The following is a 57,671-nucleotide window of genomic DNA, read 5'->3' as shown; positions in this document are numbered from 1 at the left end:
TTCAGTTAAGCATTCTATGATTTCAATTTCTCTTTCAGAGAGGCCATTCAAGCTCTCAGTACTTTTGTTTTTGTTTCTGAAGTAGTCAAATACTTGTTCACTGATTTGTGGGTGAAAGTAACTTTGTTTTTGACTTGTCTTCTCAATTGCCTCGACCAATTCGGGTTTAGAAGCATCTTTCATGATGTAGCCATTAGCCCCTTTCTCGAGTGCTTTTCTGATATGATTTATCGATTGATGCATTGTGAGCATCAGAACAGGAGTATCTATTCCTTTCTCATTTAAAAGTTTTAGCACCTCAACTCCATTGATTATCGGCATATCGATATCTAAAAGAATGATATCAATTGGATGTTCTACTAATAAAGAAGGCACCTGATATCCATTTACGGTATGCTGTGTTATTTCTATTCCATCTTGAACTTTAAACATGGATTTAAGACCTTCAGCAAATAACTGATGGTCTTCTACTAATAAAACTCGAATCATAATTTAGAGTATTACTTGTGAAATATGAATTGGTAAATCAACTGATATTGTTGTCCCTCTTTTAGGATGACTATCTATCTTCAATTCACCAGAACGCTCTTCTATCATTTTGGTTAAACTATCTAAGCCAATACCTGATGACTTTTTTGCTATCTTTTCTGGTGAAAAACCCTTTCCGTTATCTTCAATTAGAATATTGATGAGTTCATCATCTTCAAAGCAAGTAAGCATGACACTCAATTTTGTAGCCTGAGCATGTTTTAAGGCGTTACTGATAAGCTCTTGGACGACTCTATAAATTAAAATTTCATCTTCTAATTCGAGTTGAGAGTCTCCAACAGAGCAGGATAGTTCTACAGAAATGTCTTTTGCAACTTGTAAATGCTGTATGAGCTCTTTTATAGCAGGTACTAAACCAAAGTTCTCTGAAATTCCCATATTTAGTTCATGAGAAATACTTCTAATGTCATTGCAAGCTTTGTTCACCAACTTTTCTAAAGTAGGCTTATTTGGCGCTTGATTTTCTTCTATTGCATTTACATTTACCTTAATCGTAGCCATTAGACTCCCGAAATGATTATGTAAATCTTGAGCGATACGCTTTCGCTCTTGCTCACTTCCATTTAGCATTGCTTGTAAAGCTTTGGTCTCTTGTTTATTCAAAAGATTTTCAATGTCTCTTTCATGTGCTTTTCGCTGACTCAATGCTAAAAGCTTAGTATTTTTAAGGTTTTGTCTGAAGTATAAAATAAGAACTACAGCAAACAATAACAGAACAAGGCTTATCAGAATATATCCTCTATCTAATTTCTGTTCTTTCTCTAAAATAGAGATTTCTTTTTCTCTAAGGTTGATTTCAAAATTGGTACGTAAATCAGCTAGATTCTGAACAGACTCTAAATTATTGACGCTATCTCTAAAAGCAATATGTGCTTTATAATGAGACAAAGCTTTTTGATCATCTTTTTTCAACTCATACAGCTCATACAGTTTTTGGTTAGCATCACTGATTTGTTGCTTCATTCCATGTCTTTCTGCAATATCTAAGCTTCTTTTGGCTGTCTGAATTGCATTCGCATGATCTTCTTTATCCTTATAAATATCAGAGATTGTCAGCAGATAGAAACAAATAGGGTAGAAGTCTTCTGAGGTTTCTAGCATTTGAATGGCCTCATTTATACAGTCTTGTGCTAGTGTGTATTTTCCTGTATTTGCATAGACCATCCCCATGTTTCCTAAGTTGTAAACAGAACCAATTGGGTAATTTACTTTTCTAAAAAGCTCACCCGACTCCTCGAAAAATAGCAATGCCGAATCATATTTTTGAATTGTAAGATATTCATCTCCAGTATTAAGTATAATGCCAGCTAAAGTTAAAGAATCACTAGATTCTCTCAATATGCCAATAGCTTTTTTATAATACTGAATTGCAACATCATGATTCCCAGATATTTTATATACATCTGCGATACTACTGTAAGAAGTCCCAATTCCAGGTTTAAATTGAGCTTTTTGAGCCGCATGAAGAGCATTTATGAAAGCATCTGTAGCAGAATCTAGCTCACCAAAATCTCTTAATTTATAACCTTTGATATGATGACCTCTAAATAAGTAAAGATTGTTTTCTTTCTTTTTTGCCAGTTCTATCAGTTCATCGGCATACTTTATGGAAAGCGATAAGTCATTAACCTCATTAAAAGCTAGTTTTCTTAAATGTTCGAAACGAATAGAGTCATCATTATAACCTTGTTCATAGATGATCTTAAGGCTATCAGCAATTCTCTGATTTTGTCCGTAAACAGTTCCTATTATCAGACAAAAAAAGCCCATCAATAGATGAAAGGCTTTTATTGAAGTTTTCATAAACTTAGAATTAAGTATCAATTTTTATTGAAGGATCATGTTTATATGTCTTTCCATCGATTTCAACAGTCAGTTCATACTTTTCTACTGTGTTAGCAGGTAAGCCAGTTTGAACTACGCCTTCGAGGCAGTCATGTGACTGAGGTTCATGTGGAGTAGATGTAAAAATATTTTCTCCTCCATCTTTAGTAAAAGATATACTATTAATGGTTTTAGGAGGATTTGTAGGAGGCATTTTCCAATATACAGTATCTCCACCTTGTACACTTGTAGAGAAGTTCTGATCTGTTTCCCAAGGACCATTTTCACTATTTGAAAATACTAATCCTGTATCGTCAGAGTTAATACGGAAAAAGATTGTGACAATGTTACTCATAAATGTTAGCTTTTGGTTTTTGGATAATTAAATATACTATTTAAAATTAAAATATTAGAATAATCATTCTTGAGCTTGAATGATTGATAATTTAGGGTATATTTTTTCATTTTGACTACAATCTGATTTCTTAAAAAAGAGTGTATGTCTAATGATTACTAGCGACAACTATTAAATCTCTTCACTGACTTTGAATACTTTCTTGATTTTTCCAGCTTCATAAACTTTCACCATAAAAAATGATGTGGATGAATGTCTAGAAACATTGAGTAAAGAAGTGCTTGATTTTACTCTTTCAGCTTGTATAAGCCGACTGTTATTGTCATAAACTTGATAAGTGAAAAAGGGGTGTTTACTTGCTACGTTCAGCCTTAAAAAAATAATTTCTTCATCTAAGTTTGAGCTGACCGAGAGATGAACATCAGATACATTACTACCTGTTACCACTTCAATTTTATATGAAGGTAGTTGCAGTCTTATTTCTGATTGCCTTTGAGTTTTTTTTTCGATGGTATTAAGATGATGCTTTTTCTTCTGCTTTGTAAAATAAAGTGTGCCTTTACCGAAAGCGATTGGCAGTATTAAAAGCAGCGTATTTAGGCAAATCATTATTAACCAAAGTCTATGCATCCTATCTGAAAAAATTTAAGATCTATCTTCATTAAATAAGCTCCTTTCTCTTATTTAGAAAGTTTAATACAAATCTAGCAATTGACTTTTGTAGAAACATCGTCAGTATGTGGTAAATACCAATACCTCATTTGTGGTATGAGCTACTGACAGCCCGTTTAAAACACTATTTAAGGTATATTATATATATGGGGTAACTCTGATTCTGAGAAATTTAGATGCACAAATGTGGTATATCTCAGTATACGCTGTATGAGGTATGGATACTGAAGGTGAAAACTCCACATTTGTAAAGTAATCAAACACAAAGACTCATTTGAGTAGCTACCAATGTGATATAGATTATGATTAGTAACCCAAAAAATTGATAAATAAGTTAAACTTAAAACCTATTATAATGTCAGTATTATATTCAGTTGCCGAGGTGGAGGTACAAAATCAGACTACAACTACAGGTACTCCATTTGTTTATGCAGAAAACACTTTAAATAATTGGGAGTGGGGAAAAGTCTGTACAGGAACTATTCAAGTGCCTAATTTTCCAATTCTAAAATTTGACGCACCTTTTCCAAACACAAGCTTATTACAGATTTCGACATTCAAAGGACAGTACCAATTGTATTGGAATGATGGAAATGAAGATGAAGCAGTTATTATGCTACAATGTCTTACGACAGAAACTCCATATCCAAAAAATCAGAAGGCCTTAGATACGATCAGTATTAAAACGCCATCTAAATTTAAACTTGTCATTGACCTAGCTTCTGAAGATTTATTTGGCGGAATCAGTCTAGTTGATATGTCAAGCAATTAATAGTTTTCAAAAGATGGATTGTCCGTAGTCCATGCCTTTAGCGGTCATTAGTCATTTATATAGATGGATAGGCGTAATCCGAAAAGCCTAATGAATAGAGTAGGAGACAATATTTAATTATTAAAATTATGGAAAAAGTTGTTGAAAAATCGTTTTTAAAACCAGAAGCATTAAAAGAAGGTTTTGTGTCTAGCTTGAATGGCACGAAGTGGTTAGTATCAGGTAATTTTGTTCCTTTCAACATCACTTTTGAAGCTAACGGTGTATGCTCTGTTGAATCTGTAAACGGATATTTTTCTGCAACAGGAACATGGTCAGGTAATGAGTCAAGTGTGATTTTTGTATTCACGTATGAAAGCACAGGCGAAAGCTACCACTGTCATGCTACTCCAGATCAAGGTAAGGGAACAATCCATTTATTGTTCAAAGGACAAAGCTATTTGATTCCTTTATCAATGAAAGAGGATTAATTTGAATGTAAATTATCAGGTTTCAGAATCATTCACAACTAAGTATATCTATAGCTTCAACTTTAGTAGACTTTAAAAACCTTTATATTTTCCTATTATAAATTTAATTGTCATTCTTCATCGGTCACCATACTAAAGAATGAGTGAAAAATTAGCTCGCATTGTTGAAGACTATTAATTGATTAGCCTTAGAACTTGATTACTTTTTACAAAAACCCTTTTTTCTTAAAGTCTAATTAGCTTTTAGAAGAAGGGGTTACTTTTTGCTTTTAAAATGGTGATTCTTTAACTAAAAAGTAGAGCAACTAAATCTCAAAAGCTTATAATTATACTATTGTTTTTAATTCTGATAACGTGGAGCATTTCAATTGATAATCATATCTTTATTTATCATAAATTTTATACAATCTACTTTTATTCAGACTGATTAATTGTTAGATTAAAATCAAAGTACTTAGTAAATCCTTTCAAGTATTCATTTTTTAATCATACACTATGAAAAATAAACTTCTTAGCATCTTCTCTCTACTATTTTTTATCAGCTCCATTAGCTTAAGTCTTGCTCAAGAGATTACTGTCGCTGGAACTGTTACAGATGAGAATCAGGATCCTTTACCTGGTGTTAATATTCAAGTAAAAGGCACTTCAATGGGCACAGTATCGAACTTTGATGGAAAGTACAGTATAAAAGCAAAACCTTCAGACATACTAGTCTTCGAATACATAGGCTATAAAAGTCAAGAAATTAAAATTGAAGGCAAAAGACTAATTGATGTACAACTTCAACCTGACACAGAACAATTAGACGAAGTTGTAGTATCAGGATATGGTAGAAAAAAGGTATTTGGTTTCAAGCCAAGAAAGAAAAAAGGGAAGAATAATCAATCTGTAGTATCAGTGCCAGCTATTGTAGAAGTGCCTGACGAAACTCAAATTGAAGAAATAGAGATTTCTGTCCCTGAGTATGATGAAGAGATATCTCCTGAAGAATATAGCCAAGAAGGTATCTATTATGAAGTTTCTGAAGAAGAGGGTGCCTATTCTATCATAGAGCAAAAAGTCTCTGGTCTTGAAGTAAAAAAATCTTTAGGTTTCAAGCCTAATAAGAAGAAGCCTAACCAACTTCCAAAAAAGCAAAAACCTGAAGATTTACCAGAGGAAGAAGATCCTCAGACAAACCCTAATGAAGAATATGCCTTCGTAGAAGAAAACCCTTTCAAAACTGTTACTGCTCACCCGCTTTCAACTTTTTCGGTCGATGTTGATGCTGCCTCTTACAGCAATGTCAGAAGGTATTTGAATAACGGTACTCTTCCTCCAAGAGCTTCTGTCAGATTGGAAGAAATGATCAATTATTTTGATTACAGCTATCCTCAACCTGAAGGTGATGTCCCATTTAGTATAAACTCTGAACTATCAATTTGTCCTTGGGATCAAGATAATTTACTACTTCATATTGGTCTTCAAGGAAAACAAATTGACCATAAAGATTTACCTCCTTCCAACATCGTTTTCTTATTGGATGTATCGGGTTCTATGTCTGACAGTAATAAACTCCCTCTTTTAAAATCGTCTCTTAAGCTGCTACTTGAAACACTCAGACCTGAGGATCGCGTAGCGATTGTTGTTTATGCAGGAAGTTCAGGTATTGTATTACCGTCCACGCCTTGTAATGAAAAAGATAGAATCATTGAAGCATTAGAAGATTTACGTGCAAGTGGTGCTAGTGCTGGAGGAGAAGGTTTACAATTGGCTTATAAAGTTGCCAACGATAATTTTATAGAAGGTGGAAATAACCGAATTGTAATGGCCACAGACGGAGACTTTAATGTAGGGCAAAGCAGTAATGCAGAATTGGAGCAAATCGTTGTAAGAGAAAGAGAAAAAGGGATAGCCATTTCTGTTCTCGGTTTTGGAATGGGGAATTATAAAGATGCCAAGATGGAAATCATTGCCAACAAAGGGAATGGTAACTTCTCGTATATCGATAACTTTTTAGAAGCTCAGAAAGTCTTGGTGAAAGAATTTGGTGGTACATTATTTACCATTGCAAAAGATGTCAAATTCCAATTAGAATTCAACCCGATTATGGTTGCTGAGTATCGACTTATAGGCTATGAAAATAGAGCTTTAGCCAATAAAGATTTTAATGATGATACAAAGGACGCTGGAGAAATTGGCGTTGGGCATAACGTAACAGCACTCTATGAAATTGTACCTGCATCTGGTATGGAATCAAATACGAATTTAAAATATCAAAAATCGGCACCAACAGTTGCAGCACTTGAAAGTAATGACCTTATCACACTCAAGCTAAGATACAAACAACCTGAAGGCACTAAGAGTCAGTTGGTTGAAAAAGTAGTCAAAAACACGCCAATTCCTTTTGAAGTAAGTAGCAATAATTTCCGTTTCTCTGCTGCTGTAGCACAATTTGGGATGCTTCTCAAAAACTCCAAATACAGAGGAAACGCTACTTGGGATTCTACTAAAGAACTAGCCAAAGGTGCCAAAGGAAGAGATGACGAAGGCTATCGAGCAGAAATGGTGCGTTTAATTGAAAATGCTAGAATTTTATCCAAGTCTTTCAGAAAGAAAGCTAGTGAACTATAATCCTTTGATTTTCTTAGAGTAATTTGAGTATCTATTTTTTAAATAAGAATAAATTAAAAGCCCAATAAGTAGCTTCTGATGTCTACTAATTGGGCTTTTATTTTTATTGATTTGAAGAAGTTTCTTTTTTAGAAATCCGTTTTGGGAGTACATAATGCGTTTTAGCCCATTTTTCCCAATTTTGAGCCAAGTCCTCAACGATTTCTGGATATCGTTTTGCACAATTATCAGACTCAATACGATCTTTCTTTAGATTGAAGAGTTGCCATTCTTTATCATTCAACTTTTTGATGGCTTTCCAATCTCCTTTTCTGACCGCACAATTAGATTGATGTTCCCAAAACATATATTCATGTGCATCACCTTTTCCTTTAGAAAGTAGTGGTAAAAGGCTAATTCCTTCCAAATTATGGATGTTGTTGCCTTGATGGTAATTTTTAGGATAACGTGCTTCAGAGGCCTCTAAAATAGTAGGCATGATGTCAATCAAATAATGAGGTTGATGTACAATCTTACCTTTTCTCTTTTTGAATTTGGCTGGCCAATGTGCAATCAGTGGCGTTGAAATTCCTCCTTCATATGTTTTTACCTTGTATTCATGAAATGGTGTGTTAGAAAGGTTTGACCAAGATATTCCGTAAGAAACAGCTCCCGAAAAAGTAGCTTTATTGATAAAGGAGTCAGGCTTCCCACCAAATTCTTGATAAGGTTCGGCACAAGCACCATTGTCTGAAAGGAAAAGAATTAAGGTATTGTCAAGCTCATCATCTGTCTTAAGTTTTTCAACGACCTTACCAATATTATAGTCCATACAAAATACTTGAGCAGCATAGACAGCCATTCGATAGTCTGAACGAACTTGCTGTTTATCGTCTACTTCTTCCCAAGCTCTCACCCTATGATCTCTTTCTGAAAGACCCCATTTTTTATCCATCAAACCCATTTTGACCATACGTTCAAAACGCTCTTTACGAAGTTGATCCCATCCTTTAGTAAACTTTCCAACAAATTTTTTGATGTCTTCATCTTTGGCATGCAAGGGCCAATGTGGAGCCGTATAGGCTAAATATAGAAAGAAAGGATTATCAGATTCGTGTTCATCAATAAACTGAATGGCATAATCTGTAAAAGCATCTGTGGTATAATATGTAGTAGAATCGGGTGGCGGAAGCACTTCATTCATATACATTACAGGACGCTTTCCGTTAGGATAAAAATAACTCGTTGCTCCCGAAATACTACCGTAAAATTTATCAAAACCACGTTGTAACGGCCAACGACTTTTATCGTGATAGCCTAAATGCCATTTTCCAGTCATATAAGTACTGTAACCTGATTCTTTCAGCACTTCGGCAATCGTTACACAATTTTTATTCAAATACCCGATGTATCCTTCTGTACCCCAATCTTTAAAAGTATCTCCTTTAGGACTATTTGTCATTTGCCCGATTCCTGTTTGATGAGGAAAAAGACCTGTCATTAAGCTAGCTCTTGTTGGGCAACAACGGGCTGTATTATAGAAGCTACTCAAAAGAATTCCATTATCGGCTAAAGCATCAAGGTTTGGTGTCGGTATTTCCCCTCCGTAACATCCTATATCAGAATAGCCCATATCGTCAGCTAGAATGAGAATAATATTCGGGCGTTCATCTTTTTGAGCATATACGCTTTTAATAAGAAATAGGCTTATGAAAAACAGCGATAATTGTTTCATATTCTTGTCATTTATTGTGCGACTAAATATTCTTTAACCTCAGATTTATCTGTTTCCTGATACCATCGTATCGTTTTAGCTTTAAACTTTTTGACGAGTCTTGGGTATTGTTCAGATATATCTACTTTTTCATTTGGGTCCTTTGATAAATCATAGAGTTCTACTTTACTGCCATCAGGAACTGTAAAAAACTTCCATTTTCCTTCTCTTAATGCCAATTGTAAACTAGCATCTCCATTTTTCGGGAAATTATGTTTAGGAGTTCTACCATAGTCCCACATGATTTCCTTTTTTCTTTTATAAGTTTGGTTGCCGAACAGACTTTTACTAATATCTTCCCCGTCTAAATGAGTATGTTTTGGTAAGTCTGAATCAGTGAGATTTAAAAGACTTGGTAGAATATCAAATGCCGCAATGATTGAAGTAGAATCTACTTGACCACTTTTAATTTTTGCTGGCCAATGCACGAAGAATGGCATATTAATTCCTCCTTCATAAAGGCTGTTCTTCACACCTCTTTTCTGATTGGTTCGTAATCTATCAAAACTTGGAGCAGGGCCATTATCACTTGTGAAAATGATAAGCGTATTTTCATAAAGACCTCTTTCTTTTAATCCTTGAATTAGTCTTCCAATTTGAGTATCAAATTCATCTAAAACAGGTTGTAGGTTTTGCAGTTTGAAAAATTCTTTCTTGCCAGCTCTTTCCACTTGCTCTGTTGGAACCCAAGGGCTATGAACATCATCGGGCCAAAGATTTACAAAACAGGCTTGGTTACTATTTCGATCTAAGAAATCTAAGGTTTTATCTACAAAATAGGCTGTGCGCTCCCATCGTCTGATGCTGTCAGTTGGCGCCCAAATCCAATTTTTAGAGGTGAGTAGCGGATCAGGATTAGGACTTTCATAAGTGGAGCAAACTTCATCAAAGCCATAGGCTGTAATAGAGGGAGCAGAGTGAACATCTCGACCTCCACCCATATGCCATTTTCCGATATGAGCTGTTTGATAACCTGCACTTTTGAGAATTTTTGCCATTGAAGGTGCAGAAGCATCTAGATAATCTGATTGATCACATAGCCTGTTGTGTTTTTTGCTACTCAAGAATGTGTTGATATTCCAACGCATAGGATACATCCCTGTGGTGATTGCAACCCTAGAGGGTGAACAAACGGGAGCATTTGTGTAGTATTGCGTGAATATTTTCCCATTTTGGGCAAGCTTATCGATGTTTGGAGTCGTAGTTACTGCTCCATTCGTGTAAGAGGCATCGCCAATTCCCATATCATCTACATAAATGAGGATGATATGAGGAGGTTTAGTTTTATCTTTTCCTAAACAAAGAGAAAAAGTAAAAACCAACATGATATAAATGAGTAAAGTTCTCATTTTCTAGATGGTATTTACTTTCAAGGGTGTTCCTGCAAAGAATCTCAAGTCTTTGATTTGAAGTGGTTTTTTATTCCCCTCTTTTGACTTAAACACTAGGTACACAATACGTTTTCCTTTCGCATCTCTCAAAAAGCAACTTGCTACTCCTTTATTTCTTTCTTTTGATTTATCATCTAACTTGATTGTTCCCAGTAATTCACCTTCGGTACTATCTAGTCTAATCTCTATAGCGTATGCAGCAGCTTCTAAAGTTTTTAAATCAAAATAGTAGTACCCAGTACCCAAGTTCACCTTCTCAAAAGACACATTGGCTTGTCCATTTACCTCTAAAATAGCATTATCAACTAATTTGACTCTACCTTCAATTTTTGCCTTTTTGAGTTTTAATGATTGTTCAAAGGATTGTTTAACTTTAACAGAGTTTACACCTTCTATCGTTTGTTGAACGGGAATGATCTTATTGCCTTTGTCGTAGTTGAGTTTATCTATACAAACAGATCGTTGCGTCCAAGTACCAGGACCTTCAAACTTGTCTTGTCTCCAAGAAGAAAGAGCGGAAGTGTGATAGAAAAGGTATTCCTGACCATGAAATTCAACGATACCACCATGATTAGATTGTGTTTGAAACCATGGTACATAAGGGCCATTTGGACTCTTAGGGCCATTATTAACGTTTGTACCAAGTTCGTAATTCAAAGTACCAGCATATGTAAAAGGTCCCATTGGGCTTTTACCTACAGAATATGATAGTTCAGATTTCTTACGGTCAGGGTCGAGGTAGTTGTCTTTTGTAATCTTTATTTTCCAGTCGTATTTGGTATGGTAGGAAATATGGTATTCCTCACCAACTTTATTCATCCAAACGGCCTCCATAAAGCGCTTCGTTCCCACCTCCAATTTTACAGGTTTGCTAGCTAATTCAATCATATTATCAGCTAACTTAGCAGCCATATGTTCTCCCCAATACAAATACATTTCGCCATCGTCATCAATAAAAACGGCAGGGTCAATCCCTTTTGTACCTTCTATTTTTGGATTAACAACTCTAAAACGTTTTGTAGGTGAATCGCTAACGGCAACTGCAATGTAGCTTGTAACGATTCTTTTTCCTGCTTTTTCGGATGCTACATTATCAAGAATTCTTACAGGATAATATAGGTAGTACAATCCATCTTTATAGATCATGTCAGGAGCCCATAGTGCCCAATCTTTTTCATTCTCAGTGGTATTTTCAGGTATGATGTCGTTAATGTGTAGAATCTCACCATGATCTACCCAATTCTTCATGTCTGACGAGGAGAAAGTATGATAAGCGTGCATGGTAGAATAGCCACCACCGTCTTCATGGTCTACAGATGTCACCATCCATACTCTACCGTCGGGCATTACATGTGGTGAGGCATCAGCAGTATACATATGAGTAATTACCGGATTGCCTAGGGGATAAGGTTCTTTATTTACGTTCTCCTTTTTTTGTTTTTGTGCAAATGCACCGACTGTCAGAAGGCTTAAGCCAATACTAAATAGTATGGATTTCATTTGAATGTTTGTTTTATGGAAAAATAGGTGATTGGTTAAATGTAATTAGAACGTTAATTATTTAAGCTAAGCCAACTTTGATTAAATCTAAAACAGAAATATTTAGATACAATTCCACTTAATCATCTAAGTCTTGGAGAGGAATTTGTCTATTTAATTTTGGAGAATTAAAATCTAGGCTAAAAGTTTTTTGATCTAATTGTGCTTTTTAAATTATGTGAGAATAGTCCATTTGTATTTCGTAATGTTTCAAAAGTGTTTAAATGGGCAAAAACCAAAGTGTGTACTTCTTACATTTAAATTATTTTTTCAACCTTTATAGCACTATTTAACTATTATACTTAATTCAAATTAGGCCAACACATGAAACAACTACTCACTTTTGTATTTGCCTTATTGTCTTTTTTGAGCTTTGGAGAAGGTGAACATAAACCTGTTTATAAGGTAGACAATTACAATCTCCGACAAGGGGTATTACATACAGATGTTCAATCTATACTTCAAGATTCTGTAGGATATATATGGTTAGGAACTCGATCTGGCCTTCAAAAATATGACGGCTATCAATTTCATAACTATCACATAGAATATGGGAAGAATAATAAAGGACATGTAAATCGAATTGTACAGTTAGTGCATGGTAAAGGAAGATACATCTGGGTGTTGACCGAAGGAGGTATTTTTCATTTTAATAAAGAGTCAGAACGTTTTACTAAACTCAATTTTCCTCAGGGAACTAACCTTATCACACCTAAAAAGATGTTGGAGGTTAATGATAAAGAGTTACTCGTTTATGGTCAAAGTTACTTAGTCCGAGTAGAACTTGGAAAAGATATAGAAACAGTTAACAGTGTACAACAGCTAGGGAAGGTAAGTGTGATGGGTTTTGCTAGCGATGGAGCAAATAATACTTTCGCTTTATGTACAAATGGTGTTTGGAGATATAGAAACGGAGAGATTAAAAGAATCAATATCGGCCGTCACACCATGAATCCTTTTCATAGTGCTTACATCAATAAAAGTGAAGGCATATATTTAGGTGGTAGAGGGCAAATTTTACATATCCCTAAAGAAAAGATTGAGGATATGAACTGGGAAAGTGCTTTGACACATTATGATATTTCAGATGAACTTCCTAAAGGAGCAGGTGTTTTAGCTATTCATAAAGATTACTTGGGTCAGCTTTGGGTAGGTACGCATCAAGGATTGATGATGTATACATCAAAAATGTCACAACCTGTACGTTATAGTAAACAAAGTACTAAAGCGTATTGGCCATCTACTCAAACTATTTCCTCATTACTAGAAGATAGAACAGGCGGATTGTGGGTAGGAACTTCAGGTGGTGGTGTCAATTTTATTGATCTAACCCAAAAGAAATTTGAAGTACTTCCAAAGGCAGTTACAGATATTATTGGAGGCAAAAACTATAGAGCCTTACTTTTTGATGATCAACAAAATCTGTGGATAGGTTCTTCGGATGGTATCTATGTAGTGAATACAAAGACGAATAAAGTAGTTAGCTATAAAAACGACCCGAACAATCCTTACAGTCTTTGTTTTAATAATATCAGATCATTATTAAAAGATAAAAAAGGACGTATTTGGGTTGGTACAGATAATGGTTTGAGTGTATTTCTTGGGAATGGGAAGTTTTTCAATATTACTTCTTCAGGAATGGATAAACGTTCTCTGACACACACACAGATTTATGAGATCACAGAAGATATCTACGGCTTCATTTGGGCGGGTTCTTGGACATTTGGACTAAACCGTATTCGTTTCAATTCTGAAAAAGATTATGAAATTGCCCATTTCTATGCAGGTCAAGAAATGAGCAATGGATTGACATCCAATATGATTACGGATGTTTACGCAGATAAACATGAACCAATTTTGTATGTAGGTACAAAGAATGGGGCAAATCGTATCATTTTAGATCAGGTAGGTAATTTCAAAAATGTACAACACATAAAGACCGACAATAGCGGTAATAGTATTAACTCTGACTTTATTATGACTCTTAAACCCGACAATAGAGATAACCTTTGGGTAGGAACTATCGGTGGAGGTCTAAATAAAGTACATTTTTCAGAGTTAGGATATACAGTGAAGCATTTTACGGATGAAGAAGGCCTTTCATCAAATGATATTGAAAGTATAGAATTTGATGCACAAGATAGACTTTGGTTAGGAGGTAGAGGTATTTCTTTGTTTGACCCTAAAACGGAGAAGGTCATCAATTACAGTACTATTGATGGTTTGTCAATTAATACTTTCAAGCCTCACGTAGTTTGTAAAGGTCCTAAATCTTCATTGTGGTTTGGTGGAGTAAATGGAATAAACTATTTCTATCCTGCTCAAATCAAAAATAATGACTTTAAGCCTAACGTAGGAATCACGAGTATTCAAGTAAATAACAAGCGAATCGTTCCGGGTGTGCAATTGGGTGGAGAGGAAGTTCTAGATAAAAGTATTCTTTATTCAAACAGAATAGAATTACCATCGCATGGAAATAGTTTAGAGTTTACACTATCGGGTTTCCATTTTGCAAACAGTGAAAAGTTGATTTATGCCTATAAAATCAAAGGGATAGATTCAGCTTGGAATTATACTGATAAGCCTGAAATTCAATATACTGAATTACAAAGTGGGACTTATAATTTAAAAGTGAAATCGAGTAATGGAGAAGAGAAGTGGAGTGATGTAAATAAATTAGAAATTGTCATTTTACCACCTTGGTACAAATCGGTGATTGCAAAACGTGTATACATAATCATTGGAATTTTACTGCTGATATTGAGCTATTATAGTCTACTAAAATGGCAACAGGAGAAGAAACTCAGTGATATGGAGAAAATGGAATATGAGCAAAGTGAGCGTATGCATGAAATGCAACTAGAGTTTTTTACGAATGTATCTCATGAATTCCGTACTCCTTTAGCGCTGATTTTGGCTAATTTGCATAAGTTGAAAGGATATATCAATGTAGAAGATTCTAGTATGGAGTCAAGATTGGTTAACCGTATTGAAGAGAGTTCGATGCAGCTAGATAAGTTGATTAACGAACTACTCGATTTTAGAAAGCTAGAAACAGGACACTTCAAGCTAAAGGTTTCTAAAGTTGACTTACCAACATTCTCAGAGAAATTCATTGCACAGTGCCAAGCTTTGGCTGAGAAGAAAAATATTAAGGTAAGCAGCTTTAATAATTTGAATGATCCTTACGTTTGGTGTGATGCGAAAGTGTTGGAGAAGATTATCCATAACATCATCTCAAATGCAATTAAATACACAACTAAAGGTGGTGAGTTAGAATTTGAATGTAGCCATTTAGAGGTTGCTCCTGAGTCTGTTTACGAACATCGTTTTGTAATCAATGAAAATTCAGAAGGTGAAGACTTATTCTGGATTAGAGTGAAAGACAATGGAATGGGAATTAAGAAAGATCTTTTACCAAATATTTTTGACCGTTATTTCAGAGGCAAAGACGATCAGAATGATAATGTTGGTTATGGTATCGGTCTAGGTTTGGTTAAAAATCTAGTGCATTTACACCGTGGTGAAATCCATATTTTTAGTGAAGAAGGAAAAGGGACAGAAGTATTTATTGGACTGCCTAGTAATGCTGATGAATATATTGATACAGACTCAGTGGTTGAAGATAGCCTAACTTTCCAAGCAAATTATGGTTATGAAGAGGCTTACGAAGAAGTAGAAGAGGTCAAGGAAAAGGAAAATTCTACATCTGAGGAAACGAAAAAAAATTGTATTGCTTTGGTTGAAGATAATCCAAGAATGTTAGAGTTTTTGGCAGAACATTTTAGTGAAAAATATAAGGTTGTTACTGCTCAAAATGGACTTGAAGGTTTGGAGGTCATTAAGGCAAATTGTCCTGATATGATTCTCAGTGATATCATGATGCCTAAAATGGATGGATTGTCCATGATTGAGAAAATGAAGGAAGACAATATAGCTACTGATGTTCCAATTGTATTATTAACTGCGAAAGATAATGTACAAGATAAGTTGAGAGCGGCTAAACTTGGTGTTGATACCTTCTTCAATAAACCATTCGATGTAGGTTTAGTAGATGTAAAAGTAGAGCAAATTCTTGAGCGAAGAAGCCGTTTGAAAGAAAAGTATCAGACAGATATGTTTGCAGATACGAAAGAACTGGCAGATAACAGAAGAGATCAAGAGTTTATCGATATGTTTACAAAAGTGATTGAAGAAAACATCTCTGATGTAGAACTTGATGTAACTTTTATCTGTAGAACATTAGGATACAGTCGTTCAAATCTGTACAAAAAAGTGAAACAAACAACAGGTTGCTCAATCAATCAATTTATCCGTCAGGCAAAATTCAAAAAAGCAGTGATGTTACTCGCTTCTGAAAATCTATCCATTCAAGAAGTTATGGAAAAGGTCGGATTCCAGAGTCCATCATACTTTACCAGAGCATTTAAAAAGGAGTTTGGAGTTACACCATCAAAATATATCAAAATGAATGGTAAGACTTTAAAAGAAGAAGCCATGAAAGCTCAAGAAGTAGAAGAAGAGCTTTCGGTCTGATATTTTCAATGTGTTGTTTATAAAAAGTGATCGAGCGTGTATTCTCTATTTCTCTGATAGAGATACACGTTTTTTTAAATTGAAGAATGAATTTAAAGAACAAGCGTAAATTTGCCCTTTTTGATCTAAGAATAATCTAACTGACCAGAGGTAAATGTAAAATTCTGATCTTCTTTAAATATTAAGTAACTCAGCAAGACATATAAATTGCTAACAGCAATACGGTTATCACAATTTTATCAAAGGATACAATGAAAAAAATATTCTTACTCTTTACATTCCTAATTGCTAGTCTTGGGAGTTTAGTAGCCCAACCTGAGACCTTTAAAAATCCGATATTACCGGGTTTTCATCCTGACCCATCTATTTGCAGAGTAGGTGAGGATTATTATTTGGCAACTTCTTCATTTGAGTGGTTTCCTGGAGTGCCAATTTACCATAGTAAAGACCTTGTAAATTGGGAATTGATTGGACATGCCTTAGATCGTCCTGAACAATTACCCAAATTGATTAATACAAAAACATCAAGAGGAATTTATGCACCAACTCTAAGGTATCATGAAGGTACTTTCTATATGATCACAACTTGTGTACAATGTGATGGTAATTTTTATGTGACAGCTACAGACCCAGCGGGTCCTTGGTCTGATCCGGTTTGGTTGCCAGATGCCAAAGGTATAGATCCTTCTATTTTTTGGGACGAAGATGGACGTAGTTGGTATACGGGGGCAGGTAGAGTGCAAAGCTTGGCTGGGCCTTGGGAAAAACAAAATGGTATTTGGTTACAAGAAATTGATCTGAAGGCAGGGAAAATGATTGGTCCTAAAGTCCAACTTACACACGGACATGGCTCAATGGCTCATTATACGGAAGGACCTCATTTATATAAAATTGATGGAAGATACATGCTCATGGTCGCAGAAGGTGGAACAGGTTTTCCTCATGCGATTACAGTTTTTGAAAGCGAAGATATTAAAGGACCATATATTCCTTCTCAAATCAATCCTGTACTGACTCACAGACATTTAGGAAGTGACTATCCAATTACTACAATTGGTCACGGAGATTTAGTACAAACTCAAAACGGAGATTGGTGGGCAGTAATGCTAGGAAAAAGACAATTATCAGCAGGTTATTTGTTGGCAAGAGAAACCTTTTTGACTCCTGTAAACTTTGAAAATGGATTTCCTGTATTTAATCAAGGTCATGGAAAAGTGCTAGCAGAAGATAAAAGACCGAATTTGCCTTGGACTCCTTTTACAAAATTACCTGCTAAAGATGATTTTGAAAGCTCAAAACTACGTTTAGAGTACAATTTCTTGAGAACACCACAGTCTCAGTGGTATCAGTTAAACGAAGGTCAGCTCCAAGTTGAGTTAAGAGCTGAGAAGTTAACAGATGAGCAATGTAATCCTTCCATGATTGTAAAGCGTTTGGAAAGTGAGGAATTTACAGCATCAACCAAACTTTCTTTCAAGACTAAAAAATTAAATGAAGCGTCTGGTTTGACAGTTTTTAGAAATGCTCAATATCATTATACCCTTGCTAAGAAAAATAAGGAAATTGTCTTATCACGAATTGAAAAAGGTGTTGCTAACATCGTAAAAAAAGTGAGTTATAAAGAAAATGATGTTGTCTTTTCGGTGAAGTGTGACAAGGATAAATTCATTTTCTCTTATGGAAAAACAGAAAATGATTTACAACAAATTGGAGAACCTCAAGAATCCAGAATTGTAGGAGATAATGTCACTGGAGGTTTTAATGGACCTTATGTGGGGATGTTTGCTAGTAGTTATGGAGAAAAATCAAAGGCAAAAGCATCATTCGATTGGTTCTATTACAAAGATAAAGTCGATCATGTATTAGAGAATTAATAAATATATTTTGGTCTTCTTTACGATTATCCTCTGTAAAGAAGACCATTTTTTATTCCTTTTCCCTAAGAAGATTCGCTTTAAAAGTTGTATTATCACTAGAATAATAATTTTTTAAAAGTATGTAAAAGTATAAGTATGCTCAGAACTTGCTTATCAATTCTATTTTTTTTGCTTCTCACTATTTCCGAGGTAGTGGCACTCAAACCATATGAATCTTCTATACCTAGTCCAATTTCTGAGCGTTGGAGATGGCGTAATTTCCCTGAGGTTCAAGGCTTAAATTTTGCGGATTTCACAGAAGATGATAATGGAGTTATTTGGGGAGCATTTAATAATCCTCAAAAATACCTTTATAGTTTTGATGGATACGAATGGACTTGTCATACTTCTGAGGAAGAGAAAAAAATGCCAGTTGGTTTGATTAAAACCATTGAAACATTCGATGGGGCTATTTTGATAGGTGGGACTAATGGGTTACTAAGCTATCAAGATGGTAAGTTTGAATATCTCTTGAAAACCAAACCCAAGGAGTTTCAAATTAGTGTTCAGGCGATTACAATTATTGGAAAAAATGCTTTTATGGCATCCACTAATCATGGCTTATTCTACTATAAATCAGGAAAGAAATTCTTTTATACTAAAGAAAATTTAGTAGCCAAAGCCCAAAGTTTATTTCCAAATGTAAAGTGTATGGGTATCGATCCACAGATTTATGAGGGAGGTATTCGAAAAGACTTTTTTATCAATACGATAACCAAATATAAAGGTGACTCATTATGGATGTTTGCACAAACCAAGAATCATAGAACAATAGTCATCGAAAAAACGAAAAATGAAAATAATCCATTATCATTTAGAGATGAGCGTAACTACAAAGGTAATCCGCAGTTTGGTTTGCAAGTAGAAAGTTTAAATACCTCAGATCGGTTGTGGGTTGTATCTTCTTCAGCTTACAGACCTGTATGCACCTTTGATGGACAGCGCTGGGAAAACATCTATCTGGCAAAAGGTTTTGGGGGTAATGATGAGCATTATGCAATCACGGAAATGGATGATGACCACCTTTTAATTTCTGGGAATGGTTCAATACTTGATTTTTATAAAGGAAAATGGAATAAGTATACTCACAAAAATATTCCAGTAGCATTTTCAGCAGAACTCAAACTATTAAAAACAAAGGATGGGAATCTTTGGGTTGGGAGTAGTCAAGGTCAGGTGTATTTTGTAGAGTATAATCGGAAAAGAAATGAAAGCTATCACGATTTAATTTTTCAGACGGCATCTGAGGATGGTACAAAATGGTTTATTTCAAAAGATGGAGAGGTTGTAAAGAATAAAAATGGAAAGTGGTTTGTCTATGATCAAACAGATGGATTGATAGAGAATCCAAATAGTTTGATGATAACTTCACGTGGAGATATTTGGTGTTCAGGGAGTCACCAAAGTGCGGCTGCCGTAGCCTATTTGAAAGATGGAAATTGGTATAAACAGCTATTCGATTCATTGGCATTAAGTGCTAGTCCGAATGCATTATTTGAAGACAAAGATGAATCCTTATGGTTGGGTGCAGATAGTAAAAACAGGTTACCTAAAAAAGGAGGCGTAGTCAAAATTTCATATCAAGATTTAGATTCGATTTCATTTACTCAATTTCAATTACCTAGAAATATTTTAGGCGGATTCACTTACGATCCAAAAGGAGTATTAGTAGCATTTAGTAATTTTGCTGCATTTAAATTTTCAGAAAAGAATGATTGGGAAAAATATCCTCTAAACATATTACGCATATCGAGTAGTTATCAGATGCCTAATGGTGACCTATGGTTAGGAACCTTAAGTTCGGGCTTATTTAAATGGGATAAAAAAGGGATACGAAAGCAATATCAATCTGTTAATTTTAAGACAAATAATATTGTTGATATCCATTTTGCAAATGACAGATTATGGGTGGCTACAGAAAAAGGCAATCATTGTTTTTATAAAGGAGAATGGGTGTATAATGTGTTGCCCAAAGATTGGACTATTTACCACAAAGGAGGTGGATTCAGAGAAGATAATAATGGGAATTTATGGATAAATATTCATGCTACCTCATGGACAAATCAGGTTTTCAATGATAGCGAATTTGATGAAAATTATCGATTCCTAACAATCAAACATCTTTCAGATACAGTTCCTCCTGTAGTAAAAATTAAGCAATATGCTCCACAAATCGATCAGTCAGGAAATGCCATTATTACTTGGGAAGGAAAAGATTTTATGCACCATACCCCCAAAGATAAATTATTGTACTCATACCGACTTTCTGATGGTGAGTGGAGTGAATATTCAACAGAAACTTCAGCCACTTTTTTCTCTTTGGAGCACGGGAATCATTTATTTGAAGTGAGGTGTATGGATAGCGACTTTAATCGGTCAGTAGAAAATGCTAAGGTTAGTTTTGTGGTTTTACCTCCAGTCTACAAACAAGTTTGGTTTATCAGTCTGATTAGTTCTTTAGTAGGTATCATCTTATACCTTTTCCTTAAAACGCTAAAGAAAAATAGAGAGCTTTCAGTGTTGAATCAGAACCTAGTGGAGACCAATTTACTTTTAAAAGAATCACAAGACGAAATAATTCGTCAGAAGGACGAAATTCACCAATCTAAACTTCGATTCTTTACCAATATCTCTCATGAATTCCGAACGCCTTTGACGCTTTTAATCGGTCCGATTCAACAACTTAAAAGAAGGTACAATGATGATCTATTTGCTCTTTTAGAACGAAATGCAAATATATTATTGAAACTTGTGAATGAAATCATGGACTTCCGAAAACTTGAAACAGGACATATGTCTCTTTCTGCTTCAGAAACGGATATAGTTACTTTTTGTGATGAAATTTTGATGACATTTAAGTCTTTGGCAGAAGATAAAAATATTGAATTAAGACTGCTTGATCAGACAACCGAAAGCATGGTATGGCTAGATCGGGAGAAGTTCACAAAAGTAATGTTTAATCTGTTGTCAAATGCACTCAAGTTTACTTCAAAAGGAGGGAACGTGAGCGTCATCATTACGAATGAAGATGTAAGTTCAGATCGTCAAATCATTATCAGAATAGAGGATACAGGAATTGGAATTTCTGATGAAGCTATCCAAAATATATTTGGCCGTTTTTATCAAGAAAATAAGAAGGAAAAGCGTCTTGGTTCGGGTATTGGATTAGCACTTTCTAAAGAATTGGTCTTACTCCATCATGGAGATATTTCGGTGGATAGTAAAGAAGGAAAAGGTACTGCATTTACGATCCGATTACCATTAGGAAACCAACACTTTAAACACAACGAAATAAATAAAATCCAAACGGAAGAATCTGATTCCAAAATTTTATATCCTGAGAGGGAATTGACTTCAGATATCAAAATGGATAAGATAAATATGCCATTGCATCCTAATTCGAGTAAACAAATTTTATTGGTTGATGATAATGAGGATATTCTAGACTATTTAAAAAGTATACTTTCCTCAGAATACCAAATAGAATTCGCATCCGATGGTATTGAAGGTTGGCAAAAAGCGATTGAGTCACAGCCGAATTTGATTATCAGTGATGTGATGATGCCAAATATGAATGGAATAGAATTCTGTACAAAACTGAAGACAGATATTCAAACGAGTCATATTCCAGTAGTTTTATTGACAGCACGTTCTTCTACAGATCATAAAATAGAAGGTTTACAGACGGGAGCCGACTTGTACATCTCAAAGCCTTTTGAAATAGATATATTAAAATTGCAGATTCAGAATATATTCCATAATCAAGAAAAATCAATTCAAAAGTTACAAGAAAGGCATATTTTCATCCCAACCGATGTGTCGGAAAATAAAACTGATCAGAGTTTTATAGAGGATATCATTCAAAAAATAAAGTTGAACATTTCTGACTCTGAATTTAAAGTTGATGCATTGAGCAAGGAGTTGGGGATGACCACTAGAAATCTTCACCTTAAGCTAAAGTCTCTGACAGGTTTTACACCAGGAGAGTTTCTTAGAAATATCCGATTGGAGACAGCTGCAAAAATTATAAAGACCTCAAAGTTAACAGTCGCAGAAGTTGCTTATCAGACAGGATTTACGAATCCGAGCCACTTCAACAAGGTTTTTAAAGCGAAATATCAGATGACTCCAGTCCAATATCGACAAGAGCATGTCAAAACGGCTGATCAACTCTGATAGTTCCTAATTTAGTTTCTTACTGGTTTGTGATAAATAGAAAATTCTTCAATCTCTGGTATCAAAAGAGCAAATTTAAAAACTGAGTTAGATATTTTCATTCGAGGCAGTTCTAGTCCTTATAGTTACTTTTGGAGTTAATAAATGATTTACCTTCGAACTTTTTTGAATAATAATTTTCAAGGCTTTTTCTCCAATATTCATGGATTTCTTTTGTACTAATGTTTAAAGTTTTTGACTTGGTATTTTTTGTTTTAGGCGTCGCTTAATTTAGGAACATATTTGAAGAAATTATAGACTTTCTGATTAAGTGTTCAGTATAGAAATATTGTAATTCAATCTGTACTTACAGGATTGTAATTCAGATGACTAAATGTAATTTTTAGTGCTCTGATTATTTCTTCCTGTTTAATTCAATCTTAATTGAAATCAGAATGAAAAGAATATTTCTATTCGTATTTATAGCTATGTCTTTAAATACTTTTGGTCAACAAAAAACAGCTCAAGGAATTGTAGCACCAGTTTTACCAGCTATGTCAAAGTCAGAAATAAAAGCTGGTCTTAAAACACACAATAAAGCACTTTACATCAAAGAACATTGGATACGTGACCCATACATTATTTTAGGACCAGATAATTATTATTACCTGACAGGAACAACAGCAAATCCCGATGACTCAAGAGAACAGTCAGATCCATACAATAAAGGGTTATTTGAAGGAAGTATTGTTGGAAGTAAAGTACAATTGTGGATAAGTAAAAATTTGATAGATTGGAAATACTTGGGAACACCTTACAGCATAGAAGATGCTTATCTGTTTGATAATAAGTCAAAGGATAGAAATGTACCTTTGTGGGCTCCTGAGATTCATTGGGTTGATGGAAAATGGGCTTTGGTACATTGCCCAAGTGGAAACAGTAGTCTAGCATTTTCTGAAGGAAAGAATGTTGAAGCACCTTGGACCCACACAATGGGCAAAGCTTTTCATAAGAAACATGACCCTTCATTATTTCAAGACGATGATGGAAGTTGGTATGCTCTATGGGCAAATACTTATATAGCCAAAATCAATGATGATTTTTCGGGTTTTGCTTCAAAACCCTATTTTATTAGACCTTCAAGCAAACGTCCGAATCCTAACAATCCAGAAAAAATGATTTCCAGAATTGGACATGAGGGTGCAACAATGCGAAAAATAGGGGGCAAGTATGTTTCATTTGGAACAGCTTGGAGTACAGATAAAATGAGAAAAGGTTCTTATAATCTTTATTACTGTGTGGCTGATGAAATACTGGGAGAGTATGGACCAAGAAAGTTTGTCGGTCGTTTTTTAGGACATGGAACACCTTTTCAAGATAAAGAGGGTAGATGGTGGTGTACAGCTTTTTATAATGGAGATGTACCTCCACTTGAAAAAGATGGGATTCAGGAAAAAGACCTTTCTAAAACTGCCCAGACCATCAATCAAAGAGGAACAACGATAGTGCCGCTTGAAGTTAAGGTATTGGATAATGGAGAGATCTATATCAGAGCAAAAGACCCTGCGTATGCTATGCCAGGACCCGATGAAAATCAAGATTTCAACCTACAATAATTATTAGATCAAATTCTATAAAAATATAGCCCCTTCCATATTAAAATATAGAGGGGGCTTCATGTTAAAATAAATCTATTCTAGTTTTAATCTACACTCTAAATCTAGATTTTCAATTTTTTAGGAGAACCAGCAAAGAATCGTGGTTTCCAAAATTTCACTTTTGTGTCTCCTTCTGATTTAATGATTAAATATATATCATTTAGACCATTTGCCTCTCGAAGAAAAGTCTGTGAAATTCCATTATTTGCAGTTAAAACACGGCTATTCAGAAGAAGTGTCCCCATCAGTAGCCCATTCGGTGAACCTTTGCGTACTTCAATTTTACTATTGATCTCGGTAGCTTCAAATTCTACTTCAAAATAATAGTAACCACTACCAAGGTCTACATTTTCAAATTTTATGATATCTTCATTTTGGGCAAGGAAGTATCTTCTTTTGATATCTGCATTTTCAGTAATTGCATCTTTACGGTTTAGTGTTACTCCAAAGGCTTGATTTATAATAACCTTATCAACTCCTTTTACTGTTTGTTGAACAGGTATAACTGAACCATCAGCTCGATAATTTAAGGAATCAACACAAACAGAGCGCTGAGTCCAAACGCCTCTTTCTTTAAATTTGTCATGTCTCCAAGAAGAAAGAGCAGAAGTGTGATAAAAGAAATATTCTTGTCCATGATATTCAACTACAGCTCCATGATTGGACTGAGTCAATCGCCAAGGGACATATTCTTGATTAGGCATTTTAGGGCCTCCAATGGTGTTATAGCCTAATTCGTAGTTGATGACACCCATATGTTTGAGGGGACCTTTAGGAGAATCGCCCATACTGTAGTCCAAATGAGATTTTTTACGCTCAGAATCGTTTGGATTTGAAGGGGCTACTTTTCCATTGTACCTCGTATGGTAGTTATAGTAGTATTTTCCATTCCTTTTGTGCATCCAAGCAGCTTCCATAAAGTTATTTGCTCCATAATCGAGTTTAAACATTTCCCCTTTGATCTCTCGCATATCCTCGGTTAGTTCTCCCATTAAAGCTTGATTCCAATACAAATAAGCTACTCCATCATCATCAATGAAAACGGAAGGATCAAGACCTGCGCGTTCAACCCCTTTCATTCGAGGATTCGTGATTGTAAAACGTTTGTCCATTCGATCACTTTCTGCTACAGCAACATAGCGATCAATCTTCCCATCTTTAAGTTTATTTCGCATCGGAAAATAGAGGTAGTAAGTTCCATTTCTGTAAATGATATCTGGAGCCCAAATCGCCCAGTCTTCTCCTTCGGGAACATCAAAATCATTAATTCCTAAAATCTCTCCATGATCTACCCAATTGACCATATCATCAGTTGAAAAAGCATGAAGTGCATGCATCGTAGAATAACCTCCACCGTCTTTATGATCTACTGATGTAACCATCCAAAGTCTGCCATCAGGCATTACTTTTGGGGCAGCATCTGCAGTGTACATATGAGTGATAACAGGATTGCCATAAGGGTATGGCTCTTGGTTCATATTTTTCTGACCGTATAGTTGTAAACTACAAATTAAGAGTAAAATGATTGCCGCTATTTTATTCATTGCAATATTGTTTGTTATGAAATTAATTCATTTCTAGTATCCCTTACAGTATTTAAAATCTAAGCTAGTAGAGTGTCTTAAGTCATTTGTAAACCATCCAAAAACAGTGATTTTCTTACTAAAAAGACAAGATCATTTCTTGAGAAGCTAAGTGTAAATTCAATAGTGAAAAAATTTAGAACTTGACTTGAGGTTAGCTTTGGTCTGTAAAGTAATACTGTAATTTTAGCAGGGTTTACAGTCTTTAGTTGATGATATTCTTTATAAAAATTGCCCTAAGTCAATAGGGCAATTTTTAGAGAAAACACTTACAATTTCACTTCTATAAATGAAATAATTAAGAGTAAACGATGACACACGAATTGATGTTTTGAAACAACAATTTTAATTTCCTACAATCACTTTTCCTTGAGATACAGCTCCATCTTGAGCAGTTACTCGAATGATATAACATCCATTGGTTAGTTTACTAACATTGATTTCTTTGGTATTTTCATTCAATAGAACCATTCGGCCTTCCAAGGAGTAAAGGACAATGCTTCTTGGAGTATCAATACCTTCAATTTTTAAAATATTCGTGGCAGGGTTAGGGAAAAGAGATACAGGATTTAGCTCTTGTTCAGCACTTGTAATCGCTTCTACTGAACTCGTAATAGTGAAAGTTTCTGCTTCTGTAATTTTATCACTAGCAGCATATAATGGACTGTTTGGTCCTGTATTACTTTCAGCTCTCACATACAATCCCATAGCTTTCGAGTAAAGTGCAAATTGATTATTTCCTAGATCGACCCATACGAATTTTGCATCTTCTGAAATCACCTTTGTATTTAAATCTTCTCGTATTTCGTCTGGCTCAGTATAAACATATCCATAACGTCTAGGGTCTGCTTTAACATAATAACCGTTAGGTGCTTTTAGTGCTACATATCCATCAGATGTTTTTTCAAGGATAAAGCTACTTGCTGAATTATCATCGGAATTGGCACACAATGGGGATAAACTTACGGGAAGGGACTCATCAGCTTTGATCGATTTACCTATAAATTCAGACTTGAAAGTCATGGTACCTTGTGTAGCGTCACTCAAACTAGGTTCTGCTATTCTTTGGGGAAGACTAAAGAAAGTGATTGTGTGTAATAACACCCCATTTTCATAAGTAAAGTGATCACCATCGTTGATATTTTCGATATGATCCCCTTCAATTACAAGGTTGTCGAAGTGGATGAATCTCAAGTAACTTTCCCAATCATAGCCTTCTCTGATTTTAGTTTCAAGAAGGTTTTTACTTCTTGTTTTCTTCTCCAAAGTAAAGTTTTTGAATACTTTATCACTAAATACAGATCGAGGACTCAAGTTCGGATTTGTATCATTAATCTTATCGTCATTGTTCGAGATTCCAATATTGAATACAATATTTTCTTGTCCTGTGATTTTGAAGTTCTCATAGTAACCTCCTAAGTGACGTATAAGTCCCCCTGATTGCAATCGGCTATTGAATACGCCATGATTTTCACCAATACCTAAACCTCTTTTATCAGCAGGAAGAGTCGTGTGGTTATAAGCTCTTCCTTTTGCTTGTAAAAGATCATTGACACCCCAACCGAATTGGAAACTAGGACCATTGTGTAAAATACGAGTAGTACTATGGTTCATTTCGTAATCTAAATGACAGTAGGTGATATCGTCATCATTATGTGTGTAAATACCCCAATAGTCTGTTTTTGAACCAGGTTTTTGATAAAGTCCTCCTGCATATCCAACATCCTTGTGATCAATCACTTTAGCATAACCATCTGCTACGGTTACAGTTCCCATTCGTCTACTGATTGAAGACAAACCTTCAAATGTTTGTAGGTTTGCATAGTCGCCTTTCAAAAATACGCTTGCTTCCCAAGCACCTTTCATATCTTGATCTTCCCAAGGGTTTCCTTCTGCTGGAGGAATTGTTGCCCAAGGCGTTCTTTCAGTCCAATTATCATCTTCTTGATGAACAAAGAACAGTTCGTCACTATAAATACCTCGCCCCCAAACATGGACAGGATGGTTTTTATTGTTCATAGCAAAACCACCATGTACATAGGCATCACCCGGGATGTAAACTTCTTCAGCAATTTCGTTTGCACCTTCCCCAAAGAATCTCAAATGATCATTTGGCAGGTGAATCCCTGAACCAATGACTAATAATCGACCACTTTTAAATTCTTTATACTCATTTTCAGGTGCAGAAGCAGGGGCAGGTTTTACTGGATTGACAAAAACCATTAATGGATGTTCGTATACAAGTTCTCCCCTTGAAGGATCTTCCCAATCTTTACGATTGAAGGTAACCATAAAGTGTCTAGAAAATGGCGTCGATTTGTCTTCTCCTGCTCCAGGTAAAGTAATGTCTACCGTTTTGTCATCTATTTGATTGATAGCGAGTGGTGCAGGATAAATTTCAAGTTGATCTAACTTTATCGTTTGACTTAAAGCCCCATCTTTAAGTGAAACACGTATAACGACTTCAGTATCTGCATCAAAGTTATTCCAATGACGAGAGTGTAGTGTTTGGTTTGGTTTTTTAGAATTTGGACCATACCAACCATAAGCATATACGTCATGGCCACTTTCATTGTGAGCAGGATCATTTTGCGCTCTCAAATCTCGAATTTGAGGACGAGTTTCATAGGTAGGAGAATACAACCAATCGCCTCCCGAAGAAGGTCTTACTTTTAGGTCAAAGAAAGTAGAAATGCGTGTAGCTTTTCCTTGCTCAGGTTCGGCAGGGCATTGATCTTGAATCATACCAAAAGTAATGTTATTGACCGTAGTATCTTTTGGATTTCGAATCCCTGGTACCTCAGGGTAAACTTCTAAAATAGATTCTGTACCCACTAACCTAACTTTATTTGAGGATGCAGAGTATGCTTCATCTAGTAAAGCTCTAACTCGAAATTCAATACTTGCTGTTGGGTCTAATTGACTTATAGAATGCTCGATGGTATTTTCACTGACTCTTGCCGTTTCTACCCAAGATGCTCCATCAATTTTTTGTTCAACAAGAAATCCTGTTTCATTATCACTATTGTCTGTCCAATAAAGTGTAGCCTCAGTGTAGCTTGGTGTATTTCTGTAATAATATAAAGCTGAAGGCGAATTGACCTCTGTAGATACAGTTTCACCAAGCTCAACGGTATTTGAATATTCTGATTCGACCTCAGTGTTTATAGCTTTTACTCTGTATTTTAGTCCTACACTAATATCAAGAACATTAAAAGTGAATGAATTTACATTCGCTTCAGTGCTATCTAAAATAGTCCAAGCTTGCTGAGCTTTTTTCTCTTCGATGACAAAATAGGTTTCGTTATCACTGTTGTCAATCCAATTGAGTGAAACTAATGTATTATCATTTTCATCAAGTGTATAGACTAGGTTTGAAGGTGCTGAAACTGGAGGGGCTTCGATTCCTTCTACCATAAGTTCTTCCGAGTAATTCGACCTTGACTCATCATTCACCACAGCTTTTACACGAAAAGTTGCTGTAACTCGAATATTCTCAAGTGTAAAAATGTAAGAGCTTACATCTGCATTTACTTCTGCAAGCATCGTCCATGTATTAGTATCGGTCTTTTCTTCGATTACAAATCCTGTTTCGTTATCACTATTATCTGTCCATGAAAATGTGATTTTACTTTCGTCATTTTCATCTCTCACAAATGTAAAATCAGATGGAGCGTTTATTTCTATGCTAGGTGTAACTGTTGGTTCGAAAGCGTATAGTCCAGAAATTTCATCCTCAGAAAGTAATCTATTATACATACGAAATTCGTCTATCTCACCAACGACTCCCTTATTTCCTAGGTTGACATTATTAGCACCAATGATAAACTCTTTTTTACCTGTGATGTCTGTATTTACTTCTTCGATATCATCTATACCATTTCCGGTTGGCCCCGTAAGTGGAACGGAGGTCGCATCAATGTATAATTTTGGCTGACCGCTTTCAATCATAGCGGTGATGAAGTGCCACTGTTCATCTTTGATATTTATAAAATCAGCATCAGTAGATTTTGGTGCTTTAAAATCATAATTCCAGAAATTGTATTGAATCACTGAATCGGCAGAAATTTTCATATGAACATGCTTTCCCGCACCTGCATTTCCTCCATTTGTACCATATGAGAAAAAGTGTCCATCGCCCGTTGTAGGGTCTAGTTTTATCCAAAATGAAATTGTCCGATCTGAGGCTCCAACAGGTAGGTTTTCAATCTCAGCAGCTTGCATTGATAAATATGTTCCTTCTCCAGAGAATTGAAGAGCACTATTTGCGTTATCCCAATTATCTTTACTCCCTAAAAGATCGCCTTCTGTGACTATACTTTCTGGAGCTATAGAAGCAAGGTTGTCACCATCAAGCGGTAGGTAAAGTACCATTCCGTCAGTTGGAGCTGTTTGTGCGTTTAGATTACTCATAAAAGCAATGAGTAAAACTATAGACAGTATATATCTCATATTTAAATTGATTATGTGTTGTCCTTTTTATCGTAGAATTTTTATAAAAAGTATGGATAGCTGAATCCGATCTATTGAATCATTTTTCTGAGTTCAAATGACTGTAGATTTTATTAAGTGTAAAATATTCACCTATACTCAAATGTAATGTTCGTCCCGTAGTTTGGGTGTTCTATACTTGAAAAAGGATGTTCAAAAAGTGAAATGAAGTATTCTGATAGTGAAAAAAGTTACTTTGGGTGATTTTAAAAGACGTATTGTACAAAATCAGAATATAGTTTTAACATTCAGATTTTATAAAAAATAAAAGGGGATTCTAAATAGTTAGAATCCCCTTCACTCGAATGATTAATATAATCTGTATTTATTTCTGATCTTTGGTCGCTTCTTCTAATCTCTTCTTAACAACTTCAGAAGCGAATTGATCTACAAATGTCAGCATTTTTTCTAGCGATTCCCCTTCTGAAATCACTCCCCAGTCTTTATGGATTAGCATCTCACGGCGTTTACACTCAATGTTGAAAGAACTGTCTGAGATCATTTCCGTGATTTGAGGAGTAAAGAAGGCATCTACTAATTCTTCATTTTTACCAAATATGTTGAAAGGTACTTTATTTGATTTATCCATCAATTTAAAGTCATATTTAGTGATGAAGTTAAATAGGTCAGTTTTGCCCTGCGTGTAGAATTCAGGAATTCCACCTTTTGCAATGTTAAAGATCAATGCGATAGTAGCTGTACTAGTTTCAGTTGAAAAATCGTCTGAGTTTACGTACTTAATATCACAGATCATAAAACTGTAATGCTCTCTTGTCCCTAATACAAAGTTTTTCGCTCTGCGAAGTCTTGTTAAAAGTGAAAATGCACTTAAATGAGGACGAATGAACGACGGGCTCAAATTAGCTTCAAAATCGAGCTGATTTGCAGTGGCCATATCTTGAATTGTACGTGAACGCTTTGACAAATCTGAATGCGTTTTCTGTAGATATGGATTGGTAATCAGTCTTCTTGAAGAAAGATGGTGCTGAGATTGGAAATGGTGATTATCAAAACCTGTTTTTACCAATTCGCCACCTTCTTTGGTGAATTTATTCTGAATGTTATGGATGTTATTCAAGAATGTATGATCGATGAAAAAGGCCTCGCTAAAATCAAGAACAATTTTCTGATTTTTTGGCTGAGCATCAATCAAAGATTTAAATTTCAAGTAGTTGATGAAAGAAGCAACTCCTTTAAACTTGATGACTAAACCATCTTTACTTGCTGAAGTTTGAGCTTGAAGATCAAACATTTCTCTGATTTTAACGCCTTGTACAAGTTCAATAACAACTTTTAATGCGATACCTGCTGCTACACCCACAAGAAGGTCAGTGGCTAAAGTTACGATAAGAGTAGTCAAGAATTGTAAGAGCTGATCTATACCGACACTGTTGATCTTCTTAAACTCTTGTGGTGAAGCCAACTTAAGACCGGTGAAAACAAGCATGGCTGCAAGTGCTGCATTCGGAATAGTTTTGATGACTGCAGCGGCAAGCAATACAAAAAGGAAAAGGAAAAGACCGTGGAAGAAGTTACTCATTCTGCCTTTTGCTCCTGCATTTATATTTGCTGAACTTCTAACGATTTCTGAAATCATTGGTAATCCACCAATCAGACCTGCGATAGTGTTTCCGATACCAACAGCTACTAAATCTTGATTCAAGTTTGTAACTCTACCTTTAGGATCTAAAGCATCTACTGCTTTTGCACTCAATACTGATTCAATACTACCAACCAATGCAAACATCAAAATATATTTGATAGATGCATAGCTCAATAATTGAGAGAAATCAGGAAAAGTGATACCACTAAGAAAACTCTCAGGTAGTACTACCAAGAATTTAGTAGGATCAATATTGTAATCAAAAGATCCAAGGCTGTAACTGTGTGTTTGCGATAGATTAAAGACAAACCCTAGAGGAATTGCAACCAAAAGAATAAGAAGTGGTGCAGGTAACTTCTTTAATGTTGCATTTTTGATATATGGATGTCCAAAAAGCAAGGCTAAACTTAAAACACCAATGACTGTAACTTTTGGGTTTAAGTTCATAATACTGTGCGGAATTTCAGCTAACAAAGCCCATGGAGATTTTGCTTCTGGAACAACTCCCATGATTACATGGATCTGTTTACTAATGATGATGACACCAATAGCTGCCAACATACCTCTGATGACGGATATTGGGAACATATCTCCCATTTTTCCAAACTTGGCAAGACCCATAAGTATTTGTAGTACCCCCGATACTACAATAACTGCTAAAGTAAGCTTGTATCCCAAGATGTGGTCACCACCTCCTAGTTCTTCAACTGCACTGATTGCAATAGCAATTAATCCTGCTGCTGGACCTTTGATGGCTAAAGGTGCCTTCGATAAGAAGGTAACAACAAGTCCACCTATGATTGCAGTATAAATTCCGGCAATCGGTGGGAATCCACTAGCTTTTGCAATTCCTAAACAAAGTGGAAGAGCAATTAGAAAAACTAAAAAGCCAGATATGAAGTTAGATTTGATAGATTTATTAATCATTGTATCGTGTTAAGATTTCCAAAACCTTCACAAAATTCTGAAATACAACTTAGAATAATATCATAAAATCTATTAATAGATTTTATAATAAACATTAAAAAAATTAATGATTTGGCTTTAAAGATTAAATTTTATTGAGAAATTGATATGTAAATGGTTATAAATCAGAGGTGTTTTATACTAAGAATTCATCTGTGAGAGCCCTCTAAAGTACAAGAATGATTCTTATTAATATAAAAAAGGTTAAAAAGTCATTGTTCTAATTTCGTGATTTGAACACTAACTTCAGTGATAAAACGTCTTCAAAAAATCTTTATTTCGAATTTGACTAATTAGATAATGATTATAAATCACACCGTTTATAAGTGTAAATACACACTTTATTCTAACTAAGTGTATTATAAAATGTTTTGAAATGAGATGGAGTTTTTTAGGTAAATTATTTTATTTGAAGTGAAATAAATAAGCATATTTTTCTCTAGAATTTTACTAAAAGAAGAAATAAATCTTTTACATCAAGTAACCATCAGTAACCTCTTTTTTAGGAGGTATTTCGGATTCATTCAGTTGTTCCAAAAGATCAATTTCAATAGTTCTACACAAAGCAGTCATTGGTGTATCGCTTGGTTAGTTTTCAAAAGGATCTTCGTTGTAAGCTGCAATTGCAGATACTAGGTAAAAGCACATCGCAATTAAAATAGTCAGAGGAATTACTGTCCAAGAAATTCCAATAGTCTCTAAGGGGTTGATCAATGTAAGAGGCAGTAAGGTAACAAAGCACCACATAAACATATTGATAAAAAAATCATATTGACGGGGTAGTGGAGTATTCTTAATTCTTTCTGCTTTTCCTTGCAGATTGTAGAATTCTGTTAGTGTATTATCAAATTGTATATGTCTAAAATCTTCAATGAAACCTAGTTCTAGTAATTCAGTAAACCTTTCAGCCTGCTTTTGTATCAATTGTGTAGCTTTATTAGATTTCTCTTTTAATCTTTCCCATTCTTCTTTTGACAAATATTTATTGACCTCTAACCAATCATCTTTATTTCTTAATTGAAGTCGTAATGCATTTATCCAAGCAATATGACGAAAGACCATTTCCTTATGGATTTGTATTAAATCATCTTTATTGATTTTATCATTGTTGACCTGATGTAGAGTTACTAGAGTCGTTATCTGCCGTCCGAAAGTACGACTACTATTTACAATTCCGCCCCATATTTTTCTAGCTTCCCACCATCGGTCATAAGAAGAGCTATTTCTAAAACCTATAAAAATTGCTAATGCTGTTCCCATAACAGCTGTGATAGATGTAGGTAAATAGACATTTTTCATCTCTAATGTTTCATAGATTAAATAGGTTAGAGAAGAAACAGAGGTAAAGTATATTAAAGGACGATGAAGGTGTTTTACTAATAAGCTAAACTTTAATCTTTTTCTGACGATCATTTCCTTATTCTTTTAAAAATTCAAATTGATATAATCAGGAAAAATAGTCTCTAGTTGCTGTTTGTGTTTTGAAATGATTGGTAGGGAAATTGAATATTTCCTTACAGTTTCAACAAGCTAAAGAAGGGCTGTAAGTTATTAACTTGTTTTTATCGAAAAGAATTTAAATTGGGTAAAAGGTACAACAAAAAATTATGCTGCAAAGGTTTTTTCCACTAATGAAATTGTAGTAGCAAACCTTTACAGCATAATGAATTTTAGACGAAGTATTTATTTTAGAGGATTAAAATTGAAAAGTACTTTCCAAATCCAATCCCAAATAGAACTTGAAAGATCTAATTTATTTAGAGCCTTGTTTGGCTGAATAAATTTTCCTGTCAGTTTTGTTTCATTTGTATCTATTCCTGTTTCACTTAAAATCTTGTAAACCTCAGCCGTTGTAAGCTCTGGAGATAGAGATTTGAGGATTCCTATAATTCCAGCTACATAAGGAGTGGCCATAGATGTTCCATCTAAGCTTTCGTATTTGTTATTAGGTACGGTTGAAAGAATTCCAACTCCTGGAGCAGCTACTTTGTATTCGATATCGTTTACGAAGTTTGAAAAATCGGCCATTTGTAATTCATTGCCTACTGCTGAAACAGTGATCACATTTTTACAAGATGCAGGGACAGATTTTGTTGCGTTTTGAGCTTCATTTCCTGCTGCAACAACTACAATAGCACCTTTTTTATTTGCATACTCAATCGCTTTATTATAAGCTCTTTGACGTTTGTCATTTGACCTACCACCTAACGACATTGATATTACATCAGCACCATTATCTGCTGCGAGAATTATTCCGTCTATGATTGCTTCTTGGGTACCTGAACCATTCGGAAGAACTGTAATTCCTGTGATGGTAGTGAATTTGTTTTCAAAATTTAGAGAAGCAATACCTAATTTATTGTTAGAAACAGCACTCGCAATACCTGCACAGTGTGTTCCATGAATATCTGTATCGCTATCATATTTTTTATCTAAGGAAATATAGTTAGCATTTAAGTCTTCATGATTCCCATCAACTCCAGTATCAAGTATATAAATACTCGCCTTTTTCTTTGGTTTAAGTTTTCTAAGACTTGCCGAAAGTTCATTGATTTCAAGGTAGTTAAACTCCCACACATTAGTCAATAATGGGTCGTTCAGATGTTTCCAATTTTTCTTTGCGGAACTGACTTTTTCAGACTTGTTTGGCTTTAGCTTTATTGTTTCATTTTCTTCCACCCAATCAACCAATCCTGATGATCTTAAAGCTTCAATTAACTTTGTCTGCTGCGAAGCATCTTTTAAATCTATGGTATAGCATTCATCTAAATCTGTAATTCCTTTACTTTGAAGATGTGGAAAAGCCTCTGCAAAACTAGCATCAAAGGGTTTGAGTAAGCTCTGTAATTCTGCGAGCTGGTCAGTATTTTTGATATTTATGAGGAGTTCTGCGCCTTTATTTGCTGAAAAACTAGAAGAAGCCGAATGAAAATTAAGATTTCCAGCTTGGTACATATTAAATCCAATACCTGAACTTATAGTTAATACTACAGTACTTGTGATAAGTTTATATTTGAGGAAGGTTTCATAAAGAGACATCAGCACAACAAAAATACTTATATCTCTAGCTAGCCAGAGTAGGGTAGCCCACTCTAATTTATAGCTAACAAAGAAGCTTAGAAGAAAGATACTAGCCGATGTGATTTTGGCATAACCAAACAGGCGGTGACGAATACCTTTTAAATCGAAAGTATACCATGTTGCAAACACGGCAACCATCAAAAATAATGAGATCGGGTATAAGGAAGATAAAAAGTTAAGCATTGGTATAGTTTTATGAGTTTAAAAGTTCATATCGGATGATCTGAATGGCATCTCCAGACATGTAAATTGACATTTCATCAACATCTTCTACATCAGCAGAAATTTCAATTCCCTCTTTTTTGAGTTCATTCGGAATATCTTTAATTCTCAAAACTTCTTCTCCTGTATCCAATGCCCAAAACCCTGAAGAGATTTTCCTAAAACAGATTTTGCCTTGTAGCCTTTCCATAGATGTATTTTTCTAAAAAAAGAATCACTCTTTGATTCGATAAAAAATTAATTCGGTTTGAATATAAAAAGTATATCTAACTTTAAAAAGTAAATATGGTCTGATAAGGGAACCTACATAAAAACAGACACTTAATCTGAAAAGATTCAACATTTACATTTGAGTCTCAGATAGTATAAAAAGTATTTATACATCACATTTTGAGAAAAAAAATAGTGCTGAAGTTTTATCTCCAGCACCATTAAAAGAAGTAGATTTAATACTTAAAATCTAGTACACTAAACATTTAAGTGTTTTGGTATACTCGTTATTTTGAATGTGAATCATAAATAAACCTTTGGCCCATGAATGTGTACTCAACTGTTTTATTTCATTGGCTTTTATTTCTCCTTTATAGACTTGATTGCCTTGTACGTTAAATATACTGACTACTGAGTTTTTAGAAACACCACGAATTTGAATAAAGTCTTTTGCCGGATTTGGTGAAATGATAATTTCTTGAATTTCTGTATCAGTGATAGCTTTTCTAGCATTAGAAGTTGTTGCTATGAATTTGAATTCTTTGTGCGTCGCTCCACTGTTGTAAGTCCCCCATTGTTGTATATTCCCTCCATTTATAGTACTTCGAGCAGCCACTTCCATAGCTTTACCACTAAGTCGGTTAATGATTGAGAAATACCCATCGGTTGTATTTACAAACTTCCATTGTTTTTGTGGTTGATCTGTATAATTCCATTGTTGAATATTCCCTCCATTTGCTGTTGATCGGTTAGCTACTTCAAGTGATTTTCCGCTGTTCACATTAACAATTTTATACCATTCCCCATCTACTTGTGTGATCTCCCATTTTTTATGATTGCCAGTTTGTCCACTCCATTGCTGAACATTGGCACCATTGTCAATCGATTGTGAAGCTATTTCTACATATAGATTACTATTTTTATTTTGGATGAAGTATGTTCCATCTGTAATACTTGGAGATGAGCCGGTGCCATTTTTTGAGAAAATGGTTTGGTTTCCTGCTGACTTTGAAGCGGCATATAAAGGATTATTTGGTCCTGTATTTTTTTCTACTCTAACATATAAGCCAGTTGCTTTTGACCATAGTGCGAAAGTATCATTGGCCAAATCAACCCATACAAATTTTGCTTCATCGGTAATTGTTTTGGTGTCTGAATCTCCGCGTAAAAGGTCAGGTTCTGTGTAAACATAACCGTAACGACCTGCGTCAACTTTTACGTAATAGCCATTTTCTGCTTTTAAAGCGACATAACCATTTCCAGCATTTTCCACTTTAAATGTACTTCCTGAATTTGTATCAGCTGTAAGAGGACTCAGACTTACAGGAAGACCACTATTTACCCTTACATTTTTATTGTTGAATTCTGAAAATAGCGTAATGTTTTGACCAATTGGCGCAATTCCTGAAGTTGGCTGAGCAACAGGGGAATTCATACTAAAAAACGTAATAGTGTGTAACAGCGTACCTTCTTCATAATCAAAGAAATCACCATCATTTATGTTGTTGACTTTATTCCCTTCAATGACTAGGTTATCAAAATGTATGAAGCGCACATAGCTCTTCCAATTCTTGCCCTCCAATACTCTTGTCTTCAGTAGATTATCATTTGTAGAGTGTTTTGCTATTTCAAAATTTTTAAAGACTTTATCACTGAAAATACTCACAGGTTTAGAGTCTTCATTCCTGTCGGGGTCAGCAGAAATACCCAAGTTGAAAATAATATTATCTTGTCCTGTAATCGTGAAGTTTTCAAAATATCCTCCAGCATGAATTTCTAGATTTCCTGACTGTAGTCGACTATTGAATACGCCATGATTTTTCCCATAACTTCCATTTGCAGGTCTGTCTGAAGGTATAATGATATGGTCGTAAACTTTTGCTCCAGCTTCCAAGGTATTTACACCCCAGCCAAATTGATAAGTTGGTCCGTTTACATAGTTTCGAGATGTACAATAACGCATGGTGTAGTTTTGATGACAATAGGTGATATCATCATCATTTACCGTATAAATTCCTTGATAGAGTGTTTGTGTACTTTGTGCTTGATATAAACCGCCAGCATAGCCTACGTCTTTGTGGTCTAGTAAATCAAGTTTAGCATTGATATCGGTCACAACGCCCATTCTTGCCCCAAGGCTTGATAGCCCTTCGAAAGTAACTTTGAAATTTCCAGTATTCTCTACGCCAACTTTGCTATCCCATTTCCCTTTTTCACCCCAAGTATTACCTTCAACGGGAAGTGTTCTTGCCCATGGTGTACGCTGTTCCCAGTTTAAGGCATCTCCATAAATTTGGAAAAGCTCATCGCTGTAAATCCCTCTTCCCCAAACTTTCACATTGTGTGTGATATTTTTGAAATAAAATCCACCATGTAGGTAAGCATCTCCAGGTACATAAAGCTCCGTAACTGTTGCGTTTTCACCTGTTCCGAAAAATCTCCATTGGTTGTCTGGAAGATGTATTCCAGCTCCCATTACCATTAGTTTTCCACTGTCGAAAGTCTTGATTTTACCTTCTGGTGCCGAAGCACGGGCTGGTTTTACAGGGTTTACGAAAATCATTAGAGGGTGTTCAAAAGAATATTGACCTCTTGGAGTTTCCCAATTATCACGGTTAAAAGCAATTAAGAAATGTTTTGCGTGATCTGTGTTTCCAGTTTTGGCAGCAGGAAGCTTCACCTCAATGGTTTTGTTATTTACTTGCGTTACAGAAATAGGAGATGGATGAATCTCAGTTTGATTCAAGTTAATGGTACTGGTTGGAGCGTTTCCTAGTAGTGTAACTCGAACTACGATATCTTCCTGAGCATCGAAATTTGTCCAATGTCTTGAATGTAAAGTCAGATTAGGAACATTTGAATTAGGTCCGTAATCGCCGTAGCCATAAACCGTATGTCCTCCATTACTGTGGAAAGGATCATTCTGACTACGTTGATCACGTATTTGTGGTCGAGTTTCATACGTTGGTGTGTCCATGTATGATCCACCAGAAGCAGTTTTGACTTCTACTTTATAAAATGTAGAAAGTCTTGTAGCCTTTCCTTTGTTAGGTTCACTAGGGCATTGGTCTTGGAGCACATCAAAGCTTATTCCATCAACAGTGACGCTTTTAGGGTTTGTAATTCCAGGAACCTCAGGGTAAACTTCTAATTTTGAATTTTTGCCAACTAGTCGTTGCACTCTTGTAAATGGAGAATAGTTAGAACTCCCTTGAAAAGCTCTTACTCTAAATTCTATACTATTGTTAGCATTCAGTCCTGTGATTTTGGTTTGAGTAACATTTGAATTGACAGTTTTTACCACTGACCAATTACCGCCATCAGTTTTTTGTTGGATTTCAAATCCACTTTCTGTTGAGCTTTTATCAGTCCAATACAAAGTGACTTCGGTGAGTGCTGCATTTCTAAAATAGTAGAAATCTGCAGGAGCATTTAATGCAAATGCAGGAATTGAAAATAAACTACAAATGATGAAGCACATCAATAAGCGTGAGTAAAAGAGTACGTGTTTCATGATGTTTAAAGTGTTGTCTTATGATTAAGTGTAATTGGTGCACCTATTATCAAAAGTAGTTTTAGTACTGAAAACACGCTGTTCTATTTTTGACAAATGATATTCTAATTAGGAAAAGTGATAAAATGGGCAATTTCTAAAGATTAGCTAGGGAATCCTTTATTTCATTGACTTACAGTGTTTTTAAAAGCTTTTAATTGACGTGTGTAAGACGTAGTATTCCAGTGTTTTATCTCAAAGTAAAATTAAAATATAAAGCTCTTAACAAATCCTATAAATGAATAAGGTTTAAACACTTCTGAAATTTATGTGTGGATTAAAAACTAGTTAATATGTTTTAAATTTAAATCAAGTCGTAGCTATCTAATAAAAGGCATATTGCTATTCTCTTCTTTAAACATTAGTCTTGTAAAGCATTGTCCTAAAATTAATCCAAATTAAAATTTAGCTCACGATACGAGCTTCGACTTTTAGAGTAAAGTCTAGATTCAAATTTATTTAAATGAACGTTCTAATACTTTTCGCTCACCCAGCTTTAGAAAAATCTCATGTAAACAAATGGCTCATAAAAGGGCTCAAGGAAAAAGAAGGGGTAACATTTCATGATCTTTACGAAGAGTACCCAGAGTTTGATATAAATGTTCAGCATGAACAGGAGCTTTTACTCATGCATGATTATATCATCTTTCACTTTCCTTTCTTTTGGTACAGCACACCTGCTATCTTGAAAGAGTGGCAAGATTTGGTCTTAGAGCATGGTTGGGCATATGGGAGCAAGGGAAATTTTCTGAAAGGAAAACAATTCATGTGTGCGATGACTATCGGAGGACCGCAAGATGTATATCGTGAAGATAGTTTTCATAAACATACAATCAGACAGCTTATTTCTCCTTTACGTCAGACAGCAACTTTATGTCAAATGAATCCACTACCTCCGTTCGCGGTTCATGGCGCACATCGTGTAAAACGAGACGCAATTGAAACTTATAGAAAGGAATATTTCAAACTTCTTGACGAGATAATTGAGGGGAAGTTTGATTCAGCAAAAGCTGCGAAGTTTGATTATATGAACGATTATTTAGCAAAGAGTATCTAACATTATGGAAGGAAATCTTTTCTATCAAGCATTTGTCTATCTTTCAGCAGCAGTGGTTGCTGTTCCATTAGCGAAGAAATTAGGACTAGGTTCAGTATTGGGGTATTTGATAGCAGGTATTTTAATTGGGCCGTATGTATTAGAACTTGTCGGTGAAGAAGGGCAAGATGTCATGCACTTTGCAGAGTTTGGAGTTGTGATGATGCTCTTTCTTGTTGGTTTAGAATTACAACCATCTATTCTCTGGAAGTTACGAGCCCCTATTTTGGGACTTGGAGGCCTTCAAGTTTTAGTCACAGCAGCAGTTGTAGCAGCTATTGTAATAGTTTCTACTTCATTAGAATGGCAGATTGCAGTTGCAATAGGTCTTACTTTGGCATTATCTTCAACTGCTATTGTCCTTCAGACTTTAAATGAAAAAGGGCTAATGAAGACCGAAGGTGGCCAGAATGCTTTCTCCGTTTTATTGATGCAAGACATTGCTGTTATCCCAATTCTTGCTTTTTTCCCATTATTAGCCACACAAGAAATAGATCAGAGTGCAGGCGGACATGAAAGCCATAATTTTATTGAAAGCTATCCGATATGGGCACAGACACTTATAATTTGTGCTGTTATTGCTTCAATTATTCTTGCGGGCAGATATCTTCTGAGTTACATTTTCCGACTAATTGCAGAAACAAAACTCAGAGAACTTTTTACAGCAGCTTCACTGCTCTTGGTTATTGGAATAACCTTACTGATGACTTCGGTAGGACTGAGCCCTGCACTCGGTACATTTGTCGCAGGTGTTGTTTTGGCACAAAGTGAGTATAGGCATGAACTAGAAACAGATATTGAACCATTTAAAGGACTGCTGCTAGGGCTGTTTTTCATAGCGGTTGGTGCTTCTATAGATTTTAATCTGATCTATGAACATCCAGCTTTGATCACAGAAATAGTTTTAGGACTAATTATAGTGAAGTTAGCTATCCTCGTGATTATCGGAAAAATATTCGGCATGAAACAGGATAACAATCTGATGTTTGCTTTTTCCTTGGCTCAAGGAGGTGAGTTCGCATTTGTTCTCCTTTCTTATGCTTTGCAAAATGGAGTGATGACAAAAGAGGTTTCGGATCCACTTATTGCTTCTGTTGCAATCTCAATGGCTTTAACTCCATTACTTATGTTGTTCAATGAAAAGTTAATTCAACCAAGATTTGGGACTAAGGAAAAAACGAAACGAAAGCAAGATGAGGTAGAGGAAAATAATAGTGTAATCATTGCTGGTTTTGGAAGGTACGGAAGTATTATTGGTAGATTTCTACAAGCCAATGGTATACAAGCAACTTATTTAGATTTAGATCCTAATAACGTAGATCGTTTAAGGAAATTTGGTTTGAAGGTATTCTATGGAGATGCATCGAGACATGATCTTTTACATGCAGCAAAAGCAGATGAAGCAAAGTTACTAATAGTGGCGGTAGATAAACCCGATAAGTCATTGGAAATTATTGAGACAGCCGAAAAACATTTTCCTCACTTAAAAATTATGGTAAGGACTCAAAACTGGTCTGACCACTACGAGATGTTAGAAAAAGATTTATTTGGGGTGTACAGAGAGTTTTCAGATACAGCGCTCAGAATGGGAGCAGATGCTTTAGGCTTTATGGGACATCGAAAATATCAAGTCCAAAGGTCACTCAAAAAATTTCGAAAGCATGATGAAAATTTCTTAAGAGAATTAGCAAAATCTCGTCATGAAGAGAAGAATCTTTTACAGCATGGTAAACGAGGAATGGAATCTATAGAAGTGTTGATGCTTGAAGATATGACGAAGGAGTCTTTATCGAAGGACTTTGGTTGGGAAAGTAATTCAATTAAACAAGATGATCTTTTTAAGAATCTTGAAAAATAGCTATTAACTATTTTATCTAAGATTTGTGGTACTTTATATTGGTATCCAAGTTTACAAAAAAGAAACCCTGGTATCCATTTTAGATACTAGGGTTTCTTAACGCTTAGTTGTTATAAATAAAAATCACAAACTAGGTCAAATCATAAATTATCGGACTATAAAGTTTTCACGTATAATCCCCTCAGCATTTTCAAGGTTGATAATATACATTCCTTTTTTGAAATCAGCTACGTTTAAAGAAAAGACTCCATTACGGATTTTTCCAGATTTAACTTCTTGTCCTGAAAGAGAGTAGATTTTGTAAACTGTATCTGTATGATCACTTAAGCTCAGATGTAAAGTTTCAGATACAGGGTTCGGATAAATTCTAATAGAGTTATCTTTTTCTTCAAAAGAAGTTTGAGACAACCTACTATTTCCATTTCCAGAATTTATCAATTTAAATTGTTGATTAAAGTTATTATTTGGAGCCCATTGATAGATATTGGCTCCATTTCCTGTTGCATTTACTCCTCCTTGAATATCTAATGCTTTTCCACTGTGTTTTGAAACGATCTGATACCAACCACTACCTTTATCCACAAATTTCCAAAGCTGGTTATCATTTCCTGTATAGTTCCATTGGTGTATATTTCCGCCGTTTGATGTAGACCAATTTGAGACATCAAGGGCTTTATTACTGTTTAGGTTAATGATCTTATACCATTCACCACTTACTTTGGTAATTTGCCATTGTTTATGATTTCCTGATTGACCTTGCCATTGTTGTACATTACCTCCGTTAGCAGTTGAACTTGCTTGAACTTCAACAAACTTATTACTGTGTCTGATTTGTAAAAAGTACGTACCGTTAGAAATACTTCCTCCTGTATCATTTCCATCACAACCTTGAACATTAAGTGTACTATTTCCATTATTGTACACAATCAGATCATTTTTCCAGCGGCATTCTCCTGTAACTTTTAATGTTCCATTATTTAGTGTTTCAGTTCTACGACCAAGTTGGTACATATGCGATTGCTGTGCACCTGACTTTGTTTCTCTTGTAAATGTGCCTTGAAACTCTACATTAATCGTCACTGGATCAGTACCATTTCTTCTGGCCCAAGATACAACACCTTGGTTATAGTCCGTTCCATTGTAAGCATCAATGACTTTTACATTTCTGATGATACATGTATGGTTATTAAAATCATCATAACCCCATGCAATTTGTAATGGACCACCGTTTTTATTGTGAACAATAGTTGTGTTTTCTACTAACTTACATTCTGAAAGATAAAGAGCATCATCATGTGTGTCGATGTAGCAATTTTTCACTGTAACTTTTCCTCGTCCTCCATGTACACCATCAGTTGTATGACGTTCTCTGTTATCAATAATTCTACAATGGTCTACAGTTACATTTCCGAAGCCAGCACTAATATGAAATTTATCAGGATTTAAACTCTTGAGGTCATGAATGTAAACATCAGGAGATTTATCACAACGAATTGCAGAATGTTGACGAGCTTCGGTAGTCCCTTGTTCGTGCCACTTAGTTTCACCAGTTCCTGTGATCACAGAAGTATTCCAGTTTTTTCCCATAATCTCAATAGGTCGAGTTCTGGTAGGCATATAAAAGCTACCCGTAATAGTTACGTTAGCATTAATGACAATTTTGTTCCAACTATCTGGTACCTCAAATTGAGAACCAATTGTTTTATTAGCTGTGTAAGTAGCTACTCCATTTACTACTGTAGGATTTTGAGCGCTTGCCTTGAAAGCAAAAGCCATAAAAAGTAATAGTGCGAAGAAATAATTTAATGTAAATTTTAGCATTTTAGATGTGTTTTGAGCTAAACCTCAATGATGAATACATGAGGGCTAGTTTTTAGTGTGTACATTGATTAAATGATTCCATCAAAAAGTCTTTGAGAAATATGCTAAAGCATCTTTTCCTCATAAACCATAGTGTTTGATTTGACCTAGTTTTGTGATGAAAGTGATTGAATACCAGTTTGTATATTCAATTCAAACTATTGTTTAATTGGTGTTCTAATAATGCTAATATCTGATAGGCCTAGAAGTATGGAGTAGTTCAAAATCGTTTATTCGTTAATGAAATGTAATAAAAACACTAATGAACAATCATTGAAATCAAAAGGGAAAAAAAAGGGTTATTGAGACTTTGAGAATATGGATTTTTAGGAAATTGAGATAATTATTCAAAAGTTTGAAATAGTAAATGGAGTAATGTGTAAAGTATTCAATATGTTGATATTGTGATTATATGACTGGTGAATTTACAGAATTTAGAAAGCAATAAAGCCCTTTCCAATGCTGTGGAAAAGGGCTTTGATTTATGTAAAAATGTGGTCTATGAAATTCTAATTGCTATTATTTACCTAAAGTTTGAATCTTAATCTGTAATCCAGAGAAGTTCTCGTTTCCTGAAGCTATTTGAATTTCTAGTGCTTTTTGATACTCGTTAAAAGCCAATTGATCTAAACCGTAAAGCGCAAAATAATCACCTTTCAATTCTCGGTTTTGAGCCGTTTCTTTCGCACTGATAGATTGTTCAATCCAAATGTAAGCCTCTGACATATTTTCAAGATCATTCAAACATATTTGAGCTGCTTCAAATGGTGTATTCCAGTCTGAACTGTTAGCAGTAGCAACTTTATTTTTTAAGTTTTCGTATTTGCTGATTTTGTCGTTGTATAAATCGTTAGATGCAAATGCAGAAAAACTGATAGAAATAAGGGTGATAAGGGCAAAAACTGTTTTCATGATCTTAAGTTTTAAAACGTCTTTATAAGTTATTTTGAACACTGAATCTGAATATTTTATCTAAATAGTTAAGTCTTCTTTGACACTGAATTTGAAGACTAAATATGAACACTGAATCATTACTTCTGTACCGTTGTGGTACGCTTAGATAAAATGCCAAAGCTGTGCCATTAAATTGTAATGTGTTGAAATACAGGTTTGTATTTAGGTGTTGAGCATTTTTATACATAAAAAAGGTATTCGAAAAAGATACACTATTGTACGGAATCGGACGGGAGATGAGATACTTTTGATGATAATCTTTAGATTTGATAGACAACCTTTTTTACTTTTTAAAACAGGCTGACAAATCAATAATACTTTACGACAATTGAATTAGCTTATATGAGGTTATCTTCAGACAGATCAATCTTTTGAATTATGAAAAACAGATTAACAAGTAAACTTCCAATATTTCTGTCAGTCGGGATATTAATATGTTTTAGTGCATGGAAAAGCATAAATACTAATGATGCAAGTCTTATTGAAAGGCCTAATTTTATTTTTATAGCAGTTGATGACTTGAATAGTTACAATTCAGTTTTGGGAGATATTCCGAGTAATTTTTTACAAAAAGTTTATCCAGATGCTGAGTCAAGAAAAGAAGTATTGGAACGCTTAACTCCAAACATGGATAAATTAGCATCCCAAGCAATCACTTTTACTAGAGCTTACAGCCCATCACCACTTTGTGGGCCTTCTCGTACTGCAACTCTTACTGGAGTTCCAACACATGTATCGGGCTATTATGAACATGATCGTCATTTTAGGGCCTATAAAAGTTTAACTAAAGTAAAAACATTACCACAATATTTGAGAGAGCAAGGGTATTTTACCACAGGGATAGGTAAGGTGTTTCATAAAGGGCGAGCTTATTTGGATAGAGGGTACTTTAGCGATTGGCCAGATCAATTATACTCATGGTCAGAATGGATAAATACCAATGTAGGAACAGGGAGAGGCAGTAATTCACCCCTAGAAGAAAAGGAGGAAATATCGAAATACTGGAAACAAGGAAATAAAACGAAAAAGGATTTCAGACGATTTGGAACGAGTAATGTACCTGTTGAACAAACGTGGGACTATCTGAACGCAAAACATATTTCAGATTTGATTTTGAAAGGGCATTCGACACGTAGAGATAATAGTGGAGAACTTAAAAAAATTGTATTGCCCAAAGATCAGCCATATTTTTTGGCTTGTGGTTTATTTGCTCCTCATTTACCTTGGGTTACTCCCAAAGAATTTGCTGATCTTTTTCCACAAGAAGAAATGGAGTTGGATGAAGCTTTGATAGAAGATTTACAAAAGGATTTAGATGATCTTTCTAAAACAGGGAAAAGAGTTACTCAAAATACTGCTTTCAAAAAACTTCTTCAATATGGAATAGAGCTTGATGGAAAAGGAGGAGACTTGAATGCTTGGAAAGCAGCATTCCAAGCTTACCTGGCCACCATTGCATATAGTGACCGAAACATAGGAGTGTTGTTGGATGCGATTAATAGGAATCCATCTAAAGAGAATACAATCGTTGTACTTTGGAGTGATCATGGTTATCATTTGGGTGATAAAATGAGAAAGGGAAAAACTACGCTGTGGGAAGCAGCAAACCGATGTAATCTTATGATTTTAGATCCTAGGGCTAAATCTAAAAGTCAATATCAAGAAACAGATGCATTAGTAAGTTTACAGGATATTTACCCAACTATTTGTTCACTTGCAGGATTGGAAAAACCGTCACATGTAGCTGGGAATGATTTAAGTTCTTTACTTGAAAATCCAAAAAAAAGCTGGGAGTATATGGTTTTAAATACCTATCAAGAAGGTAATCATGCGCTGAGAAGTGACCAATTTAGGTATATAGAGTTTAAGAATGGCGATCAAGAACTTTATGATATGAAAAATGACCCTTTTGAGATAAGAAATCTTGTAGAAGAAGAGGGTTTTAAGGAGACCGTAATTGAAATGAAAGAAGCACTATCAAAAAGGCTCAAGTTTTATAACCAAAAGAAGTCTGAAAAAACGCTTACAAATTAGTTGATGTTTTAATCAATACATAACGAAAGATATGATTAAAAGTAAGGCTAAACCATTAAAAAAGGCTTTTCTTGAAGTTAAGAAAAGCCTTTTTCATCACTTTGAATAATCGTATTATTTGGAGTTTTGTTCTTTTTTCATTTCAAGGATTTTTTGACCTATTTGAAGTATACTATCCATTTGTGTTCTTAATTGATTTGCAATACCCATGTTTTCTGGTTTGTACACATTATGGAATTCATAAGGGTCAATTGCAGTATGATACAACTGACTTTTTTCTGCATTTTCTATTAATCGCCATTCATTGGTTTTTATGGTATGTGTATCTCGATAGGTTGACATGATAGGATGATTCCAAGACTGATCTTCAGGATTTTGTAATAAGTTAGTAATGCTACGACCTTCAATGTCTTTCTTTTCTTCTATTCCACATAATTCTACGAGGGTAGGGTAGATGTCTTGAAGACTGACTACCTTTTTACATATTTTCCCATTTCCTTCTGCACTTGGGTCATAAATAATCAGACTTGTTCTATGTGCTAAATCAAAAACAGCATGTTTACTGAAACGGTCTTTTTCACCCAAATGCCAGCCATGATCACCGAAAAAGACAACAATAGTATTTTCTTTTGCAGTACTATTTTCTAGTGCATCAAGCATTAAACCAACATTGTAATCGGCATAAGCAAGATTAGCAAGGTAAGCATGGAGAGCTTCTTTATACTTATCCGCTTTAATTACCTCATCATAATGATTGGTTCCATTGTATTTAATTGGAATGTCTTCAGCATCATTGGCTAAATAACCAATTGGTGTTTTTAATGTATCTGCATCAAATAAATCGAAAAATGATTTATGAGCATTCCAAGGTAAGTGAGGTCTGAATAATCCTGGAGCAATAAAGAAAGGTTGATCTTTATCGTAGTTCTGTATAAAACTTGCAACACTTTGGGCATTTTGTGTATCACTTGACTCCTCAAGAGGAAAATCTCCAGCACTCCAAGAAAATGCCTTACTTCCTAATGATCGCCATTTGTAAAATTTACCACCATGGCTACCCGATTGATTCGTATTTAATTCTGACCAATTTTCAGGATCTGTTTTGCTAATACCCATAGCACCTGGGTGATAAATTTTTCCTACGGCATAGCTGTAATATCCATTTTGTGTAAAGTATTGATTAAGCGTTACCGTATTTTCTAAATTCTTTTTTTCTCGAATATACCCTGTTGCATTACTGACAATTCCTGTTGTTGCAGGCCTTAATCCTGACATTAGTGCATTACGTGAAGGATTACAAACAGGTGAAGAAGCATGAGCATCTGAGAATAGTACTCCTTTTCTGGCTAGTTTATCCAGGTTCGGTGTGTATGATTGTGGATAATAACCCAACTCTTTTAACCAATGATTGAAATCGTCAGCAATGATTAGAAGCACATTCTTTGGTTTAGGATTTTCTTCAGCGAGTGCTTGGAAGGGAATCATTCCACTTAATACTAAAAGAATTATCAAAAATTGATGCTTATATTTTTTATTCATTTTGCTAGTCTATGTTTTAAAATGATAGTTTATAGTGAACCTGCATCAATATTACTTTCATTGATTAAAGTGTATGATTTAACTGTACAAAAAATGAGGATAAATAGACATTTGATATGCCTTATTCTCAAAAGGACACTTTTTTTACACAAAATGAACAAAAATTCCATTTAAAATCAGAGTCCACGATGAATGCTTCAATCAAACAAATTATAAAGTTCTAAAAACTCATGGTGAATTTTGTGTAAATATCATAAATACAGTTGTTTATATGTGTTTTACGTAGTAGCAATTCTTCAGTGTATATTTCACATTTGTCCTTAAAATTTGTCTCAAAGGTTAAAAGCCAAAGATGATATTTTAACTTCTAAGACTTAATCCTAAATTCAAAATCAAATACAAGAGACTCCTTGTATATCACAAATTGATCAATGAGTTAATCTTTTGGAATATCAATTGAATGGATATGAATTTTTCAATAATTAAACGAACGATGACACAATGGACGCTATTGCTTTTAGCTGGCTCTAGTATCCTAGGTTGTCAGAAGACTTCCGAAAAGGAAAGTGTTACAGTCGATAAACCTAATGTTATATATATATTAGTTGATGATTTAGGTTTTGGAGATTTAACTACCTTCACACCATCGCAGCAAACTTTGACTACACCAAATATTTCAAAGCTTGCAAGTGAAGGAATGAAGTTTACTAATCATTATGCTGGAAACTCTGTGTGTGGACCTTCAAGAGCTACACTTCTGACAGGGAAACACAACGGACATAATTCTGTTAGAGGAAATCATCCAGACCAAGTTCAACTTTTAGGTGATGATGAGTTAACTGTGGCAAAGGTATTCCAAAAGGCAGGGTATGTTACTGGAAATATAGGGAAATGGGGAGTTGGTCATCCGCCACCAGTAGATGATCCAAAACGTAAAGGTTTTGATTATTTCTATGGATATATAAATATGTGGCATGCACATAATGCTTTTCCCGAGTTTTTATACAGAAATGGTGAAAAGGAAGCTATCCCTGAAAACAAATTACAATTAGTTGATGGGAAAAATCCATGGGCACATAAACCTGAAGGTTGTGGAGTTGCAGGTGTAGCAGTCAAACATTCACATAAATTGTTTGAAGCAGATGCGCTCAAATTTATTTCAGATAATAAGAAAAATCCATTCTTTTTATATTTGGCACTAACTGCTCCTCATGCAAATAATGAGAAGTTTCCTGATGGAATGGAAGTTGAAAGCTGGGGAGAATATGCAGATAAAGATTGGCCAGATCCAGAAAAAGGATTTGCTCAGAATGTACGATATATAGATAATACTATAGGTTCAGTTATGTCACACTTAAAAAAGGAAGGCATTGCTGATAATACCCTTGTCATTTTTGCGAGTGATAATGGACCTCATGGCGAAGGTGGACACAGAGTTGGTTTCTTTGATTCCAACGGTGAACTAAGAGGTCAAAAAAGAGATATGTATGAAGGAGGGGTCAGAATTCCTATGATAGCACATTGGCCAAACAAAGTTCAAGCAGGAACAAGTACGTCTTTAACTTCTGGTTTCTTGGATGTATTGCCTACAGTTTGTGAGATCACATCACAAGATGTGCCAAGCGATGTAGATGGTATTTCATTCTTACCAACGCTTTTAGGAAACTCAGAATCTCAGAAAAAGCATAATTACTTGTATTGGGAATTCTATGAACAAGGAGGGAAGCAGGCTATTCTTAAGGATAATTGGAAAGCTGTTAAACTCAATGTAAGAGATAGTAAAAAGCCTGTAAAATTTGAGTTATATAACTTGAATGAAGACTTATCAGAAAAGAATGATGTAGCTGCTCTGTATCCAGAAAAAGTGGAAATGTTTGAGAAGTTATTCCAAGAGGCTCATGTTCCTTTTTCAGTAACATCGCTATTCTCAGATGAAGAGAATGTAGAAGTAGCATTTTAGGAGATCAGCCTTGATCCATTAAAATATTTTTGAGGGAAAACATCGTGGGGCGTTCTACCTACTACGCTCCCGATGTTCAAAAAATCATAAAATGAAATTATTAAAAGCAAGCAGTGTATTCCTCATGCTAGGAATGTCACTATGGAGCTGTACACCCAAAAATAACGGTGAGAAAACTGCCCTTGCAGATGTACAGTCAGTGTCTAATGAGAAAAATAGTTTAATCAAAGAAGTAGCTGCTACTCCTCCAATGGGTTGGAATAGTTTTGATGCTTACGATTGTCGTATCAATGAAAAAGAATACCTTGAAACGGTAGATTTTATGGCTGAAAATCTGCTAGATGCAGGTTGGGAATATGCTGTAATTGATTACGTATGGTTTAATCATGAGCCAGGAAATTGGAATAATCCTAAACGTCGTTTTGGTCACCCTGATGTTCGTTTAGATAAAGATGGTGTGCCAATCGATAAGCTTGTGATGGATGAGTATGGGCGTCTTTTGCCTTCAGAAGAAAGATTCCCTTCTGCAAAGAATGGAGTTGGCTTTAAGAAATTGGCAGAGTACGTTCATAGTAAAGGGATGAAATTTGGTATTCATATCATGCGTGGAATTCCAAGAGAAGCTTATTATAATGAACTTCCAATCAAAGGAACAAAATACACTGCAAAAGACATCGGAGAACCATGGGATACGTGCCCTTGGCAAAATAATATGTTTGGTGTAGACCCAACAAAACCAGGTGCTCAAGAATATTATAATTCAATCTTTGAGCTATATGCAGAATGGGGAGTAGACTTTATCAAGGCAGATGATATGATGGTTCCTCCTTACCATAAAGGAGAGATCGAAATGATGCGTAAAGCAATTGATAATTCTGGTCGTCCTATGGTATTGAGTTTATCCTGTGGAGAAGCACCTCTTTCAAGAGCAAATCATTTGGCTGAGAATGCTAACATGTGGCGTATTTCTGCCGATTTCTGGGACAAATGGTCTTCATTAGAGCATAACTTTGAACTATTAGAAGAATGGTCATCTCACATTCAACCTCACCATTGGCCTGATGGTGATATGCTTCCAATTGGACATCTATCGATGAATGGAAGACCTCACGGACCAGATAGAATGTCTCAGTTTACTAAGCCGGAGCATTACACACTATTGACGCTTTGGAGTATTGTACGTTCGCCTTTAATGATGGGAGGTGATCTGATGACAACAGAGCAATGGGTAATTGACATGTTGAAAAACAAAGATGTGTATTATATCAATCAACATTCAACCGATAATAGACAGGTTTATCGAAAAGAAAATGCAGCCTGTTGGATTGCTAAAGATGAAAAATCAGAAGACCGTTTTGTTGCTTTATTCAACTTGAAGGATAAAACATCTAAGGTTAACTTTGATGCAGAATATGAATACATGCGTGAGCTTTATAATGTCACTGATATCTGGACAGGTGAGTCTGTTGGGCAAGTAGAAGGTACATTGGAGGTGACAATACCTGCTCATGGGGCTCGTCTATTTAGATTCTCAGAGGTTTCTAAAGATCTAGCAAATAAATAAAAAGTGAATTGTTTAGTCATAGTCACATTTTGACTTTTAGACTGTCTCATAAATAATGAGGCAGTCTTTTTTTATATTATAACTAGGTGTGGTGTTTAACTATAATAAACTGCAAGGTGTTGGATATCAAGATTATTGTTTTGAACATGTGAACCACCCTAAACAGTATTATTCAACCATTTTTAAGAAAGAGAGTACTTAATGAACATAAACGAAGCTACCTATGAATCAGACCAAAATCCTTTTCACTATTTTTCTATTATTATTTTCTTCTTGCTTGAGTAGCTACAATTCTGTGAAAGAGTTTGTAATGGAACTTGATGGTAAAAACGTTTATAGGTTTACTTTACAAAATAAGTCTGGTGCAAAGCTTATTCTTACCAATTATGGGGCTACGATTACCGAGTTGTGGATGCCAGATAAGAAAGGAAATTTTGATAATGTCGTATTAGGATTTACTGATGTTACGAAATATAGGGATACCACTTATTTAAATGAAAATCTGTATTTAGGAGCTACAATTGGCCGATATGCCAATCGGATAAAGGATGCTAACTTTGTCCTTGATAAACAGCGTTATGCGCTAACAAAAAATGCAGGTCTTAACCATACGCATGGAGGTAAGAAAGGGTTTGATAAATCAGTTTGGGATTGGGCTTTAGATGAACAAAATAATAAGGTCGAATTTAAATACAAAAGTGGACACTTGGAGGAAGGCTATCCTGGAAATGTGGATGTGGCAGTTCATTTTAAACTTACAGATGACAATCAAGTGGAAATAGAATATTTTGCCTCGACAGATCAGCGTACTCATCTAAATCTAACAAATCATTCATATTTCAACCTAAACTCATCCAATCATTTGAGTATCACAAAGCATTTTTTAGAATTAAATTGTGATCGATATTTACCTGTAGATCGTACCCTAGTTCCATTAGGTGAAATAAATGAAGTGAATGACACTCCTTTCGATTTCCGAGAGATAAAAGAGATTGGTGCAGAAATCAATCTTGATCATCAGCAATTAAAATTGGCGAGGGGTTATGATCATTGTTGGGTTAAAAATGATGTTGACCAAGGTACTTTCTCAAAAATAGGAACCCTCATAGAAACTATGTCAGGAAGAAAAATGGATATTCTGACTACGGAACCCAGCTTACAGTTTTATTCTGGAAATTTTCTTAAAGGAAATATGGGTGATCAAGACCGGCTTTTTGATTTTCGAAGTGGTTTGTGTTTAGAGACTGGACATTTTCCTGACTCTCCAAATCAAAGCCATTTTCCTTCCACAATACTTAATTCTGATGACCGATTTTATTCTAAAACAGTGTATCAATTTTCAGTAATTCAAAACGGTGTAAACTAAGTTTTACAATAGTAAAACGAGATTATTTCCTTCACCCATTCATGGGTTGATGAATAAGTTGGTTGGCGGGTTTTGAAATATTGAGACTGAAATACACTATATAAATAAGTGGCATATAATCCGAAAATTGACACATTTACATTAGGGTTTGGTATTTATACTATCAGCTAGAAGTTTGGTAAAAGTACTGAAAATAGTAGATTGATTGGAGCGTAAATGATTTACTTATTTTTAAAATAAATGGACTATCATAGTTAGTATGATAGCCCAATTAGTATGTTTGTCAGTTTGGATTATTGAGTTTTTATTTCATTCTCTTTTTCAACTAAAATACGCTCGAATTCTTCAATTTTTTCAGGGTATTTATCAGCCAAGTTTCTAGATTCACCTATATCTTCAGCCAGATTAAAAAGCCATGCTTGTTTATTGTTAGCATTATTTTTTCTTCTTGACGAAGCCTTTTCTCTAAGGTATTTCCAATTTCCTTTTCGAAGTCCTGCAAGCTCTTTTCCTATGTTATAGAAATAAATTTCTCTGTCAATGTGGTCATCTTTTCCCATCAAAAATTGAGATATATCCAAACCATCTAAGGCTCTGTTGGGTAAGTTAGCTTTTGTAAACTGAGCTAAAGTTGGAAAAATATCCATATTACTCACAATCTCATTAAGCTCAATACCTCCATCTATTTTTCCTTTCCAATACACTAAGGCGGGTACTCTAATTCCACCTTCAAAATTGGTGAATTTTCCATCTCTTAAAGGTAAAGCGGAACCTGCATGATCGCCATAACCTAACCAAGGACCATTATCTGATGTATAGATTATGATTGTATTTTCCTCTAGTTTATTTTCTTTTAAATACTTTCTCAATCTTCCAATATTCCAATCAATCTCTTCTATAACATCACCATAAAGTCCTCTTTCACTTTTTCCACTAAATTGCTCAGAAGCGAAAAGAGGAACATGAGGCATAGCTGGCGTGAGGTATACAAAAAAAGGACTGTCTTTTTTATTCTTCTCGATAAACTGAAGAGTTCTATCAAAATAGCGTTTAGTAAGTGAGCTTTGTTGGGCAGGGTATTCCACGATTTGATTTCCTTCCATCAAAGGCACAAGTTCTTTTATTCCTTGCTTTTTGATTTCTTCTCGGCTGTGAGATTTAACATACTTCTGATCACTTTGAGCTTTCTCTAGCGTATATCCATCATAAAACTTGACGGTATCAGAAAACTTTTGCTTGGCGCCTATGTACATATCATTACTATAAGGAACACCAAAATATTCATCAAATCCTTGGCCTGTAGGAAGTGTTTCATCAAAATCTCCTAAGTGCCATTTACCGAATGAAGCTGTAGCATAACCTGATGATTTTAATACTTCAGCTATAGTTATTTCAGATGGATTCATCCCTTTGGCATCGGGAAAAAATACCCCTCCGACACCATTTCTACTAGCTCTTCGGCCTGTCAGTAAGGCTGCTCTGGAAGCACTACATACAGATGAGGCTACATAAAAATTTGTTAGCTTAATTCCTTCTTCTGCAATTTGATCAAGCTGAGGAGTTTTGATAAGTGGAGAACCATAACAACCCAAATCTTGGTAACCTTGATCGTCAGTGTAGATCAAGATAATATTAGGTTGTTTATTTTCGTTAGCTGATATCTTATTAGAGGTAGTGCAGGCACTAATTACTGCTAGAAGAATTGGAAAAAATAGATGCCTCATTTTGTATGCTTATATTTTGACAAACTAAAAATAGTGTAATTCAAAGTTAATCGAATGATAAAAACTTAATAAGTCATATCGTTCCAATACTTCATCTTTCTGTACATTTCAGCAATCTTTCGATGATTAATTGTAACTGAAATAGCCCAATAATTTCTTTTTTTTGCTACAAACTCTCACACTTTAATTTTGGCATAGATGAGGTGCCGTAACCAAGAGGTTATTTTTATGCTTTGTGAATGTTACTGAAATGAACAGATAAAAAATGATAAAATAGGTATCATAAATTAGCATTCAAGTATTTAATCGTATGTTGGGATGTAGGAAGCTATGAATGATTAAAAGATTAGTATGTTAACAGTTTCACAACAGAAAGCAATAGAGAACGTTTCAAGATTTGCCTTTGTAAATAAGCAGAAATATCAAGATCAAATAGATATGATTTTGTATCAATCTAATATTGATAAGGAAGTTTATTCTGAGTTTTGTTCTAACATTTTTAAGAATTCTTGTATTAATCTTCATTTCCATCCCGATAGATTAATCACTGAGAATTTATCTGTCGCAAAGAGTTTGAATCAAACAGGTATCTACAAAAACCAATATGAAACTAAAATTTCATCAGGAAGTGTAACCGCATTTGATGGAGGTTTTCGTGAGGAATGGGAAGAAAATATATTCTCTGATGCATACAAAAACACGCCTCCCAAAGAACGCCCTAAATATGGTGCTTTGAATTTGACTTTAACAAAGGATGGTGCCTCTCCGAGGTTTGGTTCGTGTTATTTTATTTTGAAACCCGAAGTCAAGAATCGAACTACATTCTCGTATGGAGATACTTATTTAGCTCCTAAAGAGATTGGTACAATTGAAAACTTTGAATTAATTACAGCTGCACTTTTTTATGAGCTTTTTACTAGAGGTACTGCTCTAGGAGATATCAATACTGATGTATTGAATTTTATGAATCAAGTAAATGAAAATATACCTTATTCATCAAATTTTGATAAGTACAAGAAAAATTCAAAGAATCTAGATTTCTATATTGAGACACAAGTTCATGGTGATATTTCACTTTCGAAAGATGTAATAGGTCTTGTGGTAGATCAATCATTTTTCAAAACAGAGATTGGTCAAGAATTAGAAGATTTGTGTGACAGATATAAAATACAATTAAACTGGAATGCTGGATTAGAATTAAAAGTCGAGGATTTTCCGAATAATTTTAGAGGTGCAGAAGTGCCAAATTATGCTGCTAAGTATGCAAAAGATGGCGTAATGAATGCTTATTTGATAGGACAGGTAGCCCACAAAATGGGAAAAAGTCATGAGGAATTACAGATGTTGAAATATTTATGGCATTGCCTTGTTCGCTTTGGTAGTGAAAAAAATTAGTAGCCATATTTCATAAATCTATCTTATAAATGCAAAACAGCCTAATTTCATCAATTTGAAATCAGGCTGTTTTGAGAGGCTTGAAGTTTTTATGGAGTTGTATTAGCTAGAATTTGAATTTTTCTTTGTATCTGACCAAAGTCTTCTGAGCCTTGAGAAATCAGCAAATCAATTGCAGCTTTGTAATTTTCAAATGCTTCTCTTTCCAACCCATGTAGAATTAAATAATCACCTTTAAGCTCAAGGTTTTGAGGAGTTACTTTTGCTTGAAGAGATTGTTCTAACCAACTATAGGCTTCAGACATTTTCTTTTTCTTTAGGATGTATATTTTTGCAGCTTTGAACGGCGTATTCCAATCAGACTTTTCAGCGGAAGCGACTTTTGCTTTCAATCGTTCGTAACGATTTT

At 34.9% G+C, this 57,671-nt stretch carries 33 protein-coding genes (2 of these 33 only partly in view); 14 read left to right on the top strand and 19 right to left on the bottom strand.

The genetic code is table 11. The features are described 5' to 3' along the window. From BC781_RS22530 to BC781_RS22515, 4 genes are all read right to left on the bottom strand, one after another. Positions 1 to 489, bottom strand: the 5' portion of a protein-coding gene (locus BC781_RS22530; RefSeq protein WP_109622233.1) for a response regulator. 153 nt of this gene lie to the left of the window's left edge; 489 of the gene's 642 nt are visible here — the first part of the coding sequence; the start codon lies at positions 487 to 489; its stop codon lies off the left edge, out of view. Positions 490 to 492: 3 nt separating this feature from the next. Further along, the gene (locus tag BC781_RS22525) at positions 493 to 2,352 is read right to left on the bottom strand and encodes a tetratricopeptide repeat-containing sensor histidine kinase (protein WP_109622231.1); all 1,860 of its coding nucleotides are present in this window, start codon (positions 2,350 to 2,352) and stop codon (positions 493 to 495) included. Between the two features lie 10 nt (positions 2,353 to 2,362). Further along, positions 2,363 to 2,728, bottom strand: a complete 366-nt coding sequence (locus BC781_RS22520; protein ID WP_109622229.1) for a hypothetical protein — start codon at positions 2,726 to 2,728, stop codon at positions 2,363 to 2,365. 171 nt (positions 2,729 to 2,899) lie between these two features. Further along, positions 2,900 to 3,337 carry a hypothetical protein gene (locus tag BC781_RS22515; protein ID WP_146201759.1) on the bottom strand — a complete coding sequence of 146 codons (438 nt, stop codon included), beginning with the start codon at positions 3,335 to 3,337 and terminating at the stop codon, positions 2,900 to 2,902. A gap of 418 nt (positions 3,338 to 3,755) precedes the next feature. On the opposite strand from BC781_RS22515, the gene BC781_RS22510 reads away from it, so the two are divergent. From BC781_RS22510 to BC781_RS22500, 3 genes are all read left to right on the top strand, one after another. After that, the gene (locus tag BC781_RS22510) at positions 3,756 to 4,172 is read left to right on the top strand and encodes a hypothetical protein (RefSeq protein WP_109622225.1); all 417 of its coding nucleotides are present in this window, start codon (positions 3,756 to 3,758) and stop codon (positions 4,170 to 4,172) included. A 128-nt stretch (positions 4,173 to 4,300) separates the two neighbouring features. Beyond that, positions 4,301 to 4,642 (top strand): hypothetical protein, encoded by a 342-nt coding sequence (locus tag BC781_RS22505; RefSeq protein WP_109622223.1) that lies wholly within the window; start codon positions 4,301 to 4,303, stop codon positions 4,640 to 4,642. A 495-nt stretch (positions 4,643 to 5,137) separates the two neighbouring features. Continuing rightward, a complete protein-coding gene (locus BC781_RS22500; RefSeq protein ID WP_109622221.1) occupies positions 5,138 to 7,255 on the top strand; it encodes a vWA domain-containing protein in 2,118 nt (705 codons plus the stop codon). Positions 7,256 to 7,358: 103 nt separating this feature from the next. Here BC781_RS22500 and BC781_RS22495 read toward each other — a convergent pair whose 3' ends face one another. The 3 genes from BC781_RS22495 to BC781_RS22485 are packed head-to-tail and all read right to left on the bottom strand — an operon-like array spanning position 7,359 to position 11,899. Next, positions 7,359 to 8,969 carry an arylsulfatase gene (locus BC781_RS22495; RefSeq protein WP_109622219.1) on the bottom strand — a complete coding sequence of 537 codons (1,611 nt, stop codon included), beginning with the start codon at positions 8,967 to 8,969 and terminating at the stop codon, positions 7,359 to 7,361. A gap of 11 nt (positions 8,970 to 8,980) precedes the next feature. Continuing rightward, a complete protein-coding gene (locus BC781_RS22490; protein ID WP_109622217.1) occupies positions 8,981 to 10,357 on the bottom strand; it encodes a sulfatase-like hydrolase/transferase in 1,377 nt (458 codons plus the stop codon). 3 nt (positions 10,358 to 10,360) lie between these two features. Continuing rightward, a complete protein-coding gene (locus BC781_RS22485) occupies positions 10,361 to 11,899 on the bottom strand; it encodes a family 43 glycosylhydrolase (RefSeq protein ID WP_109622215.1) in 1,539 nt (512 codons plus the stop codon). 363 nt (positions 11,900 to 12,262) lie between these two features. On the opposite strand from BC781_RS22485, the gene BC781_RS22480 reads away from it, so the two are divergent. From BC781_RS22480 to BC781_RS22465, 4 genes are all read left to right on the top strand, one after another. Further along, positions 12,263 to 16,474 carry a hybrid sensor histidine kinase/response regulator transcription factor gene (locus BC781_RS22480; protein ID WP_109622212.1) on the top strand — a complete coding sequence of 1,404 codons (4,212 nt, stop codon included), beginning with the start codon at positions 12,263 to 12,265 and terminating at the stop codon, positions 16,472 to 16,474. Positions 16,475 to 16,725: 251 nt separating this feature from the next. Further along, a complete protein-coding gene (locus tag BC781_RS22475) occupies positions 16,726 to 18,348 on the top strand; it encodes a glycoside hydrolase family 43 protein (RefSeq protein WP_109622209.1) in 1,623 nt (540 codons plus the stop codon). A gap of 195 nt (positions 18,349 to 18,543) precedes the next feature. After that, a complete protein-coding gene (locus BC781_RS22470; RefSeq protein WP_158281560.1) occupies positions 18,544 to 22,566 on the top strand; it encodes a hybrid sensor histidine kinase/response regulator transcription factor in 4,023 nt (1,340 codons plus the stop codon). Positions 22,567 to 23,000: 434 nt separating this feature from the next. Then, on the top strand, positions 23,001 to 24,161 hold the full coding sequence (locus BC781_RS22465; protein WP_109622205.1) for a family 43 glycosylhydrolase: 1,161 nt from the start codon (positions 23,001 to 23,003) through the stop codon (positions 24,159 to 24,161). A gap of 104 nt (positions 24,162 to 24,265) precedes the next feature. Here BC781_RS22465 and BC781_RS22460 read toward each other — a convergent pair whose 3' ends face one another. From BC781_RS22460 to BC781_RS22430, 7 genes are all read right to left on the bottom strand, one after another. Next, positions 24,266 to 25,747 (bottom strand): family 43 glycosylhydrolase, encoded by a 1,482-nt coding sequence (locus BC781_RS22460; protein ID WP_109622203.1) that lies wholly within the window; start codon positions 25,745 to 25,747, stop codon positions 24,266 to 24,268. A gap of 384 nt (positions 25,748 to 26,131) precedes the next feature. Continuing rightward, a complete protein-coding gene (locus tag BC781_RS22455) occupies positions 26,132 to 30,199 on the bottom strand; it encodes a LamG-like jellyroll fold domain-containing protein (protein ID WP_158281559.1) in 4,068 nt (1,355 codons plus the stop codon). A 403-nt stretch (positions 30,200 to 30,602) separates the two neighbouring features. Continuing rightward, a complete protein-coding gene (locus tag BC781_RS22450; RefSeq protein ID WP_109622199.1) occupies positions 30,603 to 32,807 on the bottom strand; it encodes a SulP family inorganic anion transporter in 2,205 nt (734 codons plus the stop codon). A 627-nt stretch (positions 32,808 to 33,434) separates the two neighbouring features. Beyond that, positions 33,435 to 34,259: a bestrophin family protein gene (locus BC781_RS22445; RefSeq protein ID WP_109622197.1), complete on the bottom strand. Its 825-nt coding sequence runs from the start codon at positions 34,257 to 34,259 to the stop codon at positions 33,435 to 33,437. A gap of 270 nt (positions 34,260 to 34,529) precedes the next feature. After that, positions 34,530 to 36,110 (bottom strand): S8 family peptidase, encoded by a 1,581-nt coding sequence (locus tag BC781_RS22440; RefSeq protein WP_109622195.1) that lies wholly within the window; start codon positions 36,108 to 36,110, stop codon positions 34,530 to 34,532. A 10-nt stretch (positions 36,111 to 36,120) separates the two neighbouring features. Continuing rightward, complete coding sequence (locus BC781_RS22435) at positions 36,121 to 36,339, bottom strand: hypothetical protein (RefSeq protein WP_109622193.1); 219 nt, start codon at positions 36,337 to 36,339, stop codon at positions 36,121 to 36,123. Positions 36,340 to 36,609: 270 nt separating this feature from the next. After that, on the bottom strand, positions 36,610 to 39,873 hold the full coding sequence (locus BC781_RS22430; RefSeq protein WP_109622190.1) for an RICIN domain-containing protein: 3,264 nt from the start codon (positions 39,871 to 39,873) through the stop codon (positions 36,610 to 36,612). 502 nt (positions 39,874 to 40,375) lie between these two features. On the opposite strand from BC781_RS22430, the gene BC781_RS22425 reads away from it, so the two are divergent. Both BC781_RS22425 and BC781_RS22420 read left to right on the top strand, forming a co-directional pair. Next, positions 40,376 to 40,969 (top strand): NAD(P)H-dependent oxidoreductase, encoded by a 594-nt coding sequence (locus BC781_RS22425; protein WP_109622188.1) that lies wholly within the window; start codon positions 40,376 to 40,378, stop codon positions 40,967 to 40,969. Between the two features lie 4 nt (positions 40,970 to 40,973). Further along, entirely contained in the window at positions 40,974 to 42,866 is a 1,893-nt protein-coding gene (locus BC781_RS22420; RefSeq protein WP_170123110.1) for a monovalent cation:proton antiporter-2 (CPA2) family protein, read from the top strand. Between the two features lie 147 nt (positions 42,867 to 43,013). On the opposite strand, the gene BC781_RS22415 is transcribed toward BC781_RS22420, so the two are convergent. After that, positions 43,014 to 44,687, bottom strand: a complete 1,674-nt coding sequence (locus BC781_RS22415; protein ID WP_109622185.1) for an RICIN domain-containing protein — start codon at positions 44,685 to 44,687, stop codon at positions 43,014 to 43,016. A 558-nt stretch (positions 44,688 to 45,245) separates the two neighbouring features. Beyond that, entirely contained in the window at positions 45,246 to 45,638 is a 393-nt protein-coding gene (locus BC781_RS22410; protein WP_109622183.1) for a hypothetical protein, read from the bottom strand. A 420-nt stretch (positions 45,639 to 46,058) separates the two neighbouring features. Between BC781_RS22410 and BC781_RS22405 the strand changes: the two genes are divergently transcribed. Next, entirely contained in the window at positions 46,059 to 47,714 is a 1,656-nt protein-coding gene (locus BC781_RS22405) for a sulfatase (RefSeq protein WP_109622181.1), read from the top strand. A gap of 114 nt (positions 47,715 to 47,828) precedes the next feature. On the opposite strand, the gene BC781_RS22400 is transcribed toward BC781_RS22405, so the two are convergent. Continuing rightward, entirely contained in the window at positions 47,829 to 49,253 is a 1,425-nt protein-coding gene (locus BC781_RS22400; RefSeq protein ID WP_109622179.1) for a sulfatase, read from the bottom strand. A 466-nt stretch (positions 49,254 to 49,719) separates the two neighbouring features. On the opposite strand from BC781_RS22400, the gene BC781_RS22395 reads away from it, so the two are divergent. From BC781_RS22395 to BC781_RS22385, 3 genes are all read left to right on the top strand, one after another. Next, positions 49,720 to 51,213 (top strand): arylsulfatase, encoded by a 1,494-nt coding sequence (locus tag BC781_RS22395; protein ID WP_211323946.1) that lies wholly within the window; start codon positions 49,720 to 49,722, stop codon positions 51,211 to 51,213. Between the two features lie 91 nt (positions 51,214 to 51,304). Continuing rightward, positions 51,305 to 52,777, top strand: coding sequence for a glycoside hydrolase family 27 protein (locus BC781_RS22390; protein ID WP_245935648.1), 1,473 nt, complete (start codon positions 51,305 to 51,307; stop codon positions 52,775 to 52,777). A gap of 223 nt (positions 52,778 to 53,000) precedes the next feature. Further along, a complete protein-coding gene (locus tag BC781_RS22385) occupies positions 53,001 to 54,143 on the top strand; it encodes an aldose epimerase family protein (protein ID WP_109622175.1) in 1,143 nt (380 codons plus the stop codon). Positions 54,144 to 54,436: 293 nt separating this feature from the next. Here BC781_RS22385 and BC781_RS22380 read toward each other — a convergent pair whose 3' ends face one another. Beyond that, positions 54,437 to 55,867 carry a sulfatase family protein gene (locus BC781_RS22380; protein WP_109622174.1) on the bottom strand — a complete coding sequence of 477 codons (1,431 nt, stop codon included), beginning with the start codon at positions 55,865 to 55,867 and terminating at the stop codon, positions 54,437 to 54,439. A 351-nt stretch (positions 55,868 to 56,218) separates the two neighbouring features. Between BC781_RS22380 and BC781_RS22375 the strand changes: the two genes are divergently transcribed. Further along, positions 56,219 to 57,262 carry a DUF3626 domain-containing protein gene (locus tag BC781_RS22375; protein ID WP_109622171.1) on the top strand — a complete coding sequence of 348 codons (1,044 nt, stop codon included), beginning with the start codon at positions 56,219 to 56,221 and terminating at the stop codon, positions 57,260 to 57,262. An 89-nt stretch (positions 57,263 to 57,351) separates the two neighbouring features. On the opposite strand, the gene BC781_RS22370 is transcribed toward BC781_RS22375, so the two are convergent. Then, on the bottom strand, positions 57,352 to 57,671 hold the 3' portion of the coding sequence (locus tag BC781_RS22370; protein ID WP_109622169.1) for a tetratricopeptide repeat protein. 97 nt of this gene lie beyond the right edge of the window; only the last 320 of its 417 coding nucleotides appear in the window; its start codon lies off the right edge, out of view; it ends in the stop codon at positions 57,352 to 57,354.

Origin of the sequence: Sediminitomix flava, assembly GCF_003149185.1 — a bacterium.
GTDB lineage: Bacteria > Bacteroidota > Bacteroidia > Cytophagales > Flammeovirgaceae > Sediminitomix > Sediminitomix flava.
This window is presented reverse-complemented; position numbering and strand designations above follow the sequence as displayed.

Bases quoted from the DNA above. Each gene is read 5' to 3' on its own strand.
- BC781_RS22510 (WP_109622225.1), top strand. From the start codon at position 3,756: ATGTCAGTATTATATTCAGTTGCCGAGGTGGAGGTACAAAATCAGACT.
- BC781_RS22465 (WP_109622205.1), top strand. From the start codon at position 23,001: ATGAAAAGAATATTTCTATTCGTATTTATAGCTATGTCTTTAAATACT.
- BC781_RS22410 (WP_109622183.1), bottom strand. From the start codon at position 45,638: ATGAAAACAGTTTTTGCCCTTATCACCCTTATTTCTATCAGTTTTTCT.
- BC781_RS22450 (WP_109622199.1), bottom strand. From the start codon at position 32,807: ATGATTAATAAATCTATCAAATCTAACTTCATATCTGGCTTTTTAGTT.
- BC781_RS22405 (WP_109622181.1), top strand. From the start codon at position 46,059: ATGAAAAACAGATTAACAAGTAAACTTCCAATATTTCTGTCAGTCGGG.
- BC781_RS22415 (WP_109622185.1), bottom strand. From the start codon at position 44,687: ATGCTAAAATTTACATTAAATTATTTCTTCGCACTATTACTTTTTATG.
- BC781_RS22500 (WP_109622221.1), top strand. From the start codon at position 5,138: ATGAAAAATAAACTTCTTAGCATCTTCTCTCTACTATTTTTTATCAGC.
- BC781_RS22480 (WP_109622212.1), top strand. From the start codon at position 12,263: ATGAAACAACTACTCACTTTTGTATTTGCCTTATTGTCTTTTTTGAGC.
- BC781_RS22495 (WP_109622219.1), bottom strand. From the start codon at position 8,969: ATGAAACAATTATCGCTGTTTTTCATAAGCCTATTTCTTATTAAAAGC.
- BC781_RS22475 (WP_109622209.1), top strand. From the start codon at position 16,726: ATGAAAAAAATATTCTTACTCTTTACATTCCTAATTGCTAGTCTTGGG.
- BC781_RS22385 (WP_109622175.1), top strand. From the start codon at position 53,001: ATGAATCAGACCAAAATCCTTTTCACTATTTTTCTATTATTATTTTCT.
- BC781_RS22435 (WP_109622193.1), bottom strand. From the start codon at position 36,339: ATGGAAAGGCTACAAGGCAAAATCTGTTTTAGGAAAATCTCTTCAGGG.
- BC781_RS22395 (WP_211323946.1), top strand. From the start codon at position 49,720: ATGAATTTTTCAATAATTAAACGAACGATGACACAATGGACGCTATTG.
- BC781_RS22400 (WP_109622179.1), bottom strand. From the start codon at position 49,253: ATGAATAAAAAATATAAGCATCAATTTTTGATAATTCTTTTAGTATTA.
- BC781_RS22485 (WP_109622215.1), bottom strand. From the start codon at position 11,899: ATGAAATCCATACTATTTAGTATTGGCTTAAGCCTTCTGACAGTCGGT.
- BC781_RS22460 (WP_109622203.1), bottom strand. From the start codon at position 25,747: ATGAATAAAATAGCGGCAATCATTTTACTCTTAATTTGTAGTTTACAA.
- BC781_RS22425 (WP_109622188.1), top strand. From the start codon at position 40,376: ATGAACGTTCTAATACTTTTCGCTCACCCAGCTTTAGAAAAATCTCAT.
- BC781_RS22380 (WP_109622174.1), bottom strand. From the start codon at position 55,867: ATGAGGCATCTATTTTTTCCAATTCTTCTAGCAGTAATTAGTGCCTGC.
- BC781_RS22520 (WP_109622229.1), bottom strand. From the start codon at position 2,728: ATGAGTAACATTGTCACAATCTTTTTCCGTATTAACTCTGACGATACA.
- BC781_RS22390 (WP_245935648.1), top strand. From the start codon at position 51,305: ATGAAATTATTAAAAGCAAGCAGTGTATTCCTCATGCTAGGAATGTCA.
- BC781_RS22505 (WP_109622223.1), top strand. From the start codon at position 4,301: ATGGAAAAAGTTGTTGAAAAATCGTTTTTAAAACCAGAAGCATTAAAA.
- BC781_RS22515 (WP_146201759.1), bottom strand. From the start codon at position 3,337: ATGATTTGCCTAAATACGCTGCTTTTAATACTGCCAATCGCTTTCGGT.
- BC781_RS22455 (WP_158281559.1), bottom strand. From the start codon at position 30,199: ATGAGTAATCTAAACGCACAAACAGCTCCAACTGACGGAATGGTACTT.
- BC781_RS22490 (WP_109622217.1), bottom strand. From the start codon at position 10,357: ATGAGAACTTTACTCATTTATATCATGTTGGTTTTTACTTTTTCTCTT.
- BC781_RS22430 (WP_109622190.1), bottom strand. From the start codon at position 39,873: ATGAAACACGTACTCTTTTACTCACGCTTATTGATGTGCTTCATCATT.
- BC781_RS22375 (WP_109622171.1), top strand. From the start codon at position 56,219: ATGTTAACAGTTTCACAACAGAAAGCAATAGAGAACGTTTCAAGATTT.
- BC781_RS22525 (WP_109622231.1), bottom strand. From the start codon at position 2,352: ATGAAAACTTCAATAAAAGCCTTTCATCTATTGATGGGCTTTTTTTGT.
- BC781_RS22440 (WP_109622195.1), bottom strand. From the start codon at position 36,110: ATGCTTAACTTTTTATCTTCCTTATACCCGATCTCATTATTTTTGATG.
- BC781_RS22445 (WP_109622197.1), bottom strand. From the start codon at position 34,259: ATGATCGTCAGAAAAAGATTAAAGTTTAGCTTATTAGTAAAACACCTT.
- BC781_RS22420 (WP_170123110.1), top strand. From the start codon at position 40,974: ATGGAAGGAAATCTTTTCTATCAAGCATTTGTCTATCTTTCAGCAGCA.